Below are 49,279 nucleotides of genomic sequence, written 5' to 3'. Positions count from 1 at the left end.
CCGCGTTCTCGAAGAACTTGCCCTTGTGGCGGGTGGCGGCCTTGTCGCTGGCGATCTCACGGATGATCGGGGTGAGGGGCGACATGCCGCGGTACATGGCCTCGGGGTCCGGGATCGGCGCCCAGTGGGCGATACGGCCCTGAGAGCCGTCCACCGGGTAGAGCTTCCACCGGTCCCTGTCCTGCGTACCGCCAGGCTTGTAGAGGTAGCCGGCGACGTCGCACTCGACGGCCTCCTCGGGCGGCTTGGTCAGGATGATCTCGGTCCAGTCGGGGCGGAGCCAGCGGATGCGGCTGCCGCTGCGGACGGCGTAGTGGTTGCCGGCCAGGTCGGCGTGCTGGATCGCCCGCGCCAGGAGGTCGCCGGTCTGACCGGACGGCCACGGCTTCTCCAGGACTGCGAGATCCTTGGTGCCGAAGAGGTCGGCCGGCCGGCCCTGGCGCATCTGCTGGAACTGGAAGCGCGCCTCGGAGAAGACCAGCATCCGCGCGAGCATGCAGGCGAAGACGATGCCGGAGCTCTTGTAGGCGGACTGGACGTAGCCGAGGAAGTCGCTGGGCACCCCCTCGGAGGTGCCGTTGACCGGCGGGCCGCCGCCGATGGCGTAGGCGTTGTTCTGGTAGTGGAGGACGTTCTCCATCCAGTCGTCTATCGTCAACCGCTGCTCTGCTTCGGGGGCGCCCCGGAAAAGCGAGGACCATATCTTAGCCATCTCGCTCACCCCTGATGTTTATGGCGCTGACGATGCCGCCGAGTGCGAGACCGCTGCCGACGAGCCCGTATGGCCCGAAGAGCCAGATGACTCCGGCGGTCATGAGGAGAAATGCGATGACGAGCGCGATGAGCGCTTCCGCCCTGGTCAAAGCGCGTTACCTCCGAACTACCCATGGGGCGGCTGCCGCAGGACGCTCGTGGAGCAGCTTGCGGTATCCCCACGCCGCGAGAGTGACGCTGACGAGCGGAGATATGTCTGATGAGGAGTTTTTCTTGTCCCAGGCCCATTTATCGGCGAGGTCGCGCTTGTCGGCGCCGGCTACCGCATTGGTGAGCGGCGTCTGGCCGATGTGGACGATGCGCGGTGTCTCGCCCTTGCGGGGGACGATGCCGGAGTAGAACTCGCCGCACGCCTGGGCGTACTCGTAGGTGGTCGGAGAGAGCACCTTGATGCCGGCTTCTTCGAGCTCCCCGATGAAGGCGCCGGCCTGGCCGACCTTGTCGATGACGACGGCCGCCGGCCGGAGGGAGGCCCACAGCTCCTTCAGGCGGGGGACGACCCACTGAGTGCCGGGGCGGTGGTCGTACTGCTCGTAGCCAGTGATCTCGACGTGCAGGAGGTCGTCGGGGTTCTTGCCGCAGGCCCCGATGGAGGAGAAGGCCCGGTTCGGGCTGGTGTCGACGGCCAGGAGCAGCAAGTCGTCCTTGCCGTCCAGGATGAAGCTGGCCTCGTCCGTGCGGGCCTTCCAAGAGTCCTCACCGATGACGGCCCACTGGTCGCCGTCCACGGGCCAGTCACCGACGCCTAGGCGCTCCTGGGCGAAGGTGTCGGGGTCCATGGAGCGCTGCTCGGACTGGACGTGTTCGACGCTGATGCGGATTCCGAGGCCGGGGTTGGCCCTGGCGAAGGAGGAGACCGCGGTCGGGTCGTCGTGGTCGGTGCAGGTGGACAGGCAGAAGTCGGTGCAGGCGTCGATGGACCACTCGGCGTAGAAGAGGCGGTGGTCGTTGTGCTTCAGCGCGCGGGAGCGGACGCGGCCGAGCTGGGTGGACTCCTTGTCGCCGGCCGAGCCGGTGTACCAGAGCTGCGGGTTGGGCCTGGCGGACAGCGTCGGCATCAGGGCGCCGACCTGGCTGGAGTCCAGGTACATGGCCTCGTCCAGGATCAGGCAGTCACCGGTGAAGCCACGGCCGCCGCCCTTGGTCCGGGTGCGGAAGCGGAGGCGCTGGCCGCTCTTGAGCTCGATGCCTTCCTCGCCGTGGGAGCGGGATACACGCTTCACTTCGGCTTCCAGGTCGGGCGTCTGCTCGATCAGCATCAGGATGCGGGCGAACGCCTCTTTGGAGGTGTCGAATTGGTGGGCCGAGTGGATGATGAGACGTTCACCGAAAAGGTAGAGGCCCGCCAGTTCACGGGCCTCAAGAATCGAACCTTTTCCGTTCTGCCGACTAACGACTAGGCCGACCTCGAAGGCGGCCCACATGCGCTGCCACTCGTCAGTGAATTCGTTATAGAAGGTCTGCTCTTTGACGGCGCACGCCTGCTCCATCGTCCAGACCTGCCACGGGTCGAGATTCAAGCCCGCCAGGGCCGAAAGCTCAGCTACTTCGCGTCCCAGACTTCCGACCGAAGGGGGCAGGTGTTGCAGTCTTGGCATCTGGTGTCCGAGAGGTGACGCCTCCTCGTATGACTGCAAGGCGGCTCACCTCCCCACCTTCAGCCGGAAGAGCTGCGAGCTCTTCGCAGATCTTCTGTAGACGGAGCACCAGGGAGGCCGTGTCGCCGGTGCGGAGCTGGGACATCTGGCAGGAGCGGCACCGGTTGGCTTCGAGCTCGTGCGCGACGTAGTCCCGGAGGGCGGTGAGTTGGCGCCTGCGATCGCCGGAGGCGATCTCTTCCTCCAGGCTGGTCTTCTTGGCCATCTCGCCCCCTTACGCGCGATGCTGGTTGGCGGTGGCGGCCGACGGGGTGATATCGGTGACAAGGTTCTGAAGGAACGCTTCGCCGCCGGTCACGATCGCTCGACTGTTGAAAGTCGTCTGCGGCGTCGTGACGGTCGAACTTGCCGCCGTGTTGGAGTATTCCGCCCAGCCTTCGATACTGTTGAAGATGATGGAGATGTCTACGGGCGTCGTGCCCAGGATCTCGATGGCTGCTCTCATGGCGTTATGACCGGTGCCGGTTTCGCCGCGCTGGATTCGGTTGCCCATGATGCAGTTGTCATTGTTCGCAAGGTTGCTGATCTGGATGCCGGAGTACGTGTTGTGTGTGGCGCTGCCGCACTTCCGGAAGTAGTTGCCCTGAATGAAGTTGTTCTGAGAGGTTGCGCCGATCAGCATGCCGTGCCATCCGGTGTCGCTGATGCGGTTGTTGGCGACGAGGCACTGCGCGCTGCCGCTCAGAAAGATGCCGTCGGCTCCGGTGGACCGGATGGTGTTGCCGTTGATGTTGTTGAAGTGGGAGCCGCTGATCGTGATGCCGCGGTTATTCGTCGGCCCGAGGGAGTTGCCGATCACCGTGCAGTAGTTGGCGAAGCTCAGCGAAATGGCCGGGTTGGTGTTCGCGGTCGCCGTGATCACGTTGTTGGAGACCGTGCAGTCCCGGATCTCTCGGCCGGAAGCACCGTTCAGGTACACCGCGGCGATCTTGAAATCCTTGCAGGTGTTTCCGTCGATCACGATGCGCTGCACGACGTTGGCCGCGTTGCCGGTCACCTCGATGCAGCTTCCATCACCGACACTGCCGGGGCTCAGGAGCGTGTTGTTGGCGATGACCGAGTCAGTCCAGGAGTACGCCTGCACTGAGTTGTCCAGGGACCCGTTCGACGTGTTCCCGATGATCCGAATGCCGGTATGGAACAGGCCGGCGGCGTCGGTGTGGCTGCCGACCAGGCGGCCGAACACCCCCAGCCCGGAGCCGTCCTCGGCCGGGCCCTGGTAGCAGTTCGTGACGCTGACGTTCTTGCAGGCCGTGGAGGACCCGCTGACGTCGATCTGGATCGCCTCGGAGAAGACCCGCATCGTGCCGGTGGTGTTGTCCTTGAAGCCCTCGAACCGGCAGCCGTCGATCACGGCGCCGTCCACGGCCTGGACCTCGATGGCGTGGTACGAGGCCACATTCCGGATCGTGACGTCCCGGACCGTGATGGCCTTGCAGTTGATGAAGGCCATGATGTTCGCGCTGTTGTCTATGGCCCAGGACTGGCCCTTGCCGTCCCAGGTGCCGCCGAGGACCGTGATGCGGCTCTTGCCGGTGTATCCGGACTCGCCGCCCTCGTAGTTGCGCAGCATCTCGAAGTTGCCGGCCCCGGCGAAGATGTAGGCGCCGTACGCCTGGATCGTCACATCCGACTTCACCAGAAGACCGGAGCTGATCTTGTACTTGCCGGGCGGGATGACGACCAGGGCGCCGCCCTCGGTGGTGGCGGCCGTCGCCGCGGCGTCCAGGGCTGCCTGGATCGCGGCCTGGTCGTTGGTGCTGTTGTCGCCCTTCGCCCCGAAGGCGCGGACGTCGAAGGCCCTGGCGAAGGTGCGCGGGCTGAGCAGTTTCGGCATCGCGGGTTATGCCCTCCCTGCTTACGCTGCGCCCTGCACGATGACGCGGTACTGGTTGCTCGTGGGCGCCGACGCGAAGCGGATGGTGACCGTGGTGGTGGAGGTCGCCTCGTTGTCGGTCATGATCTCGGCGTAGGGGCTGGCGGTCTCCCGCACGGTGACCTGCACGTCGCGGGTACCGAGGCCGTGGGTGACGACGTACGAGGTGGCGGAGCCGTCCCCGATGCTCGTCGCGTACTGGCGGACGACGGTGGCGTCCACGGCGACCGCGTCGGCCGTGACGCTGATGCCGCTGCCGGCACCGACGGCCAGGACGCCGGTGGTGAAGGTGAGGCCGGCTCCGGCGGTGCTGGAGGCCAGGGCGACATCGTCGGCGTTGACGGTGATACCGCTGCCGGCGCCGACCGCCAGGGCGGAGCCGCCGCCGCCGGTGAGACCGGCTCCGGCCGCTCCCGCGGCGATCCGGACGGCGTCGGAGTTGATCTCCAGGCCGGTGCCGGTGGCGACGTTGAAGGTGCCGGCGGGGGACTCGCTGAGACCGTCGCCGGCCGAGTAGGTCTGCCCCGCGCCGCCGAGCTGCGTCCAGGACAGTGCGGTGGTGTTCAGGGTGACGTTGTCGGTGATCAGCCGGAAGACGCGGTCGGCGTTGACCGTGCCTTCCAGCACGGTGACGGTGGCGCCCTTCAGCTCGTCGGCCGAGTCGGCGTCCACGGCGCGGGTGGGGGCGCCGGAGGCGTTGACGGTGTAGATGCCGTTCTCGGCCCCGGAGGACTGGTCCTTAATCAGGATGCGGTCGCCGGTGGCCAGGGTGACGCCGTCGACCGTCTGGCCGTTGGCGAAGGCGCTGCTCAGGGTGCCGCTGGTGGTGGTGGCGACGCGGACCGCCATCTTCCAGGCCAGGTTCCTCGACAGCGCGTCCGCGTACTGCTTGGTGACGGCGTCGGTCGCCGCCGAGGGGTCCGCGAGGTTCTGTATGCGCTGGTTCTGGAGATCCAGCCCGTTGCCGACCTGCATGGCCATGTGCTTCCAACTCCTAAGAGATAACGGCCGATCCGGTCGTCGGCGTGGCGAAGATGACGCTCGTCTGGTTGGTGGTGCCGTGCTCGACGTCGGTCTCGACCTGGCGGCCGGAGGAGTCGAAGACGGACACGTGGACCCGACGGCCGATGTTGTGGTTGATCACCCACGTGGCTGCGGCCACGGACTGCGTGTGCTCGTAGACGAAGCCGCCAGGAGCGCCGGGAACTCCGGGCGGTCCCGGGGGTCCCTGCTGGCCGCCCTGCGAGAGGGTGAGGGCGTTGACCGGGTAGTCGACCCAGAGCTCGGTGTCCTCCTGCTGGACGACGAGCTTGAAGTCGCTCATCGCGTCACCGCCGGCACTACGGACATGCGGCCTTCGATCAGCCGGTGCGTCTCACCGCCCGGGGCGATGGCGATCAGGTCGTAGCGGGCGTTCTGGAAGCTCAGAGCGGCCGTCGCCGTGGGCGAGAGGGCGATGGAGATGACGCCGGTGCTGTTGAGCGGGCCGATGGTCATGCCGGGGCCGAGAGCTGCCGTGTCGAAGTCCAGCAGAACGGTTGAGGATGAGTGCTCCTGCCGGGCCTGCATGCGGATGCGGTATCCAGTGAGGTTGATCGGGTTGCCGGCCGCGTCGTTCCAACGGATCTCGCGGCGAAAGGTGGCGTGCTGCTCGATGACCAGGTTGTGCTGGGCGGCAGTCATCGGCTCTCCCTGATGCGCGTCATGTACTCGATGCGGCGCTCGGGCTCCACGGAGTGCACCCGAGGCCCGTGGGGGCGGGTGTCGGCCCGGACGTCGGCGGTCAGGCCGGGCAGCGTCGCCTCCAGGGCGCCGAGGGCGGGGGCGATACCCGCCAGGGCGGCCGTGAGACCCGGCAGGCCGGCCGCCAGGGACCCGGTGGCCGGCTCGTGGGGGTAGCCGGCGAAGGCCGCCGTCGGGGCCGGCAGGGTACCGCTCAGGGTCGCGGGGTGGTTCGCGTTCGCGGTGATCGTGCCCAGGAGGTCGGGCAGCTCCGCGGCGAACGAGCCGCTGGAGGGCGGGATCGGGTCGGAGGGCTTCAGCAGCGCGATCCAGGCGGTGGCGGACGCCCAAGCGAACTGCCGGCCGATGCTGCGGGAGTGGTTGCCCGTGGCGACGGCACCGTTCGAGTCGAAGTTCGCCAACCACAGCGTGTAGTAGCCGCCGGTCTCGTCATCGAAGTGCAGGTTGCCGCGCTCGGTGACCTCGGTGCACGTCAGGGCGTAACTGTCGCTGGCCGAAACGTAGTTGCCGATGACCACACGCCAGGCGTCGGAGTCGTTGTTGTTGACCGTGGCGGTGTTCAGCGAGGTCGCTTCGGCGGCCGATGCAGCGCCGGCCTCCGCGACGAACTGGTTGGCGGCCGTCTCGACGCCGCGGTAGGCAACCACCACGGACGCCTTCGGGATCTCCGAGCCGCCGAGGGTCCCGGACCAGCTCGTCGGCTCGCTGGACCCGGCCGTCCTCTTGAAGATCGTCATCTGCGACGGGTAGTCGTAGCTGCTCGACATGGTGATGTCGCGGACCTTCGTCCAGCCGCTCGGCGTGTTGACCGTCTGCGCGGAGCCGAAGTCGCCGGAGTAGAACACAAGCGCGGCGATCAGCAGGTCCCCGGACTGCACGTTCGCCGGCTTCGTGAGCTGGTAGCTGCTGTCGTTGACCGTCTCGTACCAGCCGGCGCGGCTCACGTAGGAGATCGCCATGCGACCCTCCTCACTCGGTCATGACCACGCGGCGGTCCTCCGGCTCGACGGCCAGGACGTTCGGTCCGAACGGGCGGGTCTCGACCACCAGGGCGGCCGTCACCGCCGGCAGGGTGCCCGCCAGGGGGCCGAACACGATCTCAGCGGCCAGGGAGGCGGTCACGGCCGGCAGGGTCCCGGCCATCGTCGCCAGGCCCTCGACACCGCCCGCGAAGGCACCGGACAGCGCCGGCAGCGTGGCCGCGACCGGGCCGTCCGCCGGGGCGAAGTGCTCGCCGGCGAAGGCTGCGGTGGGAGCAGGCAGCGCGCCGCTCAGCGGGCCGTCATGGGAGGCCGTGGCGGTGATGGCCGCGGTCACCGCAGGGAGGGTGCCTGCGACCGAGCCAGACGACTCGGGTACGTCAGCCTTCAGCGCGAACGTACGGAGCACGTTGCCCTGCACGTTGTTCGTCTGGGAGTTGCTGATCGCTATGCCGGCCTTTGTGCCGGATGCGGTCTCGTCAGCATCTTTCGAGTACAGCGCGTGGGCGTAACAGGTGGTACCACCCGAGAACACGCCAACGTCTAGCTCTTCGCTGACACCTGTCACGGACTCGGAGAACGTGGGGATGTCCGCGTTGCTGGTGCTGCTGGGCCGGCGCGCTGCGCGGAAATAGAAGACTCGCGTCACCGCGAAGCTGGTGGTGGCGGAAGGCGTGGTCGGAGGCTCCGTGGGGTCGTCTACACCCGTGACCGCCTCATCGTTGATCGGAGCGCTGGTATCAACACCCCGCCACGCGGTGATGGAGCCGACCAGCGGGCCCGTATTGGCCGGGACGCTGAACGTGTAGGACGCAGGCTCAGAACCGCCGGCCACCTTGTAGAACAGGCCGTCGCGGAAGGCGACGCCAGGTGACTTGGTGCTGTTGACCAGCGTCCAGCCGGTGAGGGTGGCGGTCTGGTCGTTGTGACTGAAGTGCGCGATCAGCACGTCCCCGGATGCGACGCCCGTGGGCTTCGCCACGCTGATGCTGGTCGCACCTGCGCTTGTCGCGGTGGTGGCCGAGCCAACCTGGGTGATCGCCACGGCTCACCGCCCCCTCAGAGAAGGATGAAGAGCAGAACGACGATGAGAACAACCGCGAGGAGGGAGAGGTACATCTGCGCCACCTCCCCTCAACCGGCCGGCATCGTGATGGTGCCGGACGTGATGGTGACGTTGACGCCGTTGTTCAGAGCCGTGGTGTTCAGGTTCAGCTCGGCACCGGAGGTGCCCACAGCTCCGTCCACGACATTGGCGCTAGCGCTGTCCTGAATGCGGAACCAGCCCGCGGTGCCGGTGGCGGAGGCCGCGACCGTCTTCGGGGTGCCGGCGAGGGTTACAACGCCGGAGGCGGCTGCACCGAAGGCCGGGTCGCTGAGCGTGAAGGTAGCCAAGAGCGTCGAGCCACCGATCGAATCGTTGGCCGTGGCCGGCTGGCTACCGGTGTAGATCTTCAGCGTGGCTGCGCCGGAACCGCCGTCGGCCTGGGCGGTCACCTGGTTCGCCATCGCGTTCCGCAGCGCTGTGGCAATACGAAGAGCCATGTCTTCTGCTCCTTATCGGTTCGTGACGCGGATCGTGATGGACCGCTCGTCAATCCGGCCCTGGTTCGTTGTGATCTTGTTGGACACCTGGTAGACCCGACCCTCCGAGCCGCCCGACACCCAAGCCGTCGCAGTCGACGCCGAGAAACCCGACGACTCAAGCGTGATCCCCGGGGAAACCGTCATCACCGAGCTGGTGATGTTCTCCAGCGGACTGAGCCACTGCGACCAGTCGAAAATCCAGTCCAGGGTGGCGTCCGGGTCCTTAATGTGGTTCGTCGCCATAAATACACCCCTGAATCCGGTTCAAAAAAGCAATTACAGACCATCCTGGAAATTGAGCCCAGCCAGGAGGTAAATGGATAGATATGCACGCTTGGCGGGTGCCGGTTTCGGCGGATTGAGGTGCCGGCGGCTGGCAACCGAAGCCGTCGGCCACCCACGACCAGGCCGCGGTGGGCGAGGCCGGCCCTCAGGAACTCCACCCAGGCCGCTGAACTTCGGCCGGCGGTTCCCAACGCCTGCCGATCGACGGTTAAAGCGCCCCTGACCTGCGAAAATGCAGCCCTTGGGGCCGAATCGCCGCAGATTTTTCCATCGGGGAGAGAAACGGTCGACAGGGGCGGGGTCGACCGGGCCGCGCGGGCCCGTCGGCAACCGGCCCCCCTCCCTCACCCATGTGTCAAGCATGGTGAGCTGAATTCTTCTGAGTGTGCGTCGACTACCACTTAGATCACCTGAGTGTTTGTCATCGACGCATCGAAAGCTATAAGTGTCGGCGCATTCTCATGCAGCGCCGATATGCGTTTCATGTGGTGCGCGGGACAGTTCGATGCGAACGCGCGAATGAATGCAATGGGTGTGGCCATTGGCTTGCAACGTTGACGGTAAGGGATTCCTTATCGAGCGACTAAGGGATTCCTTATAGGTCAATGTGAGTGCATGCGCGTTGGGATGCGTTGCTACCTTGAATGGGTGATCACCTGTTGCACATGTGCAGTTGCCATGCCTATGGGTGATCGGTGCACGTGGTATGCCGTGTGGCCTAGGCGTGGGGGTGCGGGGACCGATGACGGGCGTGCCGTCGTGCGTAGGCGTGTGGGATGCGGCAGGTGGTCAGTGGTGCGGGCGTGATGCTCGGTGTTGCGTGACAGTGATGCAGTGGCTTGCCAGTCAGCTTGTCAAGCAAAGCAATGTTCAACAGCAAGTTGAATTGAAGTTGTTTGAGTTGATCAATTGAGAATGAATGAATCAATGCATGATGTGTGTGCATGAGTGGTGTGCATGGGTGCACGTGCACGTGGGGATAGGGGTACAGGGGGTAGAGGGGATAGGGCATAGGGCGTGGGCACGTGGCACATGGGTGTATGGGTGTGCACGTACTACTAGGCACGTGTGCCATGTGTTGGGTGTGTGCACATAGGCATTGGTGCATGTGCTTGTAATGGGTGTGTGCGTATGGCTTAGGTGTGCACGTGATGCAGGGTCATGGTGCACACGAGGTACGCATAGGGCATGGGGTGTAGGTGGCGGTAGGTGGCAGGTAGGTATGGGTGTGGTGGCTAGGTGTTGGTGCACTAGGTATGTGTGGTGGGTCGAGTGGTGCACTGTGATGGTGGGTTGCTACTGATCTACATGCAATAGGCCAGTGATCTAGGTGTGGTTGGGGTGTAGATCGTGGCGTATCTCAACAGGGTGACCATGTGAAGTAGAGGCGTATAGCCAAAGATCAGAAGGCCACCATTTAACAGGGCATGGGTAGTTACAGAATAGGTAGGGCCAACAACCCAAAGTCGTGGGGAATTTGGGGTACCTTTTTTCCCAAAACCCTTGTATTTGGCGTAGCGTGGGCGCACAATAGAAGTACATCAGGAAAGCGGAAGGACCCCGAATCTACAGGGCGCGTCACCGCACAAGATGAGGATTCTCCTCCTGATGATCAACAGATAAGGCACCCATACCAGAATGTGGGACACGCAGCGGCTAAGGCCCCTGAAAAGGCTAGACCACGGCGCGGGTGAGCGACGGAAGACCCGTTAGACCCAAACACCCCCAGTAAGTGAGGGGTTGGCTGATCAATCGGCCAACCCTGCTAGGAACGCGGCCCGTTCGAGTCGGGCACTGGGGACTATGGGAAAGCGGCCTGTAGCGGAAACGAAACCGAGCGGCCTAATCGGGATGTGAACGCCCGACGGTAAACGGTCCACGCCTAAAGGAGACGTCCAGTAGTTGAAAGTGGCTAACCAGTCCGAACCCACTCGCTAGTGCACAGAAGTACAGGCCATTTCCCATCCCGCTTGCCAGTCATGACGGTAGCGACGCGACCCATGATCACATACCGATTAGCTCGGGTGATCGGTCATGGGTGAATCAGCGGCTCGCATGACTGGCAATCCATCCCACTGAAAGAACGGCGCGAACCATGAACACCATCACGGTCACCAGCGCTACCGCCGTTACAGCCAAGCTCTGTGCGGCTATCCGTAACGGCGTTGACGGCGAAACCGTCGATGCTACCGGCGGAACGCTCCCGACCCATGGCTATTGGGTTGGTGGCCGTTCGTGGACGCTCGTTAAGAGCGCTTCCCGCGTCACGCCTGATGATGTTGCCGGTTTCGTCTCCGCTCACCCTACGGCCCGGTATTTCGGGGTGTGGGTTGAGAACGGCCGCGCCTATCTCGACATCGCAGACCACGTTCTGAGTCCGCGCGACGCTCACGCCATGGCTGTTGAGCGCAACGAAATCGCAGTGTTCAACATCGACACGGGAGAGTGTGAGCACATATGAGCGTCCGGGTTTACGCACAGAAGCAGCGCACCACTGAACGGGCCCGCCGCGAGTCGTACGAGGTTCAGGATTCGGCCCTGGATGAACTGATTGCGGATGCCGTCAAGGTGTCGCGCAAGGCGCGCCGACTGTCGGCGCAAGCGGAAGCGTTTCTCATCGAGCTGCAAGACGACAGGCTGTGATCGGCATGGACGGTAAGCCCTACACCGTAGTTCGAGACTGGGACGACGATGCCGCTTCTGCGGAGCCCGTGATCTTCCACGTAACGGCCCGGTCCGTAGCGCAAGCGCTGGAATTGGCCGAACAAGCAGCAATCGACGCGTACGGCCCCGAAGAAGCTGATCACCTGTACGGCGTCGTCGTGCTGGCCGGTCACGCTTACGAGGCAGACAACTGAAACACAAGCTCCGGGACCGTTTAGCGGTACGGCCGTCATAGGCCGCCCGGAGCACTCGCAAGTTCCCGCCCAATCACCGTTAGGTGAGTACGATGATCAACATGAAGACTCTCACGCCCGAAGAGCGGGAACAGTTCGTGATCAACATCATGGACGAGTATGCGAAAGCCTCCCCGGATCAACTCGCCCGGGGCCGCGCGTGGTACCTCACCGCTCACCAACTCGCAGACATGATCAGCGAGGGCAACGTCATGGCCGGTGCTGGCGTGATCGCCGCACTGTCCGCCCAGAAATCATGGGCTGAGAACTCCCGACTGGCGTCCCGAGCTTTCGAGAGCGGCGCGCCCAGCGGGCACACGGGTGAGACGCTGGCGAAGGCCGCGAAGATCATGGCCGGTGCCGACCCGGCGGTAGTGCTGCCGATGACTGCCAAGACCGGCAACTTCTACCGGTGCATTCTCGACCCGGAAGACGCCGAAGCGGTCTGCATCGACCGGCACGCGCACGATATCGCCGTAGGCGAGACGTACGGCAGCCGTGACCGTGGACTGTCGGCCAAGACCCGCTATGCGGTCGTGGCGCACGCCTACCGTGAGGCCGCTATGCGGCTGGGCGAACTCCCGTCCACGGTCCAGGCCGTTACGTGGGTAGTCCGCACCGAAGGTATCGCCGGAACCGCCACCCGACCCAAGAACAGGTGATGATCATCATGAGTGAGTACGTAACCCTCACGGTGGTGGTAGCGATTGACGGAACCAGCGGCGACCCGTGCGACACCCTGCTGCAACAGCACCCCGACGTGATGTTCGTCGGGCATGAAGACGGAGTCACCACTACGGCGCTAACCCTCGGCGCTGACCCCGACAGTTGGGACTGACGCTGTAGACCCTCAGCCTCCGGACCGTTTAGCGGTACGGCCGTCATAGGCCACCGGGGGCACTTTCGTGCCCACCACTACCCGGAGCAACGCTATGGGCGACTACAACCGGCAGTACGTCAACGAACTCATCGAGCGGTGGGAGAACGCCGACAGCAACGACGAGGAGCATGACGTCGCGGCTGAAATGGTCGATCTTCTGCGCGAACTCGTTGACGACGACTAACCACCCGGAGCAACGCCGTGAACATCACCGAGTACAAGAAGATCCACAGCAAGTTCCACCCGGCAGTGCGCACGGGTGGCCGGTACGGAAGCTACGCGGTACCGCCGCACCCGCTGGAGGGCCGCAGCGTCGCCCAGTGGGTCGCAGAAGCCCGCGCAGGCTGGCCGAAGGTTCCCGTCCCGAGCGACCCATACGTGGCCGCCCGCAAGGTGCTGGACAAGCACGCTGAGGACGACGTGCTGTTCGAGCGCATCTAACGCACAACACCACCCGGAGCAGGGCCATGGAACACGAAACGCTCGGCGCTATGTGGGAGCGCGCGAAAATGGACCGCCTCCACCTTGTGGTGACGGCCGCTCTCCCCAACCCGGAACTCGGCTGCAACATCGAGATGACGGGTCACGTCATCGGGCGGGGCTCGAAATACTCGATCTACTTCCCCGAAACCCGCGAATTCATCGAAGACGTCCGCGCCGAGTGGATCACCGACGCGCGACTGATCGCCCCGAGCAGCGAGGAAGCCGAGTCATGAACCTTGAGCAGTCCACCCAGCACTCGTACGACGACGTGGTCTCCGCGCTGAACGATGCCGCCGACGGCATCCGCGACGGACTTGATCTCAGTGACCGCGACAGCGACCTGATCAACCTGATGGTCAACGTCGCGGCGGCGACTCTGAAGCAGCCCGGCATCTCGCTGGACGAAGCCATCCGCAAGGAATACGAACTCGACCCCGAAGAGGTTCGGGGTTGGTGGGACTGGTGAACACCATGAACATCGACTTCAGCCAGGGCCTGTACTCCGGGCTGGCCACCCCTGTGTCGTCGCTGAACTTCCCCGAGCTGCTGGACTACGAGTCGGCCCGCGACCTGATCGCGTCGGCCGGCGAGTCCGCCCCGCTGCTGGGGGTGAACGGCGAGGGTGAGCCGGTGTCGGTCTGCCTCGATGAGGACTCCCCGCACGTGCTGGTGAACGCCGGGAGCGGTGGCGGTAAGTCGGTCATCCTGCGGAGCGTTGCCGCGCAGATGCTCGCCCGGGGCTCGCGCGCTGTGTTCCTCGACGTGAAGCGGCACAGCCACCGGTGGGCGAAGGGCCTGCCGAACGCGCACTACGCCGCGACCCTCCCGGAGATCGGCAACGCGCTGATCTCGCTCGGCATGGAGGTCCACCGCCGCAACGAGGTGGTGGAGGCTTTCCCCGGACCGATTGAGGAGGCCCCGGTCGGTCCGCGCCTGGTGGTGCTGTTCGAAGAGCTCAACGCCACCATGACGCAGCTCCAGGCCCTCGACCGGAAGCTGCCCCGTGGCTCGTACACCGCCATGGACGCCTTCCGGGACATCATGTTCATGGGCCGGGCGGCGAAGGTTCACATCGTGGCCGTCGCCCAGTTCGCGAGCACCGCCGCTCTCGGTGGTGGCGACATCCGGGAGAACTTCTCCACGCGCATCCTGGCCCGGTACACCAAGCAGGCGTGGACGATGCTGGCCTACGACTGTGGTCTCCCTCAGCCCTCCCCGGAGCAGAAGGGCCGGGGCATGGTGTGCCGCGCGGGCAAGGCCCGGCAGACCCAGTTCCTCTACCTCACCGAGGAGGAGGCCGCCGAGCTGGCCCGTGGTGGACACCGCCCGGAGCGTCGGCTGCCGGCGACGGTTCGAGCGCATCGTCGTGCCCGAGCTGGCCGGCGGGCGCTGGTCGCCTCCCGTGGCTCACTGTGATTGAACGATGACGGCCCCCTGCGTCGGCAGGGGGCCGCTCCCGAAGGGAAGATCCGATGGCTACCTGGGATGTGTACCTGCACGGCCACGTGCACCAGCGGGTGACGGTGGAGGCGGAGACGGAGGTCGAAGCGTGGACCGCCGCCCAGATTGCGGTGTTGAAGAAGAAGCCCGTCCGGCCGCCCGAGTGGACGCCGGTCATGGTCCACAAGCGGAAGGGGTGATCAGATGCAGGCCGCCGTGAAGTCCTGCCAGTCCTGATCGGCCCGATGCCGCGCCTCTTCGCGGCTGATCCCCTTCTCGGTGGCCAGGATGATGGCGGCGGCCTCCCGGAAGCCCTCCACCCGATCCTGGGAGGCTTCCGATTCGAGCTCCATCCGCCTGTTGATCAGCTCGACGTACGCCTTGGACCATCCGCGCTGCTGCACCAGGCTGTCCATGAAGGCCCGGCGCGCGGGCCCGATCTCTGCCTCTGTCATGCAGGCCATCGTGGCATGCCCGAGCCGACCCCATCAGCGAAACACCACCCGGAGCACAATCATGTCCGAATACCCAGTTACCGCCGACGAGTTGATGGCGTTCGAAGACGGTCGTCTCGGCCCCGGTGAAGTGATCGACATGTTCCAGCGGCTCATCGACTCCGGCATGGCCTGGCGGCTGCAAGGCAGCTACGGCCGGACGGCCCGAGGGCTGATAGATGCCGGGTACTGCGAGGAGGCAGCATGAGCATCGAATGGAAGTACAGGCACACCGGATGGTCAGCTCACAGTGGTGCCGGGGGTCGAATGAACTACTGGCTGGCTCGGTACGAGGACGGCGTCCAAGTGGAGGTGTACGAGATGGCCGACGGGCGTCTCAGGCGGTTCTCGGACTACCGAACCGCGAAGGCCCGGGAAGTCTCCCTCAACCAGACGATTGGCGTTGCCCCGAGCTGATCACATGCGAAAGCGGCCCCGTGCCTCCTCGGAGGTGCGGGGCCGCTTTTTGCATTTTTGGGCAGGCTACCGCCCTCGCGTCATGGTGTGCCCTTAGCACCCCTTTTGTCAACAATTCGGACATCACGAATCGGTGGAGGTGGCGGGGGCGGGCAGCCAGGAACCGCCGCCGGCAACTCCAGCACGTCCCACCTGGCACGACCGCGATCGAAGGTCTTGGTGATCCTGCCCTCCTTCGCCCAGCGGTAGAGGGTGTGCCGGTCCCTCCCGGTGTAGAGCATGGCTGCCGCCGTGTCGATCAGGCGTTCCCGCTGAGGCCGTCCAGCTATACCTGCCCGGAGCGCTCTGATGTGGGCAACGAGCGCAGGAGTTTCCCGAAACCATTCGGTGCCGGGTATGCGCGCGTCAGCGAACTCGCGGTGCCGCATTCCCTCCAGGCCGGGCCGGGAGGGCTCGGTGGCCAGAAGCTCGTCGCAGGGCACCGCCTGAAGGCGACTCTCCAGATCGGCCGAGTACCCGATCTTGATCCGGCAGCAGAACCGAAGGTAGTAGATCACCCCAACCCCGAGCCGCATTGTGGGCTTCGGCTTCCTTTTGGTCAGATCCACCCGGTAAGCACGCCGTCTTGCCTCCGAGTAAGCGAAGCTCTTTTCTTCCTCGGTGACTTGCTCCCCGTTGCCCAAACGGATCGCAAGATCGAGAACGTAACTACTGAACTCGTCGCTCACCCCAGCAGCACCCGCTCGATGGCGGCCCGGGTCTCCACGTCGCCGGCAACCCCCGGAAGCTGCTGAAGTTCCTCCGCGATGCACTGCATCCGGTCGCGGTGCCACTCCCAGAAGGCGCGCACCTGTTCTTCGCCAAGGAACTCGGCCAGCTTGGTGTACTCGTCCCCGAGCTGAAGCGCCAGCCACTTCTGCTCACCGCCGAGTCGTTCCACCCGTATGTAGGGCTTTTCCGTCGGCCCCTGCTTCATTGCTGCGCCTCCAGTAGGGCAACCCAGTCCTGCCGCCCGTAACGGACACCGCAGGGCGGTTGCTCCGGCGTCCCGACGCATCGCACGTCGGTTTCTGCTCCACGGCCGACGGCGAGACCGCCCCCGCATTCGCCGCACACGGTGTCGGCCAGCATCTCGTCGGGCTGGTCATGTGCGAGTGCCAGCCGGCATCGGCGGACCCATCCCCGGAGCCGGTTCCTGATGTCGTAGGCGAGTAGTTCATCTCTGTCGTACGCCGAGGTTGACAGTCGACGTATGTTGCCGAGGTTGCCCGCGACAGAAACGAGCGCAACGTCCGGCCCGTAGCCGGCGCGCTCCGCACATTCCTGCCCGAAGCTCATGATCTCGACGGATATCTCGTCCAGGAGGTGGAAGCCCTTCATGTTGCCCGGCGGCCGGCTGCCCGGCTTGTTGGGCGCACCGCGTTCCGCGCCGTCTCTCGGCCCGGGGTCCCCTTGCTGCTGGAAGAGCTTGAGTTGGTCGAGTAGGCCGGCGTGCGTGATGGTTTGGGCGCGGGCCTCGGTGGCTGCCACGCACTTGCAGTTGATGTGAGCGCAGTCGGTGGGTACGGCGACCCGGTAGTGGATTCGTTCGGTCCACCCGCGTATGAGCTGGTCAACGAGTCCGTCGATCTCCTCCTGGAGCCGTTCGATCTCGCGCACCTGGTTCAAGAAGCACTCTCCAAGATTCATATGCTGCCCACCGCCCGGTGCTGGCAGTCGCAGCCTTTACATGTGCCGTGGCCCCGATAACGAGGCAGCTCTTTCGATCCTTGGCATGAAAGCCAACTTCCGGGAGCCTGGTGGTGTCTTCGCAGCGTCCCGTTGCGGTAGAGGCTGAGGACCCGGCCGCATTCCTCGCATTCGCCGGTACCGTCGCCGCCGTCCGCTTCCCAAGCGCAGTCACGGCAGATCAAACTTCCCCTCCTCGCATTGCATGGAAGCCATGGTGATTCGCTGCGCGCATTCGTAGCTCCAGGGGAGTGGAAGCGTCAGCGAGATCCAGTGGGCTTTTCCGGATTCGTCTACGTGGGTTACCGCCCGGAGCTGAACGCCGAGGGGCGTGGCGAACACTTTGATCGTCGCGTTGATGTGTTCTGCGCTCACAGGCACCTTTCGTGTACGGCCCATATCCATTGGCGGTAGTGCACGCCCGTGAAGGTCTGCCCGGAGCTGATTACTTCGCCGCATGCGTCGCATACGGGGTCAGAACGGGGGCGGGTCGCAGTCCCGGCAGCTTTTGGGGAACTTGTCTCCGAAGAGCGTGCCTTCGCCGCGGAAGTCGACGTTGCGTCGTGGGCATCGGAGCGGTGGTTGCCACCCCTGCTGACGCCAGGCGTCGCAGGGGCTTTGCGAGGGCCCGCGGGCATCACCTCGACTGCCTGGCTGTGGGCGCCGGTGCAGGCGTGTTCGACAAGCACTCGCCGGCGGCCACTGTCGGCCGCCTGAGAGCCGTCTGGCGCCCAGGACGGCCCCGTGGACCCGGGTGTGCGTGTGAGGAGCTTCTGGGGGCGTCCAGCGGCCTCCAGGAGGTCGAAGACGCGCCGGCCGGCGAGGAGGGCGTTGACGTACTGCTGCCGGGTGCAGGGGGCGGGGTCGGCCAGGGTGCGTAGTCCGGCGCTCTGGGCTTGGAAGACGTACGCCTGGCATCGGTTGCACTGTCCGAGCACCAGCTTGGTGTCGATCATGCGTTGTGGGCCTGCTCCAGTTCCAGGCCCTTGACCCGCTCCCACGCCTCGCGCCGGCGGGCCTGCACCTCGGCCAGGTGGTCGCGGGCTTCCTCCATGGCGCGGACGGCTACGGCCTCCTCCTCCCGGAGCTGCTGGAGGCTGGCGCGGGCTTCTTCGAGCTGCTGCTGTTCGTCCAGGTCGGTCAATTCGATCTTCCCCTTCGGTTACGCCCAGTGGTGATCCACAAGGGCGCGTGAAATGAGTTGAAATGAGGGGGTCCTATATATAGGCAGTCTTTTGACATATCTGATATATATGCAGGTCAGCCAGTTGTGTCAGTGTCGGAGAGTGCGTGACACGAGTGACACGACAGGGCCTCCGATGACTCGATTGACACAACTGTCTGACCTGCACTTATGTCACTCCTTCCACCCCTCTCACTCCCAATAAAGGAAGGCCCCCTGAGGCTGTGGAAAACTACGCTAAGTGACCGAATTTTCTGCGCTTCGCCAGACTGTCCTGGACGGCGTCTCGTTGGTCCGGGTGGCCACCACCCCGAGCTTCTTCCTCGCCCGAGCGATCATGGAGGGTGAGAACTTGCGGCCGGCGGCATCTTTCACGTCGTGCGAGTACGCCTCGCCGCCGCTGTCCCGCATGAACTTCCGCAGCCACTCCACGCACTCGTCCACGCCGTGGTTGCCGGCGACCTGGTCGGCCAGGATGTCCGAGGCGGACTCGCTGATCTCGTCAAGCCAGCGGATCTTCGGCATGGGGGTGTGGTCGTTGGTGCCGTCGGTGCAGCGCACCATGACGGTGTCCAGCGTGAAGCGGAGCGACGGCAGCAGGTTCTTCTGTCCGACGTTCAGCTTCTCGCAGGACAGGATGCGGGCGTTGTCTTCTTCGGGGTCCATGACGAGGCCGTGGACGGAGCGGGCGACGTTGCCCTGCTCCGAGCTGCCCATGATCGCTTCCATGACGTCGGAGGCCCCGGCCTTGCGGGTGTGGGCGAGGCCGATGATGGCGCAGCACGTCTCCTCGGCCAGGTTGTTCACCGTCTGGTAGGTGTCCCGCATGTCCCCCTGGTCGTTTTTCCGGCCGGTGACGTTGGCCGACAGCGGGTCGATGAAGATCGCCACCAGTCCTTGCTGGTAGATGAAGTCCTTCAGCAGGTCGATGTCCCGGGGGAACTTCAGGGCGTCGGTGCCCAGTGGGGAGGCGACGCTGAGGAAGTGCACGAGGTCCAGGTTGGCGCCGGCGGCCACCATGCGGGGGACGACGGTCTGCGACAGGGAGTCCTCGTTGACGACGTAGCCGACGGCGCGCGGCACGCCATCGAACTCGCCGCGCATGTCCCCGGTCGTGATCCACGCGACCATCTGGGCGAGGAGGGTCGACTTGGAGACGTCGCCCTTGCCTGCGATGAGCGCGAGTCCGCCGAGGGCGATGCGGTCGCGCCAGAGCCAGCGGGTGCGCTGGATGGTGACCTGGCTGGCCCGCACCGAGCGCACCTGCCGGAGAGCTTCGGCTTCCTTCTCGGCTTCCTGCCGCCCTTTCTCTCGAGCGAGGTGTTTGGCCTTCTCGACCTTCGCTTGCGCGGCGAGCTGCTGCTGCTCGGCGTCTCGTTCGATGGCCTCGGCCGCGGTTTCGGCCCCGGGGTACGGCAGCCCACTTTCGGCGGTCCACCCGGGCTGGCTGAACTGCACGCTTACCTCTCAATGCCCGTGAGCCTGTCCGTAGAGTCGTAGGTGATGTGCGCCCCCCTTGCTCGCAGGTACGCCTGAACTTCCGCTCGGGTGCGGGGCTCCCACATGTCGGCCGGCCCGAGCATGATCACTTCAGGTCCGTGGGCGACCCCTCGGAGCTGCTTCACGTCGGTCGCCAGATGCACCTGCCACGCGGACAGGCGCCCCGGTTCGCGCTCCCGGACGAGGTCGACGTACTGGTGGAGGTTGCGCCAGCTCCAGCCGACGACGTAGATCGACGGCAGTCGTTCTGGCTCCTCCTCCAGTGCACCAAGCGCCCAAGGGGCTACCCGGACGATCGCGCAGCCGATACCGATTCCTCCGGCGACGACCGCCACCCCGAGCCAACCCGTGTCGAAGTAGACCGCCGCGCTGACGGCTCCGGCGAAGGCCAGCCCGAGCACGACCAGGACCGCGAACGCGGCCACCCGCTTCACCGCGCCCTCCTGATGAGCCGGGCGATGTCTCCGGGCGTCACGTCATGCGGCAGCCGCCCGTCGTTGAAGAGGTGGATGCCGCAGACGCGGTAGATGTCGTCCGCCGCCTGGGAGCAGATCATCCGGCTGGAGCGCGACACCCTGCGCCGAAGCCAGCGGGTGGTGAGCGGCAGGCACAGCCGGTAGGCGGCCATGTAGAAGTAGGTGGTCCAGTTGTAGGGGGTGCCGACGCGCCGCCGGGCCTCCGCGGTGATCTCTGCCGTCTTCTCCGGGGTGAGCTCCCACCGGAGCACCGCGACCTCGCGGCCGGCGTAGCGGGACCACGGGCTGATGACCGCGCCGCCGGGCTGCGCCTCGAAGACCCGGCCGTCCCCGAGGGCGACCCCGACGTGTGTCCAGCGGCTCGGGTCGCCGTTGATGGCCTGGAGCAGCCAGACGAGGCGGCCGGTGACGCCTTCGATGCGGGCGAGGAAGATCAGTCCGGCAGCTGGTTCGGGCGACGTCATACGGTCACCCGCCGATCTTGTACGTCATGTGGTTGACGTACGAACGTGACCCAGTCCGGACGGAGGAAGTGCAGACCGTCCGGCTCGTAGGTCGGCCACCCGTCCGCAGCGTCCAGCCAGCGGTCGGTGCACTTCTTGCACAGCGTCCAGAAGTTGCCCCGCAGCTCCAGCGCTGCGAAGGCGTACCCGCAGGAAGTGAACATGAATGCGCACGGCGTCCGAGGACCGAAGGCCATCACCATGCGTTGATCACCAGCCGGTACCGCTGGCCGGGGACGAGGGCCCACAGCAGCAGGGTGTCGTCGCCGGCCGACGAGCCGGGGTGGACGCGCGGGCCCACGGTGTCGTCGGCTTCGATCTCGTTGAGGTACCAGGAGTAGTGGCCGCCGACGGTGTGGGTTACGCAGCGCCGGCCCGCGGTGTCGGCGGTGAAGTCGTCGGTGAGCCGCATGCCGTTGCCGGCGAGCGTGTTGTGAAGGTCGGGGGTCACAGTTCGGCCGCCTTCTTGAAGGCGAGGAGTACGTCTTCGGCGGTGGTGCGGGGGTCGTCGTTCCAGGCCGGTATCCGTTCGCGGGCGAAGCCGCCGAGACCGGCGGCCTTGGCCAGCCGCACCTGGGCGGACAGCATCGGCACCCAGTCGGAGTCGTAGTGGGTGAACGCGGAGACGTCGGTGCTGGCCATGTTGAGCGCCCCGAGGGCGCAGACCGCTGCCCGGCCTCCGAGGTTGGCGGCGTAGGCCCCCTGGTGCCAGCCGTTGGTCTCCAGGATGTTGCGGGCCTTGATCAGCAGTTGGCGTGCGCGGTCGGTCGTTTCCTTGTTCATGGTGTTCACCTGCTGCTGTTGGTGGTGAGGCGTACGGCGGTGGCCCGCTTGAGGGCGAGGATGACGTCTTCGGCGGTACGCGCGGGGTTGTCGTTCCAGCCAGCGAGCATCCCGTTCTCCACGGGGCTGCCGAAGATCACCTTGTTGAGGGCGTGAACCGCTTCCCAGGTGGCGGTGAAGTCGCCGCCGTTGGTGGCGGACAGCGCGCCGAGGACGCAGGCCGGCGGGTGGTCGTCGGGGCCGAGGCCCTTCCGTTCGGCTTCGGTGGCCCGGTAGGTGTAGTAGTCGCCCTGGTGCCAGCCGTAGCGGGATATGTACTCGATGGCGCCGGTCAGGTTGTCCTGGTACTTCATCCGTCCAACTCCTTCTCCAGGGTGCGGATTCGGTTGTGGTCGGGCAGTTCGATGCGGGGGTGCACGAAGGCGACGGCGACGCTTGTGAGGTAGCGCAGCGGCCGGCCGAGCAGCGCCAGCGGCCACAGGGCTGCAATCCACAGCGGGGCCGCGCAGTTGCACTGGCGGGAGTAGCGCTCGAAGCCCTGCTCTCCGAAAATCGACCTGGACTCCTGGAGGAAGGTGCAGAAGCTTCCGTGAAGCAGCCCGTCCTTGACGCCTCGGAGCCGCGCGGTCTCGGTCTTCACCCAGCGGTGCCGCAGAAACAGAAGAGCCCCGGCGATGTAGGCCAGGGCTCCGAGCATGACGGCGGCTGTGATCATGGGTTGACCCGCTTCGGCTCGGCGCTGCGGCACGGCGGACACAGCGGCACCAGCCGGGGCGCGACCTTCCGGCACCGGTTGGTGTGAGGCTGCTGGCCGCAGGTGCAGCGGGCGTAATCCCCGTTGTGTCCGTCGTGCCAGCCGGCGTCAGCCAGCGCCTTGTCGGCCGTCGCCCAGGTGCGGAACACCCGGGCGTCGAAGGCGGAGCCGACCGGCAGCCCGAGACTGTCCATGTAGTCGCCGCACATCGAGCAGCGGGCGACGTAGCTCTCTTCGATGCTCATGAGTCCCGCCTCCGGCACAGCTCGCAGGTTTTGACGTGCTCCGCCCAGCGGTCTCGGACGGCGGCCCGCTTCAGGTCTTCCGGGGTGGTGCCCTCCTCCTCCTTGTAGGGCGGGAGCTGCCCGCCGCTGGGGCCCCGGTGGTCGGGTAGCAGGCACAGGATGAGGACGATGGTGAAGAGCAGGCCCCAGATCAGGGCCAGGTCGGGTGTCCCGTTCACCAGGCTGAAGATCGCCATGCCGAGAGCGAAGGCGACGATGGACCAGCGGATCATGCCGCCATCCCCTTTCTGATCTTGTAGACGGTGTTGACCGCGCAGTTCGCCAGCAGCGCTATCTCCTGCGGAGACTGCTGGCCCTCGGCCAGGAGCTTGCGCACCATCCGGCCCACGTCGGCCCGAGCCTGCGCCGCCATCGCCCCGGCCTGCCCGGAGATCGCGTCGCGCTCGGCCTGGGTCCGCTTCAGCCCGTGGCCGTCGAAGATCCTGCGGACGCTGGACTCCGAGATGCCCAGCGCCTTCGCCGCGCGCTTCAGCCCGTAGCCCTGATGCCACAGGCTCACGGCCTCCAGCTCCGTATCGATCGAGATCTTGGCCAACGGCTGGCGCTTGGTCTGCGTCTCGCCGGCCGCGTACGCCGCCTGGCGGCACTCCGTCGAGCAGTACATCCGAGGCCGGCCGGCCCGCGGTGCCTCCTGGAACCGGAAGCCGCACCGGACGCACCGGCCGAACACGCGGGCCTTCGTGCTGCGGCTCCACGTCACCCGCTGGTTCGGGGTCATCCCGCCGGCGAACGGCCACGGGTCGTCCTGGAAGGTGGCACGGCACTCCAGCAGCAGCGGGCAGTCCTCGCAGATGGTCTTGGCTTCGGGCCACCGGGCCCGCTCGTAGAAGATCTCAGGGTCATGGCCCCGGCAGTTCGGCTGCTTCACTACGCCTCCAGGTCTTCGATCGTCACCCCCAACGTGGAGGCCATCAGGTCCCAACTCACTTGCGAAGGAAGGGCCTTACCGCTCAGCCAGCGGTATACGCTGTCCGGGCCGGCAAGGCCCATGCGGGCCGACAGGTCGGGCGCCAGCCAGCCACGGTTGGCGAGCAGCGCGGCCAGGGCGTCCGGGGAGAACACCCGGGTCGCCGGCTCCTGGCCGGCGGCTTCACGGGCCGCCCTCGCGCACGGCTTGCACACCGGCCGGATCTTGTCCCGCTCGTGGATGTAGCGGCCCCGCGGAGTGCCGCAGGCACCCGTCCACTCCGGGATCGCTTCCGGATCATCGATCGTGTCCGAGTCCCAGCAGCTCGGCGGCGCCCAAGCCCGCTCCTTGGCGATGTTGCGGAGCCGGGCCGCGCGCTGGTTGTCGACGCCGAAGTCCGCCGGGTCCGCGTACTGAAGCTTCGTGTAACCGGCTGCGATCCGGTCGCGGCGAGTCGCGTTGATCACCGTCGCCTGGAAGAAGCGCCAGAAGTTCGGGACATGCCCGTTGAAGCCGAGCTCCACGGCCAGCACAGGCCCGGTGAAGCCGAGGGCGACGAGGGCCTGCGCCCGACGCTGCGACCCGATCGGGTCGACGTGCGCCGACTGCTCCAGCGACATCGGCTCCTCCGGCCGCGTCCGCAGGATCTTCTCCGCGACGTGCCGGTACATCGGCTCGTCGTCGGTCACATGCATCAGGCGGCGGGTGGTGCTGGGGGAGGTTCCGGACGCCCGAGCGATGTGTGCTAGCGACATGCCGCACTGGTCGTGCAGCCACCGGACATGCCGGGCAGCTTCCCCGGCCGGCATCTTCGGCGGCTGCCCGACGGAATGCTGGTAGCGGACACGCTTCTGCCGCTGCCGCCGGCGCAGCACCTCCGGGCCCGGATTCTCAATCGCTCGCATGGGCGGCTCGCTTGAAGGCGAGGATCACGTCTTCGGCGGTGCGCTCCCGCTGGTCGTTCCAGTGGGCGACGCTGTTGCCGGGGGCGCTGACTTCCCGCTCCAGGGCGAGGACGGCGTCGCGGTAAGTGTCCATCAGCGCTGGCGGCCATACGTGAATATCGTCCGCGTAGGCGGTACCGAAGGTGGCTCGGCAGAGCGCGCCCATGGCACAGACCGGTGCTGTTCGGCCGGCTGCATGGGTGGCTGCCAGCCGACCGGACAGGCGGCGGACGGTAGTGAACTCGGGCACCTTGAACAGGCTGCCCTGGTGCCAGCCGTCACGCTGGATGATCTCGGCCGCCTTCAGCAGGATGTCCTTGGGGGTCACGACTGCACCCCCTCGGCCGGCGGCAGGGCCGGGTACTCGTCGGCCGCCCGCTTCAGTTCCAGGATCACGTCCTCGGCTGTCGTCTCCGGCCGGTCGTTCCACTCGCCCACGGGGATGCCGAGACGGCGGTCGAGGTAGCCGACGGCGGACTCCGAAACGAACGACCTTTCCCCCGCCGCCACCTTGGCGAGCGCACCCATGGCGCACGCGGCAGGCGTGAGGTAGGAGGGGACGACGACCACCGGGTCAAGGCCGCCCTCGAAGTAGCCGCCCTTGTAGTGGCCGTGCTCGCTGATGTACTCGGCGGCCTGGCGGAAGTTCGCTCGGACGTCCTCGTCGGGAGTGAAGATGCTCATCGCGGGTGTTCCTTTCTCTAACTGAAGCCGCATGTCGGGCACTTGACCCGACACGGGCGTGGGGCGTCGGGGCCGGGCTGCTCACCGGGGGGATCGCCGCCGCCGATGCATGGGGTGGTGGCGCCCAGGACGGACGCGGACTCGGCGTGGATGACGACGAGGCCCTTCTCGTCCAGCGGTTCCAGCCGCCGGCACCCCGGGCAGTAGCCCCAGGGGCCGTCCATCAGCGACCCCCGGCCTGGTGGACGAGGATCGCCTTGCAGCCGACGCACAGCGGCAGCTCCGCGGCCCGCTCGTGCTCGTTCTGGGTGCCGGTGCCGTACCAGTAGCCGGGCCACGCCGTACGGCCGCACAGCGCCTTCGCGCCGGCCTCGTTCGGGGAGTCGCCCCACCGAAGCTCGTGGGCGACGGTGCCCCTCTCGGTGTAGACGCGGACGCTCACGGGTGCGGCCTCCTCGCCAAGGAGGGGTCGAACCGGGCCTGGAGGCTTCGTTCGTGGCTGCTGTAGTAGCCCGAAAGCCAGAAGGAGCAGCGCCTACCCGTGCTGCAAACGCACTCCAGGTCGTCCTTAACCGTGAAGATTGGAGACGCGTAGCCGGTGGCTCTACGCCCTCCGGCAGTTTCGTACGAGAACAGCCCCGACTCGTGAGAATCAAGGCCCTGCACGACACCGACCCCAAACTCGTCCTCTATTGGTCTCGTCTCGAAGTCAACATCCCTCTCCAGCCAGCGCACGGCGGGGCTGAGCTTCATCGCTTCGCCCCCGGCATCGCTGACGGCTTCGGAGCCGGCCGGCGGTTCTTCGGCGTCGCTTCCCGCTGGTGGTCGCGGGCGAGGGCCTGGCGGTACGCCTCGCCGTACAGGCGCTCCCGCTTCTTCGAAGGTTCAGGCATCGGGAATCCTCCTCACGATGTTCTGGAGGGGACCGTCGTAGAGCGAGCCGAGGGCGGCGACCGTGCCCGAACCGCCGTCCTCCTGCACGAAGTTCGGCGGCACCTCGACACGGTCGCCTACCGCAAGGGCCCGTTCCTCGGTCGACGTGTCCCAGTCGTAGGCGTAGGTGTAGAGCCGGTCCGTTCCGAGGAATCGCACCTGGACGGTCTGCCGGATGATCAAAGTTCGTAGCCCCGCTTCCGCAGGTGCTCCTCGTACGACGAGGCCGCGTGCTTCAGGGCTCGGCCGATGGCGAGCCGCGTGCCGAGCTCCGGCTGACGGGTGTCGCCTTTCCGCCGCCGGGCCACGCCCCGGCCCATGACGTCGAAGCCGCCGTACTCGTTCTCGACCAGGATCTCGGCCGTGCTGGACGTCCCGTCGGTCAGCACGGCTATTCGCGCCGACTGGGTGGTGTTGCCGGATAGTTCGATGTTGACGGACGGGCCGACCTTCTCGTATTCGGTCATCGGCTCTGCTCCCTTTCGATCAGGTAATCCAGGTAGTGACGGGCCTTTCGCAGGTCTTCGACCTTCGGCCCCTTGCGGCCGGCGCGCAGCACGTACTTGATGACGTTGGCCGACCACGGGTCCAGGTCGTACGCCTCCCAGATCTGCCAGGGCTGCATCGCCTTCCCCTGGTAGTGCTTCGGCGCGGTCGACGGATCGGAAGGACTGGCCCCGTTTTCCAGAGCGGTGAAGCTGTCGGCGTAAGGGCTCGGTTCCACAAAGGTGTGATGGCGATGGGCCAGCAAGATCTGGCAGCCTCGGCAGTCAGGGTCGATACCGCCGCCGTCGTGGCGAACGGTCGGCAAGTGGCTGTCTACGCGTTCGTCGTACTCGCAACCGGGGTGATCACAGGCGTACGTCACTTCCACCTCCGGGAAGTCTTCGGCCGCTCGACCGGCCGGTTGTTGGCACCCTTTTTGGAATTGCAACGGCGGTGTGCGGGGGCCAGGTTGTTCAGGTCGTACGGGTCGCCGCCCTCGGCAAGCGACAGCTTGTGCTCGACCGTCCAGGACATCGGGTCGTTGTGGTGCAGCGACATGTCGATGGGGAGGCCGCAGAGCCAGCAGACCGGTGGGAATTCACGGCGGGCGATGGCAACCGTCTGCCGCCATCGCCTCCCGTCACGCCCCGCCGGCACGCGATTCGATCCAGCCGTAGATGACCGGGTCCACGTCGCCGTCGTAGACGGTGAGCGCGATGTCCCGCGCCATGCCGTCCCGCCCCACGCACTGAACTTCGACAGTCCGGTTGAGGATCGGGCCTTCCCCGGTCGCGTTGAACTGCGCCAGGCCGTTCAGGTGAGCGGCCCGCATGTCCTCGGGGATCAGCGTCACCAGCGGCTTTCCGACCAGGGCCTCGGCCGTCCAGCCGAGGACGCGCTTCGCGTCGCCGTACACGGCCCGGATGATGCCGGAGCGCTCGGCCACGACCAGGGTGTTGCCGGCGGCCAGCTCGTCGCCCATGTCTTCCATGTCGCCTACCTAGTGAAGACGATGAGGGCCAGCGTCACCGTGGCCACCACCAGTTGGATGATGCCGACGACCGTTCTGACGATCTCGGCTTTCGTGCTTGCCCGCTCCACGGCTCAGCCCTGCGGGGGGTTGGTCTCGCCGGACTCCTCGGCCTTGGCCGCCTGGTAGGCGCCCCAGTGGCCGACGATGTTGGCGTAGATGGAAATCAGCAGGACCCACAGAATGGATTCCTTCCACCACAACATGGTGGGAATGATGAGGAGGAACCACAGCAGTGCCATGGCCACGTGCAGACGGGCAAGGTAGCGGGCTGCTTGGTCGCGCTTCACCGCAGATCAACTCCATATGAGGCAGTAACCCGCCCGGCGTCCGGGTCCACGAAAAGCAACCACTGCGAAGGCTCCGACTGCGCGGCTAGTGTCTCCGACGCGAAAGTATTCGTACTTTCCGTGGAGCCGTTGCACCACACGGAACGGTGATTCAACGGGATTCTTCCGAGCTGGTGATAGTGACCCATGAAAACGTCTTTGAAGGGTTCGGGTATTCCACCGCTGCCCCATCCGTTCACCTTCTTGCCGAGGCCGTACCAGGGGAAACCGGAGTGCCCCCGGATCTGATCGCCGTGGATCAGGAGGGCCGAGTATGCGCCGAGCTCCATCACCTGGTACCAGTTCCGTTCACCCTGCGGGTCGGTCATCTTCAGCTCGAACCGCGGCTCGTCTCGCAGGAGCATGGAAACAATGCGATATAGCATTCTATCCGCGTTATCCATGGGGCCGAATTGGCCTCGTCGTCCGATACGACCATGGTTTCCGTCAACTGCGTACACGGTGACAGTCTCAAAATGCCCGAGCAGATACCGCACAAAGTCAACCAGAAGTGCAGGGGTGGTGTTGAAGAGCTGGTCATAGAGCGTCGAATCTATGAGCCACTGCTGGCCGGGGAAGATGTCGACTCCCTCAACCATGTCACCGAGCATCGGTACGATGCAGTGTCGAACGGGGTGATGCAGTCGTTGAACTTCCGCAAGACGCACGATTCGTTGTGCGTATCGCATGACACGATCTCGACATACCCGGGAGTCGTAATCTGGGGTGAGCTTTCCAGTTTGTAGGTCAGAGAGCAGGGCAACGGCGTACTCCTCGGTTCGAAGGGCGGACTGCCCGATGTCAGGCGGGCCCGGCGGTTCCACCGGTGCCAGGCGGATACGCCCGATAGCCTCGGTCGTCGCTTCCCACACGGTGTTCAGGTAGTCGGCCTGTTTGTGTTTGACCTCGTGCAACTGCCGGGCGAGGCGGTCGCGTTCTGACGTCATGCGCGCCAGACGGTCCGCTGTATCCGCCTCATTGCCGAGCGAATCACTCATTGCTTACCCTTTGCAGGCATGGGCCACATTCAGCATGGCCGCTTGTTCCACGGGGTCGATCGACAGCCCGTATTCACTTTTCACTTCCGCTACTTGCTCCACGTAGGCGCACCGCTCAAGAGGAGCCGGCCAGGCTCCGTCCTGGTCGCCCTTCGAGCGGTTCAAGCCGGCCGTGATGGCGTTGAGGTTCGCCGGGTCTTCGCTGAACGCCTCCAGCCGCGCCACCGGCCAGGTCGACGCCCCCGAGTCCCACGCCTCCCGCAGTGCGACGTTGTGGTCGACGTCCATCCCCATCCGCGACCGGAACACCCGGCCATCCCAGCGAGACAGCCAAGAACCGTCGGCCCGCTGCTCCTGCTGGAACACCACCGGCCGCGCCTTCTCCGGGCTGTACCGGAACGCCTCCCGGTCGTAGGGCTTCGCCGCCGCCTCGGCCTTCACTGGCAGCTTCTCCACGAGCGTCACCAGCGGCGGCACGGGTACGGGGATCGGCAGCGGCAGCAGCGGGGGCCGGGTGCTGGGCTTCGGCGTCGGCCGCGGTGTCGGCCGGCGGGTGGTGGTTGACGGCTTCGGCCGCGACGGCGGCTTGACGGTCGGCGGCTTCGGTGTGGCCCGGCGGGTGGCGGCCGGTGGCTTCGGTGTGGCCCGTCGGCTGCTGGCGGTGGGTTTCGGCGCGGGTCGCTTCGACGGTGCCGTGCTCGGCTTCGGCGGCGGTGTCCGCGCGGGCCGCGAGCTGGCCGACGGGGAGGGCGTCGCCGGCGTCGTCCGGTCGTTGTCGGCCGTCGGGGTCGGTGTGGGGGCCGAGCTGCTGCTCGACGGCGGCGGCTTCGGCGGCTCCTCGTCGTCCACTGCGTCGTTGATGAAGACCGCTCCGGCCAGGAGGGTCACCGCCGCGCCGAAAGCCGTCCAGGCGGCGCCGGAGGGACCTCTCGGCCGGGCCCTACTGCCCACAGGCGCACGCTCCCCTGCGGTGGTAGCCGATGATCCCCGCGGTGATGCCGGTGACGCCCCGTGATTTCAGGGCTTGGGCGATGCCGACGGCCGACAGCTCCGGGCGGTCCAGGGCGGCCTGCACCTCGGTCCGGTCGGCTTCGCTGAGACCGGCGAGGAGGACGCCGACCCCGCAGCCCCGCTTGTAGTGGGGGTTGGTGTGGTACTCGGCATCGTTGGCGAAACCTTCGAACTTGCGGCTCACTGCTCGGTCTCCATCTCGAAGGCGGTGCCGGCACCGCTGATCACCGATCCGACGAACGCCCGGGAGCCCTTCACCGTCATCTCGCCGGCCGGCTCCCGCAGGCCCTCGGCGGTCCGGCGCACCGCGTCGCCCAGGTTGGTGATCTCGATCTCGGTCGTCTTGTAGAAGACGACCTCAGCGACGTATTCCATTTCACAGTCCTCCGCAGAAGGGGCATTCGTAGACCAGGCAGAAGTCGAGATCGTGCACAACGCGAAAAGCCACGCACGCGTACATCAGTCGCTCTTCCGTGTTCAGCCGACGCTCACGACGAATCGAGAACCTGATCCGTGCCGCGAGAAACGTTTCCTCATCCCCCGGGAGAGGCAGATCAACGATGGTCCGGGCCGTCACCAGGCGACTCTTCATCTCGGCCCTCCGGGTGTCGGTGACACATGGAATCGGCCCGGAGCCCACAACAGCAGGCCGGGCCGTAAGCGACTAGTTCGGCCCACTTCCCTGGGGCCCAGTCTTCGAGTGACTTCCGTATGCGGTCCGCTATCTCCTGGTCTAGCTGGGTGGGTTGAACCTTCTTAGGTTTCCCCATGATTCACTTGCTCGTCAGCCATGTCACCAGCTCCACTATCACCCACACGACGAAACCCGCCCAGGCGACAGTGAGAGCTGCCGACAAGGCGATGATTACGTTGAACGATTTGTCGCTTCTCATACTCCTCCTCGTTGCTCCTTGAGTTTCCTGCGCACGAGCGCCTGGACGTGCAGCCCGAATGTCCCCATCTCGTCGGTGAGGCTGATTTCCTCCCACGACGCCCAATGGGCCGGGTCTTCGATTTCGATCGTGATGAGGTCGCCGGTGTACTCGGTTTTGATGATCACGTGCTCTTCCTCTGCTGGAGGCGGAAGCCGGACCGGATGGTCTGCTCTGCCTGCCGCTCCCCGCCGTCCAGGCCGCAGTCGAGCGCCGGCGGCACCAGCAGCTCGATGGCCTCCTCCTCGGTGGCCCCGTCCTCACACATCGAACGGGCCGCCCACAGCAGGACGTTGTTGCGGTTGCCCTCCTGGGCGTAGGCGACGGCTTCGACCAGGCCGCTGAAGCTCCCGGCGTTCTTCGGCTGCTGGAACGGCGAACGGGGCTTAGCCGGCCGCGGTTTCTCCCGCACCAGCTCGACCAGCCACGGCGGGGCGTCGGCCACCGGGAGGTTGTTCTCCGCTACGTACGGGCCCTTGGCGGTGGAGCTGCCGGCTCCGAGGACGTAGCCGCCTTTCGCGCCGCCGTTGCAGCGAACGTCCAGTAGGCCAGGGACAGGCGAAGCTTGAGACGCTTCCACGCCTTCGGGCCACCGGAAGTACAGGTGCAGGCCCATGGATGCCGTGCATATTCGGTACGTCCGTTCCAGCCGCTCGTACGTATCTCCATAACGCACGCACATCTCTCGCAGAACGTCAGCGCCGTCAACGAGGGGGCCGAACTTGTCATGCATGAACTCCCACGGTGTGCCCTGGAGTTGGTTGTGCCGCTTAGGCAGATCGCAGTCCACGACCAGGAGGCCGGACGGTTTCGCGGCGACGCCGATGTTCGCGTTCGGAGACTCCGCCCACCACGAACAGATCTGGCGCAGATCCCGAGTCGCGGCCTCGGACCACTTGATGGTCCACGGTGCGTCTTCCTTCGGGCGGTTCGGGTAGAGCCGGTGCGGCGTCTTCTCGCCAGGCTCCACCGGGAAGATTGTGAATCCCTGCTGCACTGCCCGAAGCGCATCGGGCAGCAGACTCACGAGGACTCGCCCGCGCCCATGAGGAAGAGAGCCACCGCAAGGACGTCGGACGGGTCCACGTCGTAGTCGTCAGCCCACGTTGCTGCCTTAAGTGTCGCGTCGGCCGACTTCCAAGCGTCCAACCGTGTCGCCATCGCATGCGCTATATCGCACTCGTCACACGCCATTCAGGAGCCTCCAAGTTGGTGAAGAGGGGGTGGGGGTGGTGCCCGGCTGCGAGGTAACAGGCACCACCCCCGTGGCCCCCAGGCGCTCAGTCCGTGCAAACGCCTGAGGTCGGCTTGTGCTACTCCACGGACGTGGTGGTGTCCGTCGTCGGCGCCTCGTTACTCATGGCGTCCTGGAGCGCCTGGTAGGCGTCGCGTTCCTGCTGCTCCGCGGTGGCCAGCTCGGTCTGGACGTCCTGCACCTTGGCGGCCCGGGACCGGGCGCGGTCGGCGCGGGCCTTGGCCTTCTCCCAGGTGCGGATGTGCTCGGTCAGCGGCGACGGCTTCCGGCCGCCGCGCCGGCGACCTTCACCGTTGTCGTCCTGCTCGACGCTGTCGACGTCGACCGCCGGGGACTCGGGGGTTTCGGACACAGGGCTCTCCTTGCGGGTGGCGGCCTTCTTCGCGGCCGGCTTGCGGGTTTCTGCCATGGGGTGGTGCTCTCCTTACTGGGGGAGGCTCGCGGCGATCATGCGAGCGGTGCTCTCGTCCTGGACCTGGGCCGGGTCGACTCCGCGCGAGCGCAGGAAGTCAGCCAGTCCGGCCGGCCAGGACTCCATCCCGTTACTCGGGGCGGAGGGAGCAGGCGGCGGGGCAGCCTGGGCCGGGGATGCAGCCGGGGGTGCACCCCAGCTCTGCTGCTGGGGCGGCGGCGGGGAAGCCGCACCAGTCGGGGTCGCCGCAGCAGTCGGGGAAGCCGCAGCCCCCCAGCTCTGCTGCTGCGGTGGAGGGGACGTGTTCATGCCGACCCAGGGGTCTTCCTGCGGCGGGGACTGCCGAGGCGGCCCCTGCTGCGACGAGGACGGCTGGGACGGCGAGTTGCGGGGGTTCTGGACGAGGTACTGCTGCGCGATCTGCTCGTCCTGCGGGGTGTACGGGTCCAGGCTCCAGCCGACGCCGTTGGCGAACTGCCGCTTCACCAGCCGGCCGAGGACCATGCCGCCGATGTCGCCGCGGGTGTTGGCCACCAGCCCCTTGCTGAACAGGAAGGCGTTCTTGAACAGCAGCGGCTTGCCGGTCTCGGGGTTGGTGCGGTCGATGAGCGCTATGTCGCACTCCACGACGTCCGTCGGCTCGAACTTGCCGGTGTCGAAGTTGGGCTTCAGCGAGATCGGCCACACCAGCATCAGCGCGCCCATCCAGGCGTCGCCGTTGGTTTTGAGGTCGAACGTATCTCCGCCCGTGCCGGGCTGAGAAAAGCTCATTCAGTCACCACTCACTTTCTCCCAGGAGCCGCAGAACGAACAAAGTCGACTGACGCTCCCATTGCTGTGTACGAGCTCCACCCCTCGGCATCGGCCGGGCGTGAAGATATGGAGGATGGAAAAGGCCAGAAGGCGTATCCATGAGCGCATGGCTATCAGCTCTTTCCGTTGCACATGCCGTTCCCCGACGCCTGCGCTCCCGGCATGTAGAACGGGCAGTACCGGCAATCGCTGTTGTTGAAAGGGAGGGCCATCGCCTTCTCTGCGTCCGACGGGCAGGAGCATCCATCGTTGTGCAGCCCGAGGGTTTCGGTGCAGCCCTTGAGCCGTTCGGCCAGGGCGTCAACCCGCGCCAGGGCATCCAGCGCGACCTTCGGGTTGTACGGCTCCGTCCAGACGTAGAGGTCTTCGAGAGACGACTCGTCGCGGGGCCAGCCGATGATGGCGACGTGTTCGATGCGCTCGCCCCGCTTCCGTGCGCCGTAGGCGTACGTGTGCGCCTGGACGCGGTAAGTCGGGGAAGGGCCTGACGACTTGAGCTTGTTCCGCGACCACTTGCCCATCAGCTTGTGGTCGTCGATCATGAACAGGACGCGGTCCAAAAGGTCCGCAGTGCCACGCGGGACGAAAGGCGAGTAGAAGGTCAGGGGGACTTCGACCGCATAGCGACCAGATCCGGCGTCTGCCCATGTGAACATCTCAGCGAGGCCAACATGGACGCATGTCCCGACAAACGAGGCCCAACCGTCACCACCTGGATTGACCCTCGGCAACCGCATGAGGGACATTGCCAGTCGACGGTCACAAGGTGACCCGATCTCGGAGGGTCCCAGCGCTTTCTGCTGGCTGCGTTCCTGCCGATTCGAGTAGCCATGGAACATCTCCTTCAGCCGCGCCGTAATCTCAAGCCCGAGATCCGTCATCGGCCTGACGTCCACCTTCGGCGCTTTGAAGGCTGCGGGCTGGCTAAAAAGCCGGATCTGCTCCCCGGCGTCCGGATCGCGGGCCGGTTGGCTGAACTGGCTCAGCCGCGCACCGACTTCCGCCCTGAACTCCTCGGCCTGGTTACTCGCAATCCGGTTCAGGTTCTCCGCGTACTCGCTCGCTCCCGGCAGAGCAGTCGCACCAGTCGCCGGCGTACTCGGGATAGAGGGCGTCGAAGAGGTCGCAGAGTCGGCATCCTGTTCTTCCGGGACTACCGTCCCTGACGTCGGGCATGGTTCCGTCTGCCCCTTCTGGTTGTGCTTGCGGTACTTGCCGGTGACCGTGGGGACGAGGCGCTTCCCGCAGACGTGGCACTCGATCTGGGTCACGGTGCCTGCCTCCGCATCTGCCGGGCCGGCGGGTCGTTCAGGTAGTCGATGCCGCGTGCGAAGAAGGCCACCGCGTCCCGAGCGTGGCCGAGGGTGTTGTTGCACGGCCGGCACAGCAGGCCGCGCACCTCACCGGTGGCGTGGTCGTGGTCGACGGACAACTTGCGGGTGGCCCCGGTCGCCCGCCGGCAGAGGGCACACAGGCCGCCCTGGAAGGCGTGGAGCCGGTCGTACTCTCCGGGGTCGAGGCCGTAGGTTCGCTGGACGCGCTTCTCATGCGCCGCGACCCTCCGGGCCTTCATGACCGCTCGGTGGTGGGTGTGACAGCGGGGTCCGTCGTAGGGAGCCGGCCGCCTTTGCCGAGCAGGTGGGAGAAACCCGCCCCACTCCGTCAGGCAGTCCTTACAGATGCGTTCCTTCAATCGCGCCACCACAGTTCATCGTCGTCTCGGTCGAAACGCCAGTAACCGCCGGTGTTCCACAGGACGGTTATCGCTTCACGGGTTTCCTCGTTCACGGCGATAGCTATGCGCCCGCGCTCGTAAATCTTGCATTCTTTCGGGTAGCGCTCCGGCGAATCTGAAATGAGCTTCGGTTCCGTCAGGCAGAGTCGGATCTCTTCGCCTTCAACGGCCATGTCCAGCGCGCGCTGCAAGGCGTGCCATCTGATGGTCCACCCGCTGATTTCAGGCATGGTGATACTCACCCCACAACTAACGCACCAGTTGGTTTTGATATTGGTCGGGGGGTACACGAAAGTGTCTCGGTACCAGAGATGTCCCTTATTGCGCCTCACAGAAGACGCACACGATGTCTTTGCCATAAGCGGCCTTGGTCTGGACGCAGAAGCAGAGCTCTTCACATGCGTCGCAGCCGTACAAGGTTCCGAAGACATGGAAGTGGGAGTCGTGCTTCAGTTTGCTGCTTGGAAGCGGCGGCGGTGGCGGCGCGGTTCCGGCCACGGCCGCCGCCCAGGCCGCCGACAGAAGCGCCGGCGGCACGTAGCGCTGACTCATCCGGACAGAGCTCCGATGATGAGCAGGAGGACAATCAGCGACCAGACGAGGAGGGCGTAGAACCGGCGGTCGCTCATAGACCGCCGGCGCTCGACGCTCACGGTGAAGCCTCACACTCGGCCAGGTACCGGAGCATCCTCTCCGCCCGCTTCGACTCCCGCGCGGCACGCCGGCGGGCTCGTACGGCACGGTCGTGGCGCTCCGCGTCGGCAGCGGTCTCCCACTCGCCCCGGCGACTGCGCACGGGCTTCCGCTTCATGATCTGCTGCTTCATGACGGTGTCCCTTCCAGGTCGGGCAGGCCCACGACGTCCGGATTGCCGAGGGTGACGGTCCAGCCCTCCGCGTAGAGGTCAGCGGCGTTGCTGCGGAAGTGGTGGCCGCAGAAGTCGAGCGCCAGAGGCGCATCGTCCTTCTGGACGCGGTACGCGGCGGCGGCCGGGCATCGGTCGCAGCGGTCAGCGGCGGTCAGTGTTCCGGCCATGGGCTCAGCCTTTCCGGAGGGGTGGCGTCGCTTCGCGGCGTCGATGGAGCGCTGGAGGAGAGGGGCCAGGTCGCCGTCAGGGTTGGACGGGGACCATTCACGTGAATTCATTGCTGCCTCGGATCAGAAGTTCGACGGAGTCCGGCCAGACGCCTTGCAGTTGCTCCTCATCGGAGGCCAGGTGCAGACGCCGCGCCTCATTCACGTAGGTCACGGTGTAGAGCCCGTGGCATTCGGTGAGGGAGCCGTGGTAGTAGACCCCGTCGCCGGGGCGGATGTTCTCGTTCATGACTGCCGCCCCGTTTCCGGACGTAGGGGATGGGAATCAGGAGCCCCCGGCATCGCCCCATCCCTAAAGCGATGCCGGGGGCCGCCGCTGCAACCCACGCCAATGGGGAGCGGCTGCCCTTTCTCGACGCGGCACCGGGTAGCAACGGAGCTGCGGAGAAAGGGGCTTAGGCCCTCACAGGGATGGGTGGAGTGTCCAGCTCCCCATGTGCTGTGAGGGTGTCTGAGTCAGGCGACGTGCTTCCACGTCTGCCGCTTCAGCAGGGCGTACATGGTGCCCCAGGAGACGCCGTACTTCGTGGCGAGGGCGGTCACCGTCCACTTGCCGGTGTCGAAGCTCTTGCGGGCCTGGCGGACCTTGCGGTTGTCGAGCTTGGCGTTGTGGTGGCGGGTTCCGTTGTATGCGGGCATGCGCGGGTCCTTCGGTAGGTGATGGAAAGGGGCGGGCCCGACCTGAGCGCTCAGGTCGGGCCCTCATCCGCTCGGCAGCCCGAGGAACGGGTGCGGAGCGGGGCCTCATGCGGCGAGCGACAGGATGCGCTCAACCGTGGCGACGTCCTCCTTCTCGATGTCGCCGGTCGCGGTGCGGAGCATGTTCCGCTCCTGGCGGGTGGCGCCGCGCACCTGCTTCTCGTGCTGGCCCCAGGTGTTGAACGCCTGCCACGCGCCCCAGCCGGTGCCCGCCCAGGGGGCAACCCGCAGGTCGTGGTGGTAGAGCTGCTGGACGGCGTCCCGCTTCTTCGTGGCGTGGGCTGCGGCGACCTTGCCGGCCCGCGTCGTGAGGTTGTCCGGCATGGGCATCAGCTCGTCCACGATGCGGCCCCAGGTGGCGTCGTCCACCTTCACGGACAGCAGGTGCTCGACCTCCCGCTCGAAAGCGTCGCCGGTGTCGAAGACGATGCCCAGGGCGTCGCGGGCCCGCGCCAGCTTGGTCAGCGACTTCGCGGAGTGCCGGACGCGGAAGGTTTCGCCGGCCTCCCGCAGGAAGGCGTTCATGGTGTTGTCGCAGACGACGTTGGTGACACCCCGCTTGTACGTGGTGGCCAGTGATCCGTCGAAGCTGGTCGTGGCCATCAGGAACGGCCGGAAGACGATGCCGCCGGCCATGCTGCGGTTCTCGGCCACCTCCACGGACACCCAGGCGATGGCACCACCGCGGAGCAGTCCGGCCGAGCCGATCTGGAGATCGTCGTCCAGGATGGTGGCGACGTTGCTCAGCAGCCACTCGCGGTACTGGTGCGGCTGATAGCCGTCCTTGAAGATCCCGAGCACCGATCCGGTGTCGCTGCGGACGATGGCCTTCGAGCCGAGGACTGCACGGAATGCTGACTCACCGGAGCCGGGGTTGTGGGTGGCGGTGAACAGCTCCCGCTCCTCGGCCTCCCAGTCGAAGAGGCGGCGCTCCACCAGCTCGACCGGGATGGGGCCGGGGTAGTGATTGTCGTCGCCGGCCCGGTGGTGCCAGGCGGGGCCCCTCTTCTCGGTGAAGCCGATGAGGGTGTTGCTGGACAGCCAGTCGAGAGTTTCGCGCGACATGGTGCGCTCCTTGGTTGGGGATGGGATGAAACGGGATGAGAGCATGCAAAAAGCCCCCCGAAGGAGGCTTTCGATGAGTGCTGCTACGCTGGCATCAGTGCAGGTCAGGTGCCATAAGGCACAACTTCAACCAGTGGCTGATCGACCTCCAGGGCCAGACCAGCACCACTCCGCGCGCCTACGACCAGCAGGTCGACTACGTCCTGCACGTCAAGGCCAGGGGCTCATCCCGGCCCAGGTCCAGGCGAAGGTCGCCGCCTACCGCGGCGCCGGCACGTCCTTCGAGGACACCGTCCCGAACGTCTGAGCCCGCCGGGCGCCCGGGGCCCCGCCGCCGGTGGGACCCCGGGCGCTCGCCCGCCGGCCCGGTCCCGGGCCGGCGCCCCGTGCGGATCGTCCCCGGCCGCCGGAAGGCGGACGGTGCGCAGGGCGGCCGCCGAGAGCCGCGGTACGGCGTGCCGCGGCGCTCCGCGACGGGGGCCGGCGCGTGCGGCGCCGGCTGAGTGCGTCCCCGAAGTGCGGGCCGTCCTCGGGATCTCCCCGGACGACCGCGTGACGCCGCAGTCCAGCGAGGGTGTTGGTTTCGCCGCGCACACCGTCACCACTGGCTCCAGGACCGCCCCGCCCCTGGCCGACGCGCCGCTGTTCCGGCTGCTCGACCGCGTCTACCGGGGCGTCGCGCTGCCCTCCTGATCCACCCCCGGCGCGAAGACCGCGCCCGCGGCGGCGAACAGGCGGGCGCAGCGCCGGGCCATCTGCTCCGGCGACTGGCCGGGGTGCTTGATCCACCAGCGCACCAGCGCGGTGACGACTCCCCGCCAGGCATACGTCAGCGCGTCGGCGTCCAGCGCCGCCTCGGCCTGCGGGGCGGCGCTCGCGCCGACCAGCCGCGCGGCGCCGGCGGCGGCGAGCCGGTCGATCTCCGCCCGGTAGCGCCGGGCCCGGCGGGCCGCCTCCCCGTCGGCGGGCAGTGCGGGGTCGTAGAGCACGAACCAGCCCTCTCGGCAGCCCTCCAGGGCGGTGAACAGGCCGTGCAGCACCCGCACCGGGTCGGGCGGCGCACCGTCCCCGTGGTCGGCCGTCGCGGTGCGCACGGCCTCCAGCACCCGGTCGCCGACCGGGACCAGGCAGGCCAGGCAGAGGTCCTGCTTCGCGCCGAAGTACTGGTGCAGCAGCGTCTTGGTGACGCCGACCCGGCCGGCCACCGCGGCCAGCGAGGCGGCGGCGTACCCGCGGCGGCCGAACTCCTCGGTGGCGGCGTCCAGGATCTGCCGCTCCCGCACGGCCCGCGGGACGCCCTTGGTACCGGTTCGGGACGAGGGGCTGGCCATATCCGCGAATTTACCATACGGTAATTTACGCTTCGGTAATATGACGGCGGGGGCGATGTCCGCGCCGACGACTCACCGCAGGCAGAGCACGCGTTGGCACGGTCACCGAGCCGCTGGAGCAGCCGCACCATGAGCGAAGCCGCCACCCCCGCCCGCACCCCCTCCCGCGTCCGCTCCTGGTGGGGCTGGGGGTGGGCCGACGCCCACCCCGACGACGCCGAGTGCGCCGCGCTCGGCGCGCTGCTCCCCGGCACCCTGGCCCGGCCGCTGCCCGTCCCGCGCGTCGCCGACCTGCCCGTCGGCCCGCCCGCGGTCCGGCCGCCGCAGAGCCTGGCCCCGCTGGTGACCGACGACCGCGAGGTCCGCGCCGCGCACGCCCTGGGCAAGGCCTACCGGGACGTCGTACGCGCGCTGCGCGGGCGCCTGGGGCGGGTGCCCGACCTGGTCGCCCACCCGGCCCGCGACCAGGACGTGGCCGACCTGCTCGACTGGGCCGGCGCCCACGGGGTGGCCGTCGTCCCCTACGGCGGCGGGTCCTCGGTCACCGGGGGAGTGGAATACCGGGGCGACGCCCACCGGGCCGTGCTCAGCCTGGACCTGACCGCCATGCGCCGCGTCCTGGAGATCGACCCGGTCAGCCGCGCCGCCCGCGTCCAGGCCGGCATCCTCGGCCCGGACCTGGAGGCGGCCCTGCGCCCGCACGGCCTGACGCTGCGCCACTTCCCGCAGAGCTTCGAGTTCTCCACTCTCGGCGGCTGGCTCGCCACCCGGGCCGGCGGCCACTACGCCACCGGCCGCACCCGCGTCGACGACTTCACCCAGTCGCTGAGGGTGGTCACCCCCGCCGGGACAGCCCAGTCCTGGCGGCTGCCCTCCTCCGGCGCCGGACCCTCGCCCGACCGGCTCTTCCTCGGCTCGGAGGGCGCGCTCGGCGTCATCACCGAGGCGTGGATGCGGCTACAGGAGCGGCCCCGCCACAAGGCGTCCGCCGCGCTGCCGTTCCGCCGCTTCGGCGACGCACTGGAAGCGGTCCGCGCGCTGGCCCAGTCCGACCTGGCCCCGGCCAACTGCCGGCTGCTGGACGCCGGGGAGGCCGCGCTCGCCGGGGCCTCCCACGACGGCTCGTCGGTCCTGGTGCTGGGCTTCGAGTCGGCCACCGGCCCGGTCCGGGCCGAGCTGGCCGAGGCGGTCGAGCTGGCCCGCGCCCACGGCGGCTCCGCGCCGCACGGCGCGGAGCCCGGCGACCCGGCCGGCGACGCGGTCGCCGCCTGGCGGTCCGTCTTCCTGCGGATGCCCTACCTGCGGGACGGACTGGCGCGGATGGGGGCGGTGGCCGAGACCTTCGAGACCGCCGCCACCTGGGACAGGCTGCCGGCCCTCGTCGAGGACGTCCGCACCGGGACGGCGGAGGCGGCCCGGCGGGCCACCGGGCGCCCGGCGACCGTCAACTGCCGCCTCACCCACGTCTACCCGGACGGCGCGGCCCCCTACTTCACGGTGCTCGCGGCCGGACGGCCCGGCGACGAGGAAGCCGTGTGGGACGAGATCAAGGCAGCGGCGACCGGGATCCTGCACCGCCACCGGGCCACCATCACCCACCACCACGCGGTCGGCCGCGACCACCGCCCCGGCTACGACCGCCAGCGGCCGGAGCCCTTCGCCCTCGCCCTGCGCGCCGCCAAGGACGCCCTCGACCCGCACGGCATCCTCAACCCGGGCGTGCTGGTGGGCCCGTGAGCCGCCCGGCCGCGCCGCTCAGGGGCGGTGCGTCAGCTCGGCCAGACGGCGGTCGTGCAGCCTGCCGAGCAGCAGCAGCGACAGGCTCGCGCCGATCAGCGCGCAGAACATGTCCCACTGGGTGTCCCACTCGTCCCCCTGCGTGGCCAGGAACGCGTCGGCGGCGTGCCCGCCGGTCACCGCCGCCGCCCACTCCAGCATCTCGAACACCGCGCTGAACGCCAGACAGGCGCAGACCACCAGCGGCGCCAGCCAGCGGCTGCCGCGCAACGGCGAGGTGCGCACCAGCAGTTCGCGCACCAGGAGGGCGGGCACGAAGCCCTGCATCAGATGGCCGAACCGGTCGTAGGGGTTGCGCTCCAGGCCCAGCAGGTCGCGCACCCAGTCGCCGGCCGGCACCTCCGCGTAGGTGTAGTGGCCGCCCACCAGGAGCACCACCGCGTGCGCGGCCAGCAGGCAGCACAGCAGGTCGCTGAGCGGGAAGCGGCGGCGCGCCAGCACCGCCAGAGGCAGCCCGACCAGCACCCACACCGTCTCCAGCAGCCAGGTGACCGGGTCCTCGGGGCGCCACGCCGAGACGGCGACGGCGGCGAGCACCAGCACCACCAGGGCGGCGGGCAGCCTGCGCCGGCGTGCGGCGAGCGGGGCGGTGCCGGGGAGGGCGGTGGGCATGGCGGGCTCCTCGTCGGTCAGGGGACGGCGATCGGGGCCGGACGCGGCCGGGATCAGGGCCATATCGTGCGGCCCGCCGGAGCGCGCGGCATGAGTACGCGCACTCATCCGGGGCGGGCGCCCTCGTGGTCGCCGGCGCCGCCGAGCGCCCCGGCCCCGATGCGTCGCCCCCCGCCGGCGGGGGGGGAATACCGTGCGGGGCCGCCGGGCTGTCACCGGCATGAGCACTCTCGGACTGATCGGCAGCGGAAACATCGGCAGCACCCTCGCCCGGCTCGGCGTCGCCGCCGGCCTGGACGTCGTCCTGAGCGACTCGCGCGGGCCGCAGACCCTGACGGACCTGGTCGCCGAACTGGGCCCGCGCGCCCGGGCGGCGACCCCGGCCGAGGCGGCGGCGGCCGGCGACTGGGTCGTCGTCACCGTGCCGCTGAGGAACTACCGCCAGGTGCCCGTGGAACCGCTGGCGGGCAAGATCGTGCTGGACACCGGCAACTACTACCCCGAGCGCGACGGCCGGATCCCGGAGCTGGACGCCGAGCGGACCACCACCAGCGAACTGCTCCAGCGGCACCTGCCGCAGTCCCACGTGGTCAAGGCGTTCAACAACATCTACTTCGCCCACCTGGCCGCGCTGGCCCGTCCGTCCGGCGCCGCCGACCGCTCGGCGCTGCCCATCGCCGCCGACGACCCCGAGGCGCGCGCGGACGCCGCCAGGCTGCTGGACCTGCTCGGCTACGACGCCGTCGACACCGGCCCGCTCGCCGCGAGCTGGCGCTTCCAGCGGGACACCCCCGCCTACGTCGTCCCGTACGCGAAGAACCCGCAGGGCCTCGGCATCGCGGCCGACGACCCCGGCGCGCCGGCCGGCGCCGGCCGGCTCCGTGCCGCCCTGGCCCAGGCGCGCCGCCCGGCCGGCGCCGCCCCCGCCGAAGAGGACTGACCCCGGCCCGGGGCGGGCTCGCCGCCGGTCATGCGCCGGCCAGCAGCAGCCCGCCCATGGTCAGCATGGTCGCCGCGACCAGGCCGTCCAGCGCCCGCCAGGCCCGGGGCCGGGCGAGCAGCCCGCTCAGCAGCCGGGAACCGTAGCCGAGCGCCGCGAACCAGACCAGACTGGCCGCCGCGGCGCCCGCGCCGAACACCCAGCGCCCGGTGCCGTGGTCGGCCGCCACCGAGCCGAGCAGCAGCACCGTGTCCAGGTACACGTGCGGGTTGAGCCAGGTCAGGGCCAGGCAGGTGAGCACCGCGGCGCGCGCCGAACCGGTGGCGGCGCCGCGGGCGTCCAGGGCGGCGGCCCCGGCCGGCCGAAGGGCGCGCCGCGCGGCCAGCAGGCCGTAGCCGAGCAGGAACAGCCCGCCCGCCACCGCGACCGCGGTGAGCGCGGCCGGCCAGGCGGTGACCACCGCGCCGACCCCCGCCACGCCGAGCACGATGAGGGCCGCGTCGGACAGCGCGCAGATCCCCACCACCCACAGCACCGCGTGCCGGTGCACGCCCTGGCGCAGCACGAAGGCGTTCTGCGCGCCGATGGCGACGATGAGGGAGAGGCCGGTGCCGAATCCGGCCAGTGCGGTGGTGAGGGTGCCGTACGTCATGGGACGACGGTAGGAAGCGAGCGACCGACAGTACAGCTAAAGATTCTTACGTACCATGAGCCAGCGTGATGGAAGAGCTTCCCCTGGACCAGGTCCGGACCCTCCTCGCGGTGGTCGACGAGGGCACCTTCGACGCGGCGGCCGCCGTCCTGCACGTGACGCCGTCGGCGGTCAGCCAGCGCGTGAAGGCGCTGGAGCAGCGCACCGGACGGGTCCTGCTGCTGCGGACCAGACCGGTGCGGGCCACCGCCTCCGGCGAGGTGATCGTCCGCTACGCCCGCCAGTCGGCCCGGCTGGAGCGCGACGCCCGCGCGGAGCTGGGCATCGACGACGGGCAGGGGCCGGCCCGGCTGCCGATCGCGGTCAACGCCGACTCCCTGGCCACCTGGCTGCTGCCGGCGCTGACCGGGCTGGAGCGGGACCCGCCGGTCTGCTTCGAGCTGTACCGCGAGGACGAGGCGCACACCACGGCGCTGCTGCGCGAGGGGCAGGTGATGGCCGCGGTGACCTCCTCGCCCGACCCGGTCGCCGGGTGCACGGTGCGCCGGCTGGGCCGCTTCCGCTACCTGCCGGTGGTCAGCCCGGCGCTGCTCGCCCGCCACCCCGGGCTGCCGCCGCGGGACCTGGCGCGCTTCGTGCGCGAGGCGCCGGTGGTCCAGTTCGACCGGCGCGACGACCACCAGGACGCCTTCGCCCGCTCGCTCACCGGCGGCGCGGCGGCGGCGAGCCGGGTACGCCATCTCGTACCCACCTCCGAGGGGTTCGCCGACGCGGTGGCGGCCGGCCTGGGCTGGGGCCTGGTGCCCGAGCCGCAGGCGCTCGCGCTGCTGGAGCGGGGCGCCGTGGTGCCGCTGGCGGACGACCGGCCGCTGGACGTCCCGCTCTACTGGCAGCAGTGGAAGCTGGACTCGCCGGCGCTGGCCGCGGTGGCCCGGGCGGTCGCCGAGGCGGCCGCCCGGGCCCTGCGCCCGCCGGCGGACGGCCCGGGCGCCACGCCCGCCGCCCCGGGCGGGCCGGTCAGGCCGGTCCGCCGGTCCGCCGGCCGGTGACGTTGGCCTCCAGCAGCAGCGTGGCGTCCCGCACGCCGATCGCCCCCGCGCGCCCGGGCAGCCGCCCGTCCGCCTCCCGCAGCTCCCTCAGCGCGCCGTCGATCGCCTCGTGCGCGGCGAACAGGCACGGGGTGCTGTAGATCGCCACGTCCACACCCAGCTCCGACAGCTCGGTCAGGGACAGCCGGGGCGAGTTGCCGCCGCCGATCTGGTTGAACAGCAGCGGGACGCCGGCGACCGCCTCGCGGACCCGCCGGATCGTCACCACGTCCCGCACCCCGTCCACCAGGACCACGTCCGCGCCGCTCTTCGCCAGCGCGGCGGCCCGCCGCAGGATCTCGCCCTCCTCGACCGCGTCGGTACGCGCCACCACGACCATCTCGCTCCGGCTGTCCAGCACCCGGTGCAGCTTGTCCAGGTACTCCTCCAGCGGCAGGATCCGCTTGCCGTCCGCGTGCCCGCACCGCCGGGGCCGCTGCTGGTCCTCCAGGACGACGCCCGAGACGCCCGCCCGCTCCAGCCTCCGCACGACATGGCAGGCCACCTCCGGATCGGCGTAGCCGTCGTCGATGTCCACCAGCAGATGGTGCTCGGGGAAGGCCGGCCGCAGCCTCTCGGCGAACGCCACGATGTCCGGCCAGGCGATGAAACCGATGTCCGGAAGGCCGTAGTACGAGGCGGCGAAACCGAAGCCGGAGAGGAAGAAGCCGTCGTAGTGCCGTGCCGCCAGCGAGGCGGAGTACATGTCGTAGACGCCGATCAGGGGGGTGGTCCCGGGGCTCGCGATCGCGTCGCGCAGCCGGTGCCCGTGGCCCATCGTGCCTCCAGGGGGAACGGGCGGCCGCCGGAGGGAGGGGGACGGCGGCCGCCGAGCGGGTGGTCGACGACCCAGCGTCACAGGAAGATCGTTTCGCCCCCCAACGCCGCTCACCCGTTGGCATCAGCGCGAACCGGACAACGGCCGGCGGCCCGTTGTCAGTGGTGCTGGCTACGGTGGGGCGCATGATCGATGCCGAGGACGTCCGCCGGATCGCCCTGTCCTTCCCCGAGACGGTGGAGAAGGAGGCCTGGGCCATGCCCACCTTCCGGGTCGCCGGGAAGATGTACGTCACCGTGCCCGACGACCAGACCTCGTTCGCCGTCCGCTGCCCCCGCGACGAGCGCGCCGAGCTGATCGCCGCGGAGCCGGAGAAGTTCTGGGTCCCGCCGCACGAGGCGAGCTCCGCGTGGGTCCGGGTCCGCCTCGCCGCCCTGGAGGACCTCGCCGAGCTGCGCGACATCCTGGTCGACTCCTGGCGCCAGGCCGCACCACCCCGGCTGACCGAGGACCACCCCGGACTGCGCCCCGGCGCCCCGGCCCCCGGCTGACGCCGGGCGGCGCGGGTCTGCCGGGCGTCAGGTGGCGCGGAGGGCGGCGGCCCACGCGTCGAGCTGCTCGGCGGTGCGCGGGCCGGGCGCGTCCGGCGCGAGCAGACCCCGCTCGCGCAGGACCGCGGCGACCGCCATGCCCCACGGCCGCCGCAGCCCGGCCTCGGCCAGCAGCTCACGGTCCACCAGCAGTTCGGCCACCGGCCCGGTGCGCGGACCGGCCGGAGTGAGCACCGCCGCGTCGTCCGCCCACCGCAGCGCCAGGTCCACGTCATGGGTGGCCATCAGCACCGTCGTCCCCGAGGCCCGCAGCCGCTCCAGTACCACCAGCAGCCGCTCCTGCCCGTGCGGGTCGAGCCCCGCCGTCGGCTCGTCCAGGATCAGCACCCGCGGCCGCATCGCCACCGCGCCGGCGATCGCCGCCCGCTTGCGCTGCCCGTAGGACAGCAGATGGGTGGGCCGGTCCGCCAGCGCCGCGATGTCCAGCGCCTCCAGCGCCCCGTCCACCCGGGCGCGCACCTCGTCCTCGGCCAGCCCGAGGTTCATCGGCCCGAACGACACGTCCTGCGCCACCGAGGCGGCGAACAACTGGTCGTCCGGGTCCTGCACCACGAGCTGCACGGTCGTGCGCAGCTTCACCAGCCCGGCCCGGTCGTACGCCACGTCCTCGCCGGCCAGCCTCAGCCGCCCCTCGACCGGCCGCAGCCCGCCGCTGAGCAGCCGCAGCATCGTGGTCTTGCCGCTGCCGTTGCGGCCCAGCAGCGCCGTCGTCCGGCCCTCGCCGACCGCGAAGTCCACGCCGCCGAGCACCGCCGGCCCCTCGTCGTAGGCGTATCCGGCGCCGACCAGTTCCACCACCGGCGGCCCGCCCGGGTGCCCGCTCATGTCAGGAGACCTCTCAGTGCGTAGGTGAGGACGACCAGCACGGCCAGCAGGCCGGCCGTCGCGGCCAGAAAGCGGCGGGAGACCTCCGCCCGCGGCACCAGGACCCGCAGCGTGCCGTCGTAGCCCCGGCCGGCCAGCCCGTCCTGGAGCCGTGCCGCCCGGTCGAAGGCCCGGACGAACGCGGTCGCGCCCAGCCCGGCCAGCGACCGCCACGCGGCCGCCCGGCTCGCCTGCCCCAGCCGGGCGTGCTGCGCCTGCCGCACCCGCGCCACGGTGTCCAGCAGCAGGAAACCGATCCGGTACATCACCAGCGCCACATCCACCACCGGCGCCGGCACCCCGGCCCGCACCAGGCGCGGCAGCACGTCGGAGACCGGAGTGGTGAACGCGAACAGCAGCACCCCGAGGGACGCAGCCGAGGTCCGCAGCAGCAACTCCCCGGCGTGCAGCGGCCCGTCCGGCGCCGGCGACACCAGTCCGCCGGCCCCGCCCACCTGGAACAGCAGCGGCGCCGCGCCCGTCACGCAGAAGCCCAGCGGCACGCGGAACGCCCGCCACAGCAGCCGGGGCGCCACCCCGGCCGGGCCCAGCAGCACCGCCAGTGTCGCCGTGCCCACCAGCGCGGCGCCCGGCCAGGCCGGCAGAGCCACCGCGCACAGCGTCAGACCGAACCCGAGGACCGCCTTCTCGCCGGGATGCCGGCGGCGCCAGCGACTGCCGTGCGCCGCCGCGTCGATCGGCAGCACCCGGCTACTCGGCAGCCCCGGCGTCCCGGGCCGCGTCGGCCCTCGCGCGCCCGGCGCCGGCCGCCGTCCCCTCCCCGGCGGCCGCCGCCCGCGCCTCGCCCTGGCGGCGGCCCCGGCGCACCCCGAAGTAGTACGCCAGCACCCCCGCGCCGAGCGCCGCCTGCAGGGCGAACAGCGCCGACTCGACCTCACCGGACGGCGGCTCGTACAGCGGCGCGAACCACGGCTCGTAGTCCGGGGCCAGCTCCGTGATCGCGGTCTCCGCCTGCGCGTCGGCGCCGGCGAACGGCTCCTCCTTGTGGTCTCCGAGGCCCAGCGCCAGCGGCAGCACGGCGAGCGCCGCCACCACGAGCAGCAGCAGCGTGTTGACCTTCGCGTTGCGGCTCATCGGGTCACCGTCTCCTTCTCCTCGCCCGCGGCGCCGGCCTCGGCGCCCTTCGAGCCGCCCTTGCCGGTCAGCTTCGACAGCACGCCCAGACGCAGCAGTTCCGCCTTGCTGGACTGGGTCAGCAGCCGCATCACCAGCACGGTGAGCAGGCCCTCGCTGACCGCCAGCGGGATCTGGGTGAGCGCGAAGATCGAGCCGAACTTCGCCAGCGCCCCCGGGATGCCGGAGCCCGGGTCGGGGAAGGCCAGCGCGAGCTGCACGCTGGTGACGCAGTAGGTCGACAGGTCGGCCACGAACGCGCCGAAGAAGACCGCGACCATCAGCGACGCGCCCGAGCGCCGCAGCAGCCAGTACGTCCCGAAGCCGGCCCACGGCCCGACGACCGCCATCGAGAAGACGTTCGCGCCGAGCGTGGTCAGCCCGCCGTGCGCCAGCAGCAGCGCCTGGAAGAGCAGGGTGATGGTGCCCAGCACCGCCATGATCGGCGGCCGGAACAGGATGGCGCCCAGCCCCGTACCGGTCGGATGCGAGCAACTGCCCGTGACCGAGGGTATCTTCAGGGCGGAAAGGACGAAGGTGAACGCACCGGACGCACCCAGCAGAAGCGTGGATTCCGGGTTGCTCCGGACCTCCCGCGTCAGGGCGCGCACACCGTGTACGACGAACGGGGCGGACGCGACAGCCCAGGCGGCCGCGTGCGCAGGGGGCAGATAGCCCTCGGCGATATGCATGGTCGGGAGACCCTCTCCAGCACCTCGTGGATGGACAACACGCCCCGGCCGGTCTCCTGGCTGACGGGTCATGCCGCCTCGGCTCCGCCTTCCCGGACGCCGCGGTCTCCCGCGGCGGACCCAGTGGCTTCCCGGAGGCCGCGCCCCCGGGAGTGGACCCGGACTTCCCGATCACAGTGGCGAGGGCCGCACCGGTTCCGCACCGGTTTCCCGTACACCAAGGCGGTGTGACCCTAGTGCGTTGACCAGGTACATCACAACCCTGGTACCGGCCGGTGGACCGGAGCCGGGGTCCGGCCCGCGCCGGGCGCCGCCTCACTCCTTGCGGTAGCCGTACGCCTCCGACGCCGCGGCCGCCACCGCGTCCAGGTCCCCGCCGGCCGCCGCCGTCGCCACCGCGGCCACCGCGCCCTCCACGAACGGCGCGTCCACCAGCCTGGCGGAGTCCGGGAGTTCGCCGCCCTCAGCGAGCAGCGCCTTCACCGTCAGCACCGCGCTGCCGAGATCGGCGAGCACCGCCACCCCGGAACCGCCGTCCACCGACGCGGCCGCCGCCGCGATCAGCTCCGCGCTGGTGCCGAGCCCGCCGCCGGGCAGCCCGCCCGCCGCCGCCACCGGCACACTCGGCCCGCCGGTCAGCCCGCGCGCCAGCCCCGCCACCGACTCCGCCACCTCGGCGCTGTGCGACACCAGCACGATGCCCACC

At 68.4% G+C, this 49,279-nt stretch carries 83 protein-coding genes, 1 pseudogene and 1 riboswitch (1 of these 85 cut by a window edge); of the genes and pseudogenes, 20 read left to right on the top strand and 64 right to left on the bottom strand.

Going from position 1 to position 49,279, the window contains the following annotated elements:
* From C6N75_RS09965 to C6N75_RS09920, 10 genes are all read right to left on the bottom strand, one after another.
* A protein-coding gene (locus C6N75_RS09965; protein ID WP_105868513.1) for a phage portal protein crosses the window boundary here: on the bottom strand, window positions 1–712 show its start. It extends 734 nt beyond the left edge of the window; the window shows 712 of its 1,446 coding nt (coding positions 1–712); the start codon lies at window positions 710–712; its stop codon lies beyond the left edge, outside the window.
* 157 nt (window positions 713–869) lie between these two features.
* Window positions 870–2,294, bottom strand: a complete 1,425-nt coding sequence (locus tag C6N75_RS09960) for a terminase (RefSeq protein ID WP_219852866.1) — start codon at window positions 2,292–2,294, stop codon at window positions 870–872.
* 352 nt (window positions 2,295–2,646) lie between these two features.
* Window positions 2,647–4,269, bottom strand: coding sequence for a right-handed parallel beta-helix repeat-containing protein (locus C6N75_RS09955; protein ID WP_105868511.1), 1,623 nt, complete (start codon window positions 4,267–4,269; stop codon window positions 2,647–2,649).
* 21 nt (window positions 4,270–4,290) lie between these two features.
* Window positions 4,291–5,289 carry a hypothetical protein gene (locus C6N75_RS09950; protein ID WP_105868510.1) on the bottom strand — a complete coding sequence of 333 codons (999 nt, stop codon included), beginning with the start codon at window positions 5,287–5,289 and terminating at the stop codon, window positions 4,291–4,293.
* Window positions 5,290–5,302: 13 nt separating this feature from the next.
* A complete protein-coding gene (locus C6N75_RS09945) occupies window positions 5,303–5,632 on the bottom strand; it encodes a hypothetical protein (protein ID WP_105868509.1) in 330 nt (109 codons plus the stop codon).
* Window positions 5,629–5,991, bottom strand: a complete 363-nt coding sequence (locus C6N75_RS09940; protein ID WP_105868508.1) for a hypothetical protein — start codon at window positions 5,989–5,991, stop codon at window positions 5,629–5,631. Before C6N75_RS09940 ends, C6N75_RS09945 begins: the two co-directional genes overlap by 4 nt.
* The gene (locus C6N75_RS09935) at window positions 5,988–7,010 is read right to left on the bottom strand and encodes a hypothetical protein (RefSeq protein WP_105868507.1); all 1,023 of its coding nucleotides are present in this window, start codon (window positions 7,008–7,010) and stop codon (window positions 5,988–5,990) included. Before C6N75_RS09935 ends, C6N75_RS09940 begins: the two co-directional genes overlap by 4 nt.
* Window positions 7,011–7,020: 10 nt before the next feature.
* A complete protein-coding gene (locus tag C6N75_RS09930) occupies window positions 7,021–8,076 on the bottom strand; it encodes a hypothetical protein (protein ID WP_105868506.1) in 1,056 nt (351 codons plus the stop codon).
* Window positions 8,077–8,165: 89 nt separating this feature from the next.
* Window positions 8,166–8,576: a hypothetical protein gene (locus C6N75_RS09925; RefSeq protein WP_105868505.1), complete on the bottom strand. Its 411-nt coding sequence runs from the start codon at window positions 8,574–8,576 to the stop codon at window positions 8,166–8,168.
* A gap of 12 nt (window positions 8,577–8,588) precedes the next feature.
* A complete protein-coding gene (locus C6N75_RS09920) occupies window positions 8,589–8,861 on the bottom strand; it encodes a phage fiber-tail adaptor protein (protein ID WP_105868504.1) in 273 nt (90 codons plus the stop codon).
* Between the two features lie 2,137 nt (window positions 8,862–10,998).
* On the opposite strand from C6N75_RS09920, the gene C6N75_RS30140 reads away from it, so the two are divergent.
* The 11 genes from C6N75_RS30140 to C6N75_RS30590 all read left to right on the top strand — a co-directional run bounded on the left by C6N75_RS30140 (window position 10,999) and on the right by C6N75_RS30590 (window position 14,803).
* Entirely contained in the window at window positions 10,999–11,364 is a 366-nt protein-coding gene (locus C6N75_RS30140; RefSeq protein WP_146132525.1) for a hypothetical protein, read from the top strand.
* A complete protein-coding gene (locus C6N75_RS09915) occupies window positions 11,361–11,546 on the top strand; it encodes a hypothetical protein (RefSeq protein ID WP_105868503.1) in 186 nt (61 codons plus the stop codon). Before C6N75_RS30140 ends, C6N75_RS09915 begins: the two co-directional genes overlap by 4 nt.
* Window positions 11,543–11,761 (top strand): hypothetical protein, encoded by a 219-nt coding sequence (locus C6N75_RS09910; protein ID WP_105868502.1) that lies wholly within the window; start codon window positions 11,543–11,545, stop codon window positions 11,759–11,761. Before C6N75_RS09915 ends, C6N75_RS09910 begins: the two co-directional genes overlap by 4 nt.
* Window positions 11,762–11,853: 92 nt before the next feature.
* Window positions 11,854–12,462, top strand: coding sequence for a DUF7178 family protein (locus C6N75_RS31485; RefSeq protein ID WP_258177316.1), 609 nt, complete (start codon window positions 11,854–11,856; stop codon window positions 12,460–12,462).
* Entirely contained in the window at window positions 12,462–12,638 is a 177-nt protein-coding gene (locus C6N75_RS30595) for a hypothetical protein (RefSeq protein WP_181160420.1), read from the top strand. Before C6N75_RS31485 ends, C6N75_RS30595 begins: the two co-directional genes overlap by 1 nt.
* Window positions 12,639–12,732: 94 nt before the next feature.
* The gene (locus C6N75_RS31480) at window positions 12,733–12,864 is read left to right on the top strand and encodes a hypothetical protein (RefSeq protein ID WP_258177315.1); all 132 of its coding nucleotides are present in this window, start codon (window positions 12,733–12,735) and stop codon (window positions 12,862–12,864) included.
* A gap of 17 nt (window positions 12,865–12,881) precedes the next feature.
* Entirely contained in the window at window positions 12,882–13,121 is a 240-nt protein-coding gene (locus C6N75_RS09895; RefSeq protein WP_105868500.1) for a hypothetical protein, read from the top strand.
* 26 nt (window positions 13,122–13,147) lie between these two features.
* Window positions 13,148–13,396, top strand: coding sequence for a hypothetical protein (locus C6N75_RS09890; RefSeq protein ID WP_105868499.1), 249 nt, complete (start codon window positions 13,148–13,150; stop codon window positions 13,394–13,396).
* The gene (locus C6N75_RS09885) at window positions 13,393–13,629 is read left to right on the top strand and encodes a hypothetical protein (RefSeq protein ID WP_105868498.1); all 237 of its coding nucleotides are present in this window, start codon (window positions 13,393–13,395) and stop codon (window positions 13,627–13,629) included. Before C6N75_RS09890 ends, C6N75_RS09885 begins: the two co-directional genes overlap by 4 nt.
* Window positions 13,617–14,579, top strand: a complete 963-nt coding sequence (locus C6N75_RS09880; RefSeq protein ID WP_105868497.1) for a P-loop NTPase family protein — start codon at window positions 13,617–13,619, stop codon at window positions 14,577–14,579. The genes C6N75_RS09885 and C6N75_RS09880 overlap by 13 nt, the downstream gene beginning before the upstream one ends.
* 56 nt (window positions 14,580–14,635) lie before the next feature.
* Window positions 14,636–14,803 carry a hypothetical protein gene (locus tag C6N75_RS30590; RefSeq protein WP_181160419.1) on the top strand — a complete coding sequence of 56 codons (168 nt, stop codon included), beginning with the start codon at window positions 14,636–14,638 and terminating at the stop codon, window positions 14,801–14,803.
* On the opposite strand, the gene C6N75_RS09875 is transcribed toward C6N75_RS30590, so the two are convergent.
* Complete coding sequence (locus C6N75_RS09875) at window positions 14,804–15,058, bottom strand: hypothetical protein (RefSeq protein ID WP_105868496.1); 255 nt, start codon at window positions 15,056–15,058, stop codon at window positions 14,804–14,806.
* Between the two features lie 61 nt (window positions 15,059–15,119).
* Between C6N75_RS09875 and C6N75_RS09870 the strand changes: the two genes are divergently transcribed.
* Both C6N75_RS09870 and C6N75_RS30135 read left to right on the top strand, forming a co-directional pair.
* Complete coding sequence (locus C6N75_RS09870) at window positions 15,120–15,305, top strand: DUF7417 domain-containing protein (RefSeq protein WP_105868495.1); 186 nt, start codon at window positions 15,120–15,122, stop codon at window positions 15,303–15,305.
* Window positions 15,302–15,514, top strand: coding sequence for a hypothetical protein (locus C6N75_RS30135; RefSeq protein WP_146132524.1), 213 nt, complete (start codon window positions 15,302–15,304; stop codon window positions 15,512–15,514). Before C6N75_RS09870 ends, C6N75_RS30135 begins: the two co-directional genes overlap by 4 nt.
* Window positions 15,515–15,594: 80 nt before the next feature.
* On the opposite strand, the gene C6N75_RS30585 is transcribed toward C6N75_RS30135, so the two are convergent.
* The 30 genes from C6N75_RS30585 to C6N75_RS09725 form a co-directional block, all read right to left on the bottom strand.
* Window positions 15,595–16,242, bottom strand: a complete 648-nt coding sequence (locus tag C6N75_RS30585) for a GIY-YIG nuclease family protein (RefSeq protein ID WP_181160418.1) — start codon at window positions 16,240–16,242, stop codon at window positions 15,595–15,597.
* Window positions 16,239–16,454 carry a hypothetical protein gene (locus C6N75_RS09860; RefSeq protein WP_146132523.1) on the bottom strand — a complete coding sequence of 72 codons (216 nt, stop codon included), beginning with the start codon at window positions 16,452–16,454 and terminating at the stop codon, window positions 16,239–16,241. The genes C6N75_RS30585 and C6N75_RS09860 overlap by 4 nt, the downstream gene beginning before the upstream one ends.
* Window positions 16,455–16,486: 32 nt before the next feature.
* Complete coding sequence (locus tag C6N75_RS09855; protein ID WP_146132522.1) at window positions 16,487–17,173, bottom strand: hypothetical protein; 687 nt, start codon at window positions 17,171–17,173, stop codon at window positions 16,487–16,489.
* A 240-nt stretch (window positions 17,174–17,413) separates the two neighbouring features.
* A complete protein-coding gene (locus C6N75_RS09850; RefSeq protein ID WP_105868492.1) occupies window positions 17,414–17,617 on the bottom strand; it encodes a hypothetical protein in 204 nt (67 codons plus the stop codon).
* 577 nt (window positions 17,618–18,194) lie between these two features.
* The gene (locus C6N75_RS09845) at window positions 18,195–18,386 is read right to left on the bottom strand and encodes a hypothetical protein (RefSeq protein WP_105868491.1); all 192 of its coding nucleotides are present in this window, start codon (window positions 18,384–18,386) and stop codon (window positions 18,195–18,197) included.
* A 276-nt stretch (window positions 18,387–18,662) separates the two neighbouring features.
* On the bottom strand, window positions 18,663–19,883 hold the full coding sequence (locus C6N75_RS09840) for an AAA family ATPase (RefSeq protein WP_105868490.1): 1,221 nt from the start codon (window positions 19,881–19,883) through the stop codon (window positions 18,663–18,665).
* A gap of 2 nt (window positions 19,884–19,885) precedes the next feature.
* A complete protein-coding gene (locus tag C6N75_RS09835; protein WP_105868489.1) occupies window positions 19,886–20,359 on the bottom strand; it encodes a hypothetical protein in 474 nt (157 codons plus the stop codon).
* Window positions 20,356–20,865, bottom strand: a complete 510-nt coding sequence (locus C6N75_RS09830) for a C40 family peptidase (protein ID WP_105868488.1) — start codon at window positions 20,863–20,865, stop codon at window positions 20,356–20,358. The genes C6N75_RS09835 and C6N75_RS09830 overlap by 4 nt, the downstream gene beginning before the upstream one ends.
* On the bottom strand, window positions 20,862–21,068 hold the full coding sequence (locus C6N75_RS09825; RefSeq protein WP_146132521.1) for a hypothetical protein: 207 nt from the start codon (window positions 21,066–21,068) through the stop codon (window positions 20,862–20,864). Before C6N75_RS09825 ends, C6N75_RS09830 begins: the two co-directional genes overlap by 4 nt.
* A gap of 32 nt (window positions 21,069–21,100) precedes the next feature.
* Window positions 21,101–21,355 (bottom strand): hypothetical protein, encoded by a 255-nt coding sequence (locus tag C6N75_RS09820; RefSeq protein ID WP_105868486.1) that lies wholly within the window; start codon window positions 21,353–21,355, stop codon window positions 21,101–21,103.
* A complete protein-coding gene (locus tag C6N75_RS09815) occupies window positions 21,352–21,687 on the bottom strand; it encodes a DUF6197 family protein (protein ID WP_105868485.1) in 336 nt (111 codons plus the stop codon). The genes C6N75_RS09820 and C6N75_RS09815 overlap by 4 nt, the downstream gene beginning before the upstream one ends.
* Window positions 21,688–21,692: 5 nt before the next feature.
* On the bottom strand, window positions 21,693–22,040 hold the full coding sequence (locus C6N75_RS09810; protein WP_105868484.1) for a DUF6197 family protein: 348 nt from the start codon (window positions 22,038–22,040) through the stop codon (window positions 21,693–21,695).
* Window positions 22,037–22,402, bottom strand: coding sequence for a hypothetical protein (locus C6N75_RS09805; RefSeq protein WP_105868483.1), 366 nt, complete (start codon window positions 22,400–22,402; stop codon window positions 22,037–22,039). The genes C6N75_RS09810 and C6N75_RS09805 overlap by 4 nt, the downstream gene beginning before the upstream one ends.
* Window positions 22,399–22,686: a hypothetical protein gene (locus C6N75_RS09800; protein WP_105868482.1), complete on the bottom strand. Its 288-nt coding sequence runs from the start codon at window positions 22,684–22,686 to the stop codon at window positions 22,399–22,401. The genes C6N75_RS09805 and C6N75_RS09800 overlap by 4 nt, the downstream gene beginning before the upstream one ends.
* Entirely contained in the window at window positions 22,683–22,958 is a 276-nt protein-coding gene (locus C6N75_RS09795) for a hypothetical protein (RefSeq protein WP_105868481.1), read from the bottom strand. The genes C6N75_RS09800 and C6N75_RS09795 overlap by 4 nt, the downstream gene beginning before the upstream one ends.
* The gene (locus C6N75_RS09790) at window positions 22,955–23,614 is read right to left on the bottom strand and encodes a WhiB family transcriptional regulator (RefSeq protein WP_181160417.1); all 660 of its coding nucleotides are present in this window, start codon (window positions 23,612–23,614) and stop codon (window positions 22,955–22,957) included. Before C6N75_RS09790 ends, C6N75_RS09795 begins: the two co-directional genes overlap by 4 nt.
* The gene (locus tag C6N75_RS09785) at window positions 23,614–24,342 is read right to left on the bottom strand and encodes a helix-turn-helix domain-containing protein (protein WP_146132520.1); all 729 of its coding nucleotides are present in this window, start codon (window positions 24,340–24,342) and stop codon (window positions 23,614–23,616) included. The genes C6N75_RS09790 and C6N75_RS09785 overlap by 1 nt, the downstream gene beginning before the upstream one ends.
* Window positions 24,343–24,544: 202 nt before the next feature.
* Complete coding sequence (locus C6N75_RS09780) at window positions 24,545–24,925, bottom strand: DUF6197 family protein (RefSeq protein WP_105868478.1); 381 nt, start codon at window positions 24,923–24,925, stop codon at window positions 24,545–24,547.
* On the bottom strand, window positions 24,922–25,281 hold the full coding sequence (locus C6N75_RS09775) for a DUF6197 family protein (protein ID WP_105868477.1): 360 nt from the start codon (window positions 25,279–25,281) through the stop codon (window positions 24,922–24,924). Before C6N75_RS09775 ends, C6N75_RS09780 begins: the two co-directional genes overlap by 4 nt.
* A 223-nt stretch (window positions 25,282–25,504) precedes the next feature.
* Window positions 25,505–25,723 carry a hypothetical protein gene (locus tag C6N75_RS09770; protein ID WP_105868476.1) on the bottom strand — a complete coding sequence of 73 codons (219 nt, stop codon included), beginning with the start codon at window positions 25,721–25,723 and terminating at the stop codon, window positions 25,505–25,507.
* Window positions 25,720–26,034, bottom strand: coding sequence for a hypothetical protein (locus C6N75_RS09765; RefSeq protein ID WP_105868475.1), 315 nt, complete (start codon window positions 26,032–26,034; stop codon window positions 25,720–25,722). The genes C6N75_RS09770 and C6N75_RS09765 overlap by 4 nt, the downstream gene beginning before the upstream one ends.
* On the bottom strand, window positions 26,031–26,174 hold the full coding sequence (locus tag C6N75_RS30580) for a hypothetical protein (RefSeq protein WP_181160416.1): 144 nt from the start codon (window positions 26,172–26,174) through the stop codon (window positions 26,031–26,033). The genes C6N75_RS09765 and C6N75_RS30580 overlap by 4 nt, the downstream gene beginning before the upstream one ends.
* Complete coding sequence (locus C6N75_RS09760; protein ID WP_146132519.1) at window positions 26,167–26,373, bottom strand: hypothetical protein; 207 nt, start codon at window positions 26,371–26,373, stop codon at window positions 26,167–26,169. Before C6N75_RS09760 ends, C6N75_RS30580 begins: the two co-directional genes overlap by 8 nt.
* A gap of 20 nt (window positions 26,374–26,393) precedes the next feature.
* Window positions 26,394–26,681 carry a dsRBD fold-containing protein gene (locus tag C6N75_RS09755; RefSeq protein WP_105868473.1) on the bottom strand — a complete coding sequence of 96 codons (288 nt, stop codon included), beginning with the start codon at window positions 26,679–26,681 and terminating at the stop codon, window positions 26,394–26,396.
* Window positions 26,678–27,088 (bottom strand): DUF3310 domain-containing protein, encoded by a 411-nt coding sequence (locus C6N75_RS31060; RefSeq protein ID WP_219852865.1) that lies wholly within the window; start codon window positions 27,086–27,088, stop codon window positions 26,678–26,680. The genes C6N75_RS09755 and C6N75_RS31060 overlap by 4 nt, the downstream gene beginning before the upstream one ends.
* Complete coding sequence (locus C6N75_RS31475; protein ID WP_258177313.1) at window positions 27,079–27,357, bottom strand: HNH endonuclease; 279 nt, start codon at window positions 27,355–27,357, stop codon at window positions 27,079–27,081. Before C6N75_RS31475 ends, C6N75_RS31060 begins: the two co-directional genes overlap by 10 nt.
* Window positions 27,341–27,691, bottom strand: a complete 351-nt coding sequence (locus tag C6N75_RS09740; RefSeq protein WP_105868471.1) for a PAS domain S-box protein — start codon at window positions 27,689–27,691, stop codon at window positions 27,341–27,343. The genes C6N75_RS31475 and C6N75_RS09740 overlap by 17 nt, the downstream gene beginning before the upstream one ends.
* 113 nt (window positions 27,692–27,804) lie before the next feature.
* The gene (locus C6N75_RS09735) at window positions 27,805–28,020 is read right to left on the bottom strand and encodes a hypothetical protein (RefSeq protein ID WP_105868470.1); all 216 of its coding nucleotides are present in this window, start codon (window positions 28,018–28,020) and stop codon (window positions 27,805–27,807) included.
* Window positions 28,017–29,057 (bottom strand): hypothetical protein, encoded by a 1,041-nt coding sequence (locus C6N75_RS30130; protein WP_146132518.1) that lies wholly within the window; start codon window positions 29,055–29,057, stop codon window positions 28,017–28,019. Before C6N75_RS30130 ends, C6N75_RS09735 begins: the two co-directional genes overlap by 4 nt.
* Before the next feature lie 3 nt (window positions 29,058–29,060).
* Window positions 29,061–29,534: an HNH endonuclease family protein gene (locus C6N75_RS09725; protein ID WP_105868468.1), complete on the bottom strand. Its 474-nt coding sequence runs from the start codon at window positions 29,532–29,534 to the stop codon at window positions 29,061–29,063.
* Between the two features lie 37 nt (window positions 29,535–29,571).
* On the opposite strand from C6N75_RS09725, the gene C6N75_RS09720 reads away from it, so the two are divergent.
* Complete coding sequence (locus tag C6N75_RS09720) at window positions 29,572–30,072, top strand: hypothetical protein (RefSeq protein WP_105868467.1); 501 nt, start codon at window positions 29,572–29,574, stop codon at window positions 30,070–30,072.
* On the opposite strand, the gene C6N75_RS30125 is transcribed toward C6N75_RS09720, so the two are convergent.
* The 14 genes from C6N75_RS30125 to C6N75_RS09660 all read right to left on the bottom strand — a co-directional run bounded on the left by C6N75_RS30125 (window position 29,998) and on the right by C6N75_RS09660 (window position 38,074).
* Window positions 29,998–30,252 carry a hypothetical protein gene (locus C6N75_RS30125; protein ID WP_146132517.1) on the bottom strand — a complete coding sequence of 85 codons (255 nt, stop codon included), beginning with the start codon at window positions 30,250–30,252 and terminating at the stop codon, window positions 29,998–30,000. The two genes, C6N75_RS09720 and C6N75_RS30125, sit on opposite strands and share 75 nt — an antisense overlap.
* Window positions 30,249–30,443, bottom strand: coding sequence for a hypothetical protein (locus C6N75_RS09715; RefSeq protein ID WP_105868466.1), 195 nt, complete (start codon window positions 30,441–30,443; stop codon window positions 30,249–30,251). Before C6N75_RS09715 ends, C6N75_RS30125 begins: the two co-directional genes overlap by 4 nt.
* Window positions 30,444–30,957: 514 nt before the next feature.
* On the bottom strand, window positions 30,958–31,128 hold the full coding sequence (locus C6N75_RS30575) for a hypothetical protein (protein ID WP_181160415.1): 171 nt from the start codon (window positions 31,126–31,128) through the stop codon (window positions 30,958–30,960).
* Window positions 31,125–32,027: a bifunctional DNA primase/polymerase gene (locus C6N75_RS09705; protein ID WP_105868464.1), complete on the bottom strand. Its 903-nt coding sequence runs from the start codon at window positions 32,025–32,027 to the stop codon at window positions 31,125–31,127. Before C6N75_RS09705 ends, C6N75_RS30575 begins: the two co-directional genes overlap by 4 nt.
* Window positions 32,028–32,313: 286 nt before the next feature.
* Complete coding sequence (locus C6N75_RS09700) at window positions 32,314–32,664, bottom strand: hypothetical protein (RefSeq protein ID WP_105868463.1); 351 nt, start codon at window positions 32,662–32,664, stop codon at window positions 32,314–32,316.
* 15 nt (window positions 32,665–32,679) lie between these two features.
* Window positions 32,680–33,438 carry a hypothetical protein gene (locus tag C6N75_RS09695; protein ID WP_105868462.1) on the bottom strand — a complete coding sequence of 253 codons (759 nt, stop codon included), beginning with the start codon at window positions 33,436–33,438 and terminating at the stop codon, window positions 32,680–32,682.
* A 155-nt stretch (window positions 33,439–33,593) separates the two neighbouring features.
* Window positions 33,594–34,751, bottom strand: a complete 1,158-nt coding sequence (locus C6N75_RS09690; protein WP_105868461.1) for a hypothetical protein — start codon at window positions 34,749–34,751, stop codon at window positions 33,594–33,596.
* Window positions 34,748–35,053, bottom strand: coding sequence for an endonuclease VII domain-containing protein (locus C6N75_RS09685; protein ID WP_105868460.1), 306 nt, complete (start codon window positions 35,051–35,053; stop codon window positions 34,748–34,750). The genes C6N75_RS09690 and C6N75_RS09685 overlap by 4 nt, the downstream gene beginning before the upstream one ends.
* Window positions 35,054–35,169: 116 nt before the next feature.
* Window positions 35,170–35,445 (bottom strand): hypothetical protein, encoded by a 276-nt coding sequence (locus tag C6N75_RS09680; RefSeq protein ID WP_146132516.1) that lies wholly within the window; start codon window positions 35,443–35,445, stop codon window positions 35,170–35,172.
* 88 nt (window positions 35,446–35,533) lie between these two features.
* Window positions 35,534–35,767: a hypothetical protein gene (locus C6N75_RS30120; protein WP_146132515.1), complete on the bottom strand. Its 234-nt coding sequence runs from the start codon at window positions 35,765–35,767 to the stop codon at window positions 35,534–35,536.
* Window positions 35,768–36,037: 270 nt separating this feature from the next.
* Window positions 36,038–36,250, bottom strand: coding sequence for a DUF7455 domain-containing protein (locus tag C6N75_RS09675; RefSeq protein WP_105868458.1), 213 nt, complete (start codon window positions 36,248–36,250; stop codon window positions 36,038–36,040).
* Between the two features lie 97 nt (window positions 36,251–36,347).
* Window positions 36,348–36,539 (bottom strand): hypothetical protein, encoded by a 192-nt coding sequence (locus C6N75_RS09670; protein WP_105868457.1) that lies wholly within the window; start codon window positions 36,537–36,539, stop codon window positions 36,348–36,350.
* A gap of 227 nt (window positions 36,540–36,766) precedes the next feature.
* Window positions 36,767–36,949 carry a hypothetical protein gene (locus tag C6N75_RS09665; RefSeq protein WP_105868456.1) on the bottom strand — a complete coding sequence of 61 codons (183 nt, stop codon included), beginning with the start codon at window positions 36,947–36,949 and terminating at the stop codon, window positions 36,767–36,769.
* Window positions 36,950–37,054: 105 nt separating this feature from the next.
* Window positions 37,055–38,074 carry a DUF932 domain-containing protein gene (locus C6N75_RS09660; protein ID WP_105868455.1) on the bottom strand — a complete coding sequence of 340 codons (1,020 nt, stop codon included), beginning with the start codon at window positions 38,072–38,074 and terminating at the stop codon, window positions 37,055–37,057.
* 122 nt (window positions 38,075–38,196) lie between these two features.
* Here C6N75_RS09660 and C6N75_RS31470 point away from each other — a divergent pair.
* Window positions 38,197–38,381, top strand: a pseudogene (locus C6N75_RS31470) (cellulose binding domain-containing protein); the annotation flags it as partial.
* Between the two features lie 245 nt (window positions 38,382–38,626).
* Window positions 38,627–38,767, top strand: coding sequence for a hypothetical protein (locus tag C6N75_RS30570; protein WP_181160414.1), 141 nt, complete (start codon window positions 38,627–38,629; stop codon window positions 38,765–38,767).
* Here C6N75_RS30570 and C6N75_RS09650 read toward each other — a convergent pair.
* A complete protein-coding gene (locus C6N75_RS09650) occupies window positions 38,740–39,405 on the bottom strand; it encodes a TetR/AcrR family transcriptional regulator (protein WP_105868454.1) in 666 nt (221 codons plus the stop codon). The two genes, C6N75_RS30570 and C6N75_RS09650, sit on opposite strands and share 28 nt — an antisense overlap.
* A 129-nt stretch (window positions 39,406–39,534) precedes the next feature.
* Between C6N75_RS09650 and C6N75_RS09645 the strand changes: the two genes are divergently transcribed.
* Complete coding sequence (locus C6N75_RS09645; protein WP_105868453.1) at window positions 39,535–41,142, top strand: FAD-binding oxidoreductase; 1,608 nt, start codon at window positions 39,535–39,537, stop codon at window positions 41,140–41,142.
* Between the two features lie 18 nt (window positions 41,143–41,160).
* Here the strand turns inward: C6N75_RS09645 and C6N75_RS09640 are convergent, their stop codons facing one another.
* Window positions 41,161–41,814: a DUF2238 domain-containing protein gene (locus tag C6N75_RS09640; RefSeq protein WP_105868541.1), complete on the bottom strand. Its 654-nt coding sequence runs from the start codon at window positions 41,812–41,814 to the stop codon at window positions 41,161–41,163.
* A gap of 220 nt (window positions 41,815–42,034) precedes the next feature.
* Between C6N75_RS09640 and C6N75_RS09635 the strand changes: the two genes are divergently transcribed.
* On the top strand, window positions 42,035–42,754 hold the full coding sequence (locus tag C6N75_RS09635; protein WP_105868452.1) for an NADPH-dependent F420 reductase: 720 nt from the start codon (window positions 42,035–42,037) through the stop codon (window positions 42,752–42,754).
* A 28-nt stretch (window positions 42,755–42,782) separates the two neighbouring features.
* Here the strand turns inward: C6N75_RS09635 and C6N75_RS09630 are convergent, their stop codons facing one another.
* Window positions 42,783–43,406, bottom strand: coding sequence for a LysE/ArgO family amino acid transporter (locus tag C6N75_RS09630; RefSeq protein WP_105868451.1), 624 nt, complete (start codon window positions 43,404–43,406; stop codon window positions 42,783–42,785).
* Between the two features lie 68 nt (window positions 43,407–43,474).
* Here C6N75_RS09630 and C6N75_RS09625 point away from each other — a divergent pair, with 68 nt between their 5' ends.
* Complete coding sequence (locus C6N75_RS09625; protein WP_105868450.1) at window positions 43,475–44,455, top strand: LysR family transcriptional regulator ArgP; 981 nt, start codon at window positions 43,475–43,477, stop codon at window positions 44,453–44,455.
* On the opposite strand, the gene C6N75_RS09620 is transcribed toward C6N75_RS09625, so the two are convergent.
* Window positions 44,424–45,272 (bottom strand): isocitrate lyase/PEP mutase family protein, encoded by an 849-nt coding sequence (locus C6N75_RS09620; RefSeq protein WP_105868449.1) that lies wholly within the window; start codon window positions 45,270–45,272, stop codon window positions 44,424–44,426. The genes C6N75_RS09625 and C6N75_RS09620 overlap by 32 nt on opposite strands.
* 185 nt (window positions 45,273–45,457) lie before the next feature.
* Here C6N75_RS09620 and C6N75_RS09615 point away from each other — a divergent pair, with 185 nt between their 5' ends.
* On the top strand, window positions 45,458–45,823 hold the full coding sequence (locus C6N75_RS09615; RefSeq protein ID WP_105868448.1) for an MmcQ/YjbR family DNA-binding protein: 366 nt from the start codon (window positions 45,458–45,460) through the stop codon (window positions 45,821–45,823).
* A gap of 27 nt (window positions 45,824–45,850) precedes the next feature.
* Here C6N75_RS09615 and C6N75_RS09610 read toward each other — a convergent pair whose 3' ends face one another.
* The 5 genes from C6N75_RS09610 to C6N75_RS09590 form a co-directional block, all read right to left on the bottom strand.
* Entirely contained in the window at window positions 45,851–46,708 is an 858-nt protein-coding gene (locus C6N75_RS09610; protein WP_105868447.1) for an energy-coupling factor ABC transporter ATP-binding protein, read from the bottom strand.
* Window positions 46,705–47,454, bottom strand: a complete 750-nt coding sequence (cbiQ, locus tag C6N75_RS09605) for a cobalt ECF transporter T component CbiQ (protein ID WP_105868446.1) — start codon at window positions 47,452–47,454, stop codon at window positions 46,705–46,707. Before cbiQ ends, C6N75_RS09610 begins: the two co-directional genes overlap by 4 nt.
* Window positions 47,455–47,458: 4 nt before the next feature.
* Window positions 47,459–47,842 carry an energy-coupling factor ABC transporter substrate-binding protein gene (locus C6N75_RS09600; RefSeq protein WP_105868445.1) on the bottom strand — a complete coding sequence of 128 codons (384 nt, stop codon included), beginning with the start codon at window positions 47,840–47,842 and terminating at the stop codon, window positions 47,459–47,461.
* Window positions 47,839–48,573: an energy-coupling factor ABC transporter permease gene (locus tag C6N75_RS09595; RefSeq protein WP_105868444.1), complete on the bottom strand. Its 735-nt coding sequence runs from the start codon at window positions 48,571–48,573 to the stop codon at window positions 47,839–47,841. Before C6N75_RS09595 ends, C6N75_RS09600 begins: the two co-directional genes overlap by 4 nt.
* A 29-nt stretch (window positions 48,574–48,602) precedes the next feature.
* Window positions 48,603–48,824, bottom strand: a riboswitch (cobalamin riboswitch).
* A 64-nt stretch (window positions 48,825–48,888) separates the two neighbouring features.
* Window positions 48,889–49,278: a PTS-dependent dihydroxyacetone kinase phosphotransferase subunit DhaM gene (locus tag C6N75_RS09590; RefSeq protein ID WP_258177312.1), complete on the bottom strand. Its 390-nt coding sequence runs from the start codon at window positions 49,276–49,278 to the stop codon at window positions 48,889–48,891.
* Window position 49,279: the final 1 nt, after the last annotated feature.

The sequence above is a fragment of the Streptomyces solincola genome, assembly GCF_002982015.1.
Classification (GTDB): Bacteria; Actinomycetota; Actinomycetes; order Streptomycetales; family Streptomycetaceae; genus Streptomyces; species Streptomyces solincola.
The sequence above is the reverse complement of the archived record's forward strand: the minus strand, read 5'-3'. Positions and strand labels throughout refer to the sequence as shown.

Bases quoted from the DNA above. Each gene is read 5' to 3' on its own strand.
- C6N75_RS09955 (WP_105868511.1), bottom strand. From the start codon at position 4,269: ATGCCGAAACTGCTCAGCCCGCGCACCTTCGCCAGGGCCTTCGACGTC.
- C6N75_RS09950 (WP_105868510.1), bottom strand. From the start codon at position 5,289: ATGGCCATGCAGGTCGGCAACGGGCTGGATCTCCAGAACCAGCGCATA.
- C6N75_RS09945 (WP_105868509.1), bottom strand. From the start codon at position 5,632: ATGAGCGACTTCAAGCTCGTCGTCCAGCAGGAGGACACCGAGCTCTGG.
- C6N75_RS09940 (WP_105868508.1), bottom strand. From the start codon at position 5,991: ATGACTGCCGCCCAGCACAACCTGGTCATCGAGCAGCACGCCACCTTT.
- C6N75_RS09935 (WP_105868507.1), bottom strand. From the start codon at position 7,010: ATGGCGATCTCCTACGTGAGCCGCGCCGGCTGGTACGAGACGGTCAAC.
- C6N75_RS09925 (WP_105868505.1), bottom strand. From the start codon at position 8,576: ATGGCTCTTCGTATTGCCACAGCGCTGCGGAACGCGATGGCGAACCAG.
- C6N75_RS09920 (WP_105868504.1), bottom strand. From the start codon at position 8,861: ATGGCGACGAACCACATTAAGGACCCGGACGCCACCCTGGACTGGATT.
- C6N75_RS30140 (WP_146132525.1), top strand. From the start codon at position 10,999: ATGAACACCATCACGGTCACCAGCGCTACCGCCGTTACAGCCAAGCTC.
- C6N75_RS09915 (WP_105868503.1), top strand. From the start codon at position 11,361: ATGAGCGTCCGGGTTTACGCACAGAAGCAGCGCACCACTGAACGGGCC.
- C6N75_RS31485 (WP_258177316.1), top strand. From the start codon at position 11,854: ATGATCAACATGAAGACTCTCACGCCCGAAGAGCGGGAACAGTTCGTG.
- C6N75_RS30595 (WP_181160420.1), top strand. From the start codon at position 12,462: ATGATCATCATGAGTGAGTACGTAACCCTCACGGTGGTGGTAGCGATT.
- C6N75_RS31480 (WP_258177315.1), top strand. From the start codon at position 12,733: ATGGGCGACTACAACCGGCAGTACGTCAACGAACTCATCGAGCGGTGG.
- C6N75_RS09890 (WP_105868499.1), top strand. From the start codon at position 13,148: ATGGAACACGAAACGCTCGGCGCTATGTGGGAGCGCGCGAAAATGGAC.
- C6N75_RS09885 (WP_105868498.1), top strand. From the start codon at position 13,393: ATGAACCTTGAGCAGTCCACCCAGCACTCGTACGACGACGTGGTCTCC.
- C6N75_RS30590 (WP_181160419.1), top strand. From the start codon at position 14,636: ATGGCTACCTGGGATGTGTACCTGCACGGCCACGTGCACCAGCGGGTG.
- C6N75_RS09875 (WP_105868496.1), bottom strand. From the start codon at position 15,058: ATGACAGAGGCAGAGATCGGGCCCGCGCGCCGGGCCTTCATGGACAGC.
- C6N75_RS09870 (WP_105868495.1), top strand. From the start codon at position 15,120: ATGTCCGAATACCCAGTTACCGCCGACGAGTTGATGGCGTTCGAAGAC.
- C6N75_RS30135 (WP_146132524.1), top strand. From the start codon at position 15,302: ATGAGCATCGAATGGAAGTACAGGCACACCGGATGGTCAGCTCACAGT.
- C6N75_RS09830 (WP_105868488.1), bottom strand. From the start codon at position 20,865: ATGACGTCGCCCGAACCAGCTGCCGGACTGATCTTCCTCGCCCGCATC.
- C6N75_RS09825 (WP_146132521.1), bottom strand. From the start codon at position 21,068: ATGTTCACTTCCTGCGGGTACGCCTTCGCAGCGCTGGAGCTGCGGGGC.
- C6N75_RS09815 (WP_105868485.1), bottom strand. From the start codon at position 21,687: ATGAACAAGGAAACGACCGACCGCGCACGCCAACTGCTGATCAAGGCC.
- C6N75_RS09810 (WP_105868484.1), bottom strand. From the start codon at position 22,040: ATGAAGTACCAGGACAACCTGACCGGCGCCATCGAGTACATATCCCGC.
- C6N75_RS09805 (WP_105868483.1), bottom strand. From the start codon at position 22,402: ATGATCACAGCCGCCGTCATGCTCGGAGCCCTGGCCTACATCGCCGGG.
- C6N75_RS09800 (WP_105868482.1), bottom strand. From the start codon at position 22,686: ATGAGCATCGAAGAGAGCTACGTCGCCCGCTGCTCGATGTGCGGCGAC.
- C6N75_RS09795 (WP_105868481.1), bottom strand. From the start codon at position 22,958: ATGATCCGCTGGTCCATCGTCGCCTTCGCTCTCGGCATGGCGATCTTC.
- C6N75_RS09775 (WP_105868477.1), bottom strand. From the start codon at position 25,281: ATGAGCATCTTCACTCCCGACGAGGACGTCCGAGCGAACTTCCGCCAG.
- C6N75_RS09765 (WP_105868475.1), bottom strand. From the start codon at position 26,034: ATGAAGCTCAGCCCCGCCGTGCGCTGGCTGGAGAGGGATGTTGACTTC.
- C6N75_RS30580 (WP_181160416.1), bottom strand. From the start codon at position 26,174: ATGCCTGAACCTTCGAAGAAGCGGGAGCGCCTGTACGGCGAGGCGTAC.
- C6N75_RS09755 (WP_105868473.1), bottom strand. From the start codon at position 26,681: ATGACCGAATACGAGAAGGTCGGCCCGTCCGTCAACATCGAACTATCC.
- C6N75_RS09740 (WP_105868471.1), bottom strand. From the start codon at position 27,691: ATGGAAGACATGGGCGACGAGCTGGCCGCCGGCAACACCCTGGTCGTG.
- C6N75_RS30130 (WP_146132518.1), bottom strand. From the start codon at position 29,057: ATGAGTGATTCGCTCGGCAATGAGGCGGATACAGCGGACCGTCTGGCG.
- C6N75_RS09715 (WP_105868466.1), bottom strand. From the start codon at position 30,443: ATGGAATACGTCGCTGAGGTCGTCTTCTACAAGACGACCGAGATCGAG.
- C6N75_RS09700 (WP_105868463.1), bottom strand. From the start codon at position 32,664: ATGGCAGAAACCCGCAAGCCGGCCGCGAAGAAGGCCGCCACCCGCAAG.
- C6N75_RS09695 (WP_105868462.1), bottom strand. From the start codon at position 33,438: ATGAGCTTTTCTCAGCCCGGCACGGGCGGAGATACGTTCGACCTCAAA.
- C6N75_RS09685 (WP_105868460.1), bottom strand. From the start codon at position 35,053: ATGAAGGCCCGGAGGGTCGCGGCGCATGAGAAGCGCGTCCAGCGAACC.
- C6N75_RS09680 (WP_146132516.1), bottom strand. From the start codon at position 35,445: ATGCCTGAAATCAGCGGGTGGACCATCAGATGGCACGCCTTGCAGCGC.
- C6N75_RS30120 (WP_146132515.1), bottom strand. From the start codon at position 35,767: ATGAGTCAGCGCTACGTGCCGCCGGCGCTTCTGTCGGCGGCCTGGGCG.
- C6N75_RS09675 (WP_105868458.1), bottom strand. From the start codon at position 36,250: ATGGCCGGAACACTGACCGCCGCTGACCGCTGCGACCGATGCCCGGCC.
- C6N75_RS09670 (WP_105868457.1), bottom strand. From the start codon at position 36,539: ATGAACGAGAACATCCGCCCCGGCGACGGGGTCTACTACCACGGCTCC.
- C6N75_RS09665 (WP_105868456.1), bottom strand. From the start codon at position 36,949: ATGCCCGCATACAACGGAACCCGCCACCACAACGCCAAGCTCGACAAC.
- C6N75_RS09660 (WP_105868455.1), bottom strand. From the start codon at position 38,074: ATGTCGCGCGAAACTCTCGACTGGCTGTCCAGCAACACCCTCATCGGC.
- C6N75_RS09650 (WP_105868454.1), bottom strand. From the start codon at position 39,405: ATGGCCAGCCCCTCGTCCCGAACCGGTACCAAGGGCGTCCCGCGGGCC.
- C6N75_RS09645 (WP_105868453.1), top strand. From the start codon at position 39,535: ATGAGCGAAGCCGCCACCCCCGCCCGCACCCCCTCCCGCGTCCGCTCC.
- C6N75_RS09640 (WP_105868541.1), bottom strand. From the start codon at position 41,814: ATGCCCACCGCCCTCCCCGGCACCGCCCCGCTCGCCGCACGCCGGCGC.
- C6N75_RS09635 (WP_105868452.1), top strand. From the start codon at position 42,035: ATGAGCACTCTCGGACTGATCGGCAGCGGAAACATCGGCAGCACCCTC.
- C6N75_RS09630 (WP_105868451.1), bottom strand. From the start codon at position 43,406: ATGACGTACGGCACCCTCACCACCGCACTGGCCGGATTCGGCACCGGC.
- C6N75_RS09625 (WP_105868450.1), top strand. From the start codon at position 43,475: ATGGAAGAGCTTCCCCTGGACCAGGTCCGGACCCTCCTCGCGGTGGTC.
- C6N75_RS09620 (WP_105868449.1), bottom strand. From the start codon at position 45,272: ATGGGCCACGGGCACCGGCTGCGCGACGCGATCGCGAGCCCCGGGACC.
- C6N75_RS09615 (WP_105868448.1), top strand. From the start codon at position 45,458: ATGATCGATGCCGAGGACGTCCGCCGGATCGCCCTGTCCTTCCCCGAG.
- C6N75_RS09610 (WP_105868447.1), bottom strand. From the start codon at position 46,708: ATGAGCGGGCACCCGGGCGGGCCGCCGGTGGTGGAACTGGTCGGCGCC.
- C6N75_RS09600 (WP_105868445.1), bottom strand. From the start codon at position 47,842: ATGAGCCGCAACGCGAAGGTCAACACGCTGCTGCTGCTCGTGGTGGCG.
- C6N75_RS09595 (WP_105868444.1), bottom strand. From the start codon at position 48,573: ATGCATATCGCCGAGGGCTATCTGCCCCCTGCGCACGCGGCCGCCTGG.